At 71.1% G+C, this 54,830-nt stretch carries 52 protein-coding genes (1 of these 52 running past the window's edge); 28 read left to right on the top strand and 24 right to left on the bottom strand.

All coding sequences use genetic code 11. The annotated features are described in order from the left end of the window. Nucleotides 1-58 precede the first annotated feature (58 nt). The 3 genes from V5F49_RS10015 to smc all read right to left on the bottom strand — a co-directional run bounded on the left by V5F49_RS10015 (nucleotide 59) and on the right by smc (nucleotide 5,104). A complete protein-coding gene (locus V5F49_RS10015; protein WP_394117454.1) occupies nucleotides 59-811 on the bottom strand; it encodes a F0F1 ATP synthase subunit A in 753 nt (250 codons plus the stop codon). Between the two features lie 243 nt (nucleotides 812-1,054). Then, nucleotides 1,055-1,438 (bottom strand): AtpZ/AtpI family protein, encoded by a 384-nt coding sequence (locus tag V5F49_RS10010; protein ID WP_394117455.1) that lies wholly within the window; start codon nucleotides 1,436-1,438, stop codon nucleotides 1,055-1,057. A gap of 213 nt (nucleotides 1,439-1,651) precedes the next feature. Beyond that, nucleotides 1,652-5,104, bottom strand: coding sequence for a chromosome segregation protein SMC (gene smc, locus V5F49_RS10005; RefSeq protein WP_394117456.1), 3,453 nt, complete (start codon nucleotides 5,102-5,104; stop codon nucleotides 1,652-1,654). Between the two features lie 326 nt (nucleotides 5,105-5,430). Here smc and V5F49_RS10000 point away from each other — a divergent pair, with 326 nt between their 5' ends. Together V5F49_RS10000 and V5F49_RS09995 are read left to right on the top strand one after the other, a co-directional pair. Further along, nucleotides 5,431-6,354 (top strand): tetratricopeptide repeat protein, encoded by a 924-nt coding sequence (locus V5F49_RS10000; RefSeq protein WP_394117457.1) that lies wholly within the window; start codon nucleotides 5,431-5,433, stop codon nucleotides 6,352-6,354. A gap of 11 nt (nucleotides 6,355-6,365) precedes the next feature. Then, a complete protein-coding gene (locus tag V5F49_RS09995; RefSeq protein ID WP_394117458.1) occupies nucleotides 6,366-7,037 on the top strand; it encodes an LON peptidase substrate-binding domain-containing protein in 672 nt (223 codons plus the stop codon). Nucleotides 7,038-7,066: 29 nt separating this feature from the next. On the opposite strand, the gene V5F49_RS09990 is transcribed toward V5F49_RS09995, so the two are convergent. Then, nucleotides 7,067-7,414: a hypothetical protein gene (locus V5F49_RS09990; protein ID WP_394117459.1), complete on the bottom strand. Its 348-nt coding sequence runs from the start codon at nucleotides 7,412-7,414 to the stop codon at nucleotides 7,067-7,069. A 30-nt stretch (nucleotides 7,415-7,444) separates the two neighbouring features. On the opposite strand from V5F49_RS09990, the gene V5F49_RS09985 reads away from it, so the two are divergent. Both V5F49_RS09985 and rpoH read left to right on the top strand, forming a co-directional pair. Further along, on the top strand, nucleotides 7,445-8,503 hold the full coding sequence (locus tag V5F49_RS09985; protein ID WP_394117460.1) for an RluA family pseudouridine synthase: 1,059 nt from the start codon (nucleotides 7,445-7,447) through the stop codon (nucleotides 8,501-8,503). 137 nt (nucleotides 8,504-8,640) lie between these two features. Continuing rightward, nucleotides 8,641-9,543: an RNA polymerase sigma factor RpoH gene (gene rpoH / locus V5F49_RS09980; protein WP_394117461.1), complete on the top strand. Its 903-nt coding sequence runs from the start codon at nucleotides 8,641-8,643 to the stop codon at nucleotides 9,541-9,543. Between the two features lie 91 nt (nucleotides 9,544-9,634). Here the strand turns inward: rpoH and V5F49_RS09975 are convergent, their stop codons facing one another. Next, nucleotides 9,635-9,868, bottom strand: coding sequence for a hypothetical protein (locus tag V5F49_RS09975; protein ID WP_394117462.1), 234 nt, complete (start codon nucleotides 9,866-9,868; stop codon nucleotides 9,635-9,637). A 545-nt stretch (nucleotides 9,869-10,413) separates the two neighbouring features. On the opposite strand from V5F49_RS09975, the gene V5F49_RS09970 reads away from it, so the two are divergent. Next, nucleotides 10,414-11,286, top strand: a complete 873-nt coding sequence (locus V5F49_RS09970; RefSeq protein WP_394117463.1) for an undecaprenyl-diphosphate phosphatase — start codon at nucleotides 10,414-10,416, stop codon at nucleotides 11,284-11,286. A 51-nt stretch (nucleotides 11,287-11,337) separates the two neighbouring features. On the opposite strand, the gene V5F49_RS09965 is transcribed toward V5F49_RS09970, so the two are convergent. Continuing rightward, nucleotides 11,338-12,462, bottom strand: coding sequence for a site-2 protease family protein (locus tag V5F49_RS09965; protein WP_394117464.1), 1,125 nt, complete (start codon nucleotides 12,460-12,462; stop codon nucleotides 11,338-11,340). 107 nt (nucleotides 12,463-12,569) lie between these two features. On the opposite strand from V5F49_RS09965, the gene V5F49_RS09960 reads away from it, so the two are divergent. From V5F49_RS09960 to V5F49_RS09945, 4 genes are all read left to right on the top strand, one after another. Further along, nucleotides 12,570-13,061: a MarR family winged helix-turn-helix transcriptional regulator gene (locus V5F49_RS09960; protein WP_394117465.1), complete on the top strand. Its 492-nt coding sequence runs from the start codon at nucleotides 12,570-12,572 to the stop codon at nucleotides 13,059-13,061. An 8-nt stretch (nucleotides 13,062-13,069) separates the two neighbouring features. Beyond that, entirely contained in the window at nucleotides 13,070-14,458 is a 1,389-nt protein-coding gene (locus V5F49_RS09955) for a multidrug effflux MFS transporter (protein ID WP_394117466.1), read from the top strand. 110 nt (nucleotides 14,459-14,568) lie between these two features. Then, nucleotides 14,569-14,991 (top strand): cysteine rich repeat-containing protein, encoded by a 423-nt coding sequence (locus tag V5F49_RS09950; protein ID WP_394117467.1) that lies wholly within the window; start codon nucleotides 14,569-14,571, stop codon nucleotides 14,989-14,991. Between the two features lie 14 nt (nucleotides 14,992-15,005). Beyond that, nucleotides 15,006-15,638, top strand: a complete 633-nt coding sequence (locus V5F49_RS09945; protein WP_394117468.1) for an OmpA family protein — start codon at nucleotides 15,006-15,008, stop codon at nucleotides 15,636-15,638. Between the two features lie 127 nt (nucleotides 15,639-15,765). Here the strand turns inward: V5F49_RS09945 and V5F49_RS09940 are convergent, their stop codons facing one another. Next, entirely contained in the window at nucleotides 15,766-16,719 is a 954-nt protein-coding gene (locus V5F49_RS09940; protein ID WP_394117469.1) for a hypothetical protein, read from the bottom strand. Between the two features lie 220 nt (nucleotides 16,720-16,939). On the opposite strand from V5F49_RS09940, the gene V5F49_RS09935 reads away from it, so the two are divergent. Further along, a complete protein-coding gene (locus tag V5F49_RS09935; protein WP_394117470.1) occupies nucleotides 16,940-17,404 on the top strand; it encodes a hypothetical protein in 465 nt (154 codons plus the stop codon). Nucleotides 17,405-17,428: 24 nt separating this feature from the next. On the opposite strand, the gene denD is transcribed toward V5F49_RS09935, so the two are convergent. The 5 genes from denD to V5F49_RS09910 form a co-directional block, all read right to left on the bottom strand. Then, the gene (denD, locus tag V5F49_RS09930; protein ID WP_394117471.1) at nucleotides 17,429-18,406 is read right to left on the bottom strand and encodes a D-erythronate dehydrogenase; all 978 of its coding nucleotides are present in this window, start codon (nucleotides 18,404-18,406) and stop codon (nucleotides 17,429-17,431) included. Between the two features lie 20 nt (nucleotides 18,407-18,426). Further along, the gene (locus tag V5F49_RS09925; protein WP_394117472.1) at nucleotides 18,427-19,173 is read right to left on the bottom strand and encodes an SDR family oxidoreductase; all 747 of its coding nucleotides are present in this window, start codon (nucleotides 19,171-19,173) and stop codon (nucleotides 18,427-18,429) included. A gap of 30 nt (nucleotides 19,174-19,203) precedes the next feature. Next, nucleotides 19,204-19,911 carry a GNAT family N-acetyltransferase gene (locus V5F49_RS09920; RefSeq protein ID WP_394117473.1) on the bottom strand — a complete coding sequence of 236 codons (708 nt, stop codon included), beginning with the start codon at nucleotides 19,909-19,911 and terminating at the stop codon, nucleotides 19,204-19,206. A gap of 9 nt (nucleotides 19,912-19,920) precedes the next feature. After that, nucleotides 19,921-21,735 (bottom strand): IlvD/Edd family dehydratase, encoded by a 1,815-nt coding sequence (locus V5F49_RS09915; RefSeq protein WP_394117474.1) that lies wholly within the window; start codon nucleotides 21,733-21,735, stop codon nucleotides 19,921-19,923. A gap of 138 nt (nucleotides 21,736-21,873) precedes the next feature. Next, on the bottom strand, nucleotides 21,874-23,061 hold the full coding sequence (locus tag V5F49_RS09910) for a low temperature requirement protein A (RefSeq protein ID WP_394117475.1): 1,188 nt from the start codon (nucleotides 23,059-23,061) through the stop codon (nucleotides 21,874-21,876). A gap of 273 nt (nucleotides 23,062-23,334) precedes the next feature. Here V5F49_RS09910 and V5F49_RS09905 point away from each other — a divergent pair, with 273 nt between their 5' ends. The 7 genes from V5F49_RS09905 to V5F49_RS09875 all read left to right on the top strand — a co-directional run bounded on the left by V5F49_RS09905 (nucleotide 23,335) and on the right by V5F49_RS09875 (nucleotide 30,982). Continuing rightward, nucleotides 23,335-24,186: an energy-coupling factor ABC transporter ATP-binding protein gene (locus V5F49_RS09905; RefSeq protein ID WP_394117476.1), complete on the top strand. Its 852-nt coding sequence runs from the start codon at nucleotides 23,335-23,337 to the stop codon at nucleotides 24,184-24,186. Then, nucleotides 24,183-24,803 (top strand): energy-coupling factor transporter transmembrane component T family protein, encoded by a 621-nt coding sequence (locus tag V5F49_RS09900; RefSeq protein WP_394117477.1) that lies wholly within the window; start codon nucleotides 24,183-24,185, stop codon nucleotides 24,801-24,803. The genes V5F49_RS09905 and V5F49_RS09900 overlap by 4 nt, the downstream gene beginning before the upstream one ends. A gap of 8 nt (nucleotides 24,804-24,811) precedes the next feature. Then, nucleotides 24,812-25,369, top strand: a complete 558-nt coding sequence (locus V5F49_RS09895; RefSeq protein WP_394117478.1) for a biotin transporter BioY — start codon at nucleotides 24,812-24,814, stop codon at nucleotides 25,367-25,369. After that, entirely contained in the window at nucleotides 25,366-26,829 is a 1,464-nt protein-coding gene (locus V5F49_RS09890) for an AMP-binding protein (protein ID WP_394117479.1), read from the top strand. The genes V5F49_RS09895 and V5F49_RS09890 overlap by 4 nt, the downstream gene beginning before the upstream one ends. Further along, entirely contained in the window at nucleotides 26,826-27,932 is a 1,107-nt protein-coding gene (locus V5F49_RS09885; RefSeq protein ID WP_394117480.1) for a thiolase family protein, read from the top strand. The genes V5F49_RS09890 and V5F49_RS09885 overlap by 4 nt, the downstream gene beginning before the upstream one ends. 51 nt (nucleotides 27,933-27,983) lie before the next feature. Further along, entirely contained in the window at nucleotides 27,984-28,874 is an 891-nt protein-coding gene (locus V5F49_RS09880; protein ID WP_394117481.1) for a CHAD domain-containing protein, read from the top strand. A gap of 296 nt (nucleotides 28,875-29,170) precedes the next feature. Continuing rightward, nucleotides 29,171-30,982, top strand: a complete 1,812-nt coding sequence (locus tag V5F49_RS09875) for a PHA/PHB synthase family protein (protein WP_394117482.1) — start codon at nucleotides 29,171-29,173, stop codon at nucleotides 30,980-30,982. 18 nt (nucleotides 30,983-31,000) lie between these two features. On the opposite strand, the gene V5F49_RS09870 is transcribed toward V5F49_RS09875, so the two are convergent. Then, complete coding sequence (locus V5F49_RS09870; RefSeq protein WP_394117483.1) at nucleotides 31,001-31,984, bottom strand: zinc-dependent alcohol dehydrogenase family protein; 984 nt, start codon at nucleotides 31,982-31,984, stop codon at nucleotides 31,001-31,003. A 106-nt stretch (nucleotides 31,985-32,090) separates the two neighbouring features. Continuing rightward, on the bottom strand, nucleotides 32,091-33,068 hold the full coding sequence (mbfA, locus tag V5F49_RS09865) for an iron exporter MbfA (protein WP_394117484.1): 978 nt from the start codon (nucleotides 33,066-33,068) through the stop codon (nucleotides 32,091-32,093). A gap of 110 nt (nucleotides 33,069-33,178) precedes the next feature. Between mbfA and V5F49_RS09860 the strand changes: the two genes are divergently transcribed. After that, the gene (locus V5F49_RS09860; RefSeq protein ID WP_394117485.1) at nucleotides 33,179-35,041 is read left to right on the top strand and encodes a heavy metal translocating P-type ATPase; all 1,863 of its coding nucleotides are present in this window, start codon (nucleotides 33,179-33,181) and stop codon (nucleotides 35,039-35,041) included. A 553-nt stretch (nucleotides 35,042-35,594) separates the two neighbouring features. Here the strand turns inward: V5F49_RS09860 and V5F49_RS09855 are convergent. Beyond that, a complete protein-coding gene (locus tag V5F49_RS09855; RefSeq protein WP_394117486.1) occupies nucleotides 35,595-36,824 on the bottom strand; it encodes an argininosuccinate synthase in 1,230 nt (409 codons plus the stop codon). Nucleotides 36,825-36,866: 42 nt separating this feature from the next. After that, nucleotides 36,867-37,694 (bottom strand): phosphatase PAP2 family protein, encoded by an 828-nt coding sequence (locus V5F49_RS09850; protein ID WP_394117487.1) that lies wholly within the window; start codon nucleotides 37,692-37,694, stop codon nucleotides 36,867-36,869. 97 nt (nucleotides 37,695-37,791) lie between these two features. Here V5F49_RS09850 and V5F49_RS09845 point away from each other — a divergent pair, with 97 nt between their 5' ends. The 3 genes from V5F49_RS09845 to V5F49_RS09835 all read left to right on the top strand — a co-directional run bounded on the left by V5F49_RS09845 (nucleotide 37,792) and on the right by V5F49_RS09835 (nucleotide 40,317). Next, on the top strand, nucleotides 37,792-38,406 hold the full coding sequence (locus V5F49_RS09845) for a 2-hydroxychromene-2-carboxylate isomerase (RefSeq protein ID WP_394117488.1): 615 nt from the start codon (nucleotides 37,792-37,794) through the stop codon (nucleotides 38,404-38,406). Nucleotides 38,407-38,539: 133 nt separating this feature from the next. Next, nucleotides 38,540-39,238, top strand: a complete 699-nt coding sequence (locus tag V5F49_RS09840) for an orotate phosphoribosyltransferase (protein ID WP_394117489.1) — start codon at nucleotides 38,540-38,542, stop codon at nucleotides 39,236-39,238. Between the two features lie 8 nt (nucleotides 39,239-39,246). Then, nucleotides 39,247-40,317: a quinone-dependent dihydroorotate dehydrogenase gene (locus V5F49_RS09835; RefSeq protein ID WP_394117490.1), complete on the top strand. Its 1,071-nt coding sequence runs from the start codon at nucleotides 39,247-39,249 to the stop codon at nucleotides 40,315-40,317. 18 nt (nucleotides 40,318-40,335) lie between these two features. Here V5F49_RS09835 and mscL read toward each other — a convergent pair whose 3' ends face one another. Then, on the bottom strand, nucleotides 40,336-40,752 hold the full coding sequence (gene mscL, locus V5F49_RS09830) for a large conductance mechanosensitive channel protein MscL (RefSeq protein WP_394117590.1): 417 nt from the start codon (nucleotides 40,750-40,752) through the stop codon (nucleotides 40,336-40,338). Nucleotides 40,753-41,033: 281 nt separating this feature from the next. Between mscL and fabA the strand changes: the two genes are divergently transcribed. The 6 genes from fabA (at nucleotide 41,034) to V5F49_RS09800 (ending at nucleotide 47,066) form a co-directional block, all read left to right on the top strand. Further along, on the top strand, nucleotides 41,034-41,558 hold the full coding sequence (gene fabA / locus V5F49_RS09825; RefSeq protein WP_394117491.1) for a 3-hydroxyacyl-[acyl-carrier-protein] dehydratase FabA: 525 nt from the start codon (nucleotides 41,034-41,036) through the stop codon (nucleotides 41,556-41,558). A 54-nt stretch (nucleotides 41,559-41,612) separates the two neighbouring features. Beyond that, nucleotides 41,613-42,836: a beta-ketoacyl-ACP synthase I gene (gene fabB / locus V5F49_RS09820; RefSeq protein ID WP_394117492.1), complete on the top strand. Its 1,224-nt coding sequence runs from the start codon at nucleotides 41,613-41,615 to the stop codon at nucleotides 42,834-42,836. Between the two features lie 113 nt (nucleotides 42,837-42,949). Beyond that, complete coding sequence (gene fabI / locus V5F49_RS09815) at nucleotides 42,950-43,798, top strand: enoyl-ACP reductase FabI (protein ID WP_394117493.1); 849 nt, start codon at nucleotides 42,950-42,952, stop codon at nucleotides 43,796-43,798. A 235-nt stretch (nucleotides 43,799-44,033) separates the two neighbouring features. Then, nucleotides 44,034-44,792, top strand: coding sequence for a bestrophin-like domain (locus V5F49_RS09810; RefSeq protein ID WP_394117494.1), 759 nt, complete (start codon nucleotides 44,034-44,036; stop codon nucleotides 44,790-44,792). A gap of 164 nt (nucleotides 44,793-44,956) precedes the next feature. Continuing rightward, nucleotides 44,957-45,847, top strand: coding sequence for a cation diffusion facilitator family transporter (locus tag V5F49_RS09805; RefSeq protein WP_394117495.1), 891 nt, complete (start codon nucleotides 44,957-44,959; stop codon nucleotides 45,845-45,847). 112 nt (nucleotides 45,848-45,959) lie between these two features. Next, nucleotides 45,960-47,066 carry a helix-turn-helix transcriptional regulator gene (locus tag V5F49_RS09800; RefSeq protein ID WP_394117496.1) on the top strand — a complete coding sequence of 369 codons (1,107 nt, stop codon included), beginning with the start codon at nucleotides 45,960-45,962 and terminating at the stop codon, nucleotides 47,064-47,066. A 27-nt stretch (nucleotides 47,067-47,093) separates the two neighbouring features. Here V5F49_RS09800 and mog read toward each other — a convergent pair whose 3' ends face one another. Next, complete coding sequence (gene mog, locus V5F49_RS09795; protein WP_394117497.1) at nucleotides 47,094-47,642, bottom strand: molybdopterin adenylyltransferase; 549 nt, start codon at nucleotides 47,640-47,642, stop codon at nucleotides 47,094-47,096. A 329-nt stretch (nucleotides 47,643-47,971) separates the two neighbouring features. On the opposite strand from mog, the gene V5F49_RS09790 reads away from it, so the two are divergent. Further along, complete coding sequence (locus V5F49_RS09790) at nucleotides 47,972-48,874, top strand: substrate-binding domain-containing protein (RefSeq protein WP_394117498.1); 903 nt, start codon at nucleotides 47,972-47,974, stop codon at nucleotides 48,872-48,874. A gap of 38 nt (nucleotides 48,875-48,912) precedes the next feature. On the opposite strand, the gene V5F49_RS09785 is transcribed toward V5F49_RS09790, so the two are convergent. The 6 genes from V5F49_RS09785 to V5F49_RS09760 form a co-directional block, all read right to left on the bottom strand. After that, a complete protein-coding gene (locus V5F49_RS09785) occupies nucleotides 48,913-49,119 on the bottom strand; it encodes a TOBE domain-containing protein (RefSeq protein WP_394117499.1) in 207 nt (68 codons plus the stop codon). Nucleotides 49,120-49,279: 160 nt separating this feature from the next. Next, entirely contained in the window at nucleotides 49,280-50,995 is a 1,716-nt protein-coding gene (locus tag V5F49_RS09780) for an AAA family ATPase (protein WP_394117500.1), read from the bottom strand. A 148-nt stretch (nucleotides 50,996-51,143) separates the two neighbouring features. Then, nucleotides 51,144-52,715, bottom strand: a complete 1,572-nt coding sequence (ubiB, locus tag V5F49_RS09775) for a 2-polyprenylphenol 6-hydroxylase (RefSeq protein ID WP_394117501.1) — start codon at nucleotides 52,713-52,715, stop codon at nucleotides 51,144-51,146. A gap of 241 nt (nucleotides 52,716-52,956) precedes the next feature. After that, the gene (gene ubiE / locus V5F49_RS09770; RefSeq protein ID WP_394117502.1) at nucleotides 52,957-53,760 is read right to left on the bottom strand and encodes a bifunctional demethylmenaquinone methyltransferase/2-methoxy-6-polyprenyl-1,4-benzoquinol methylase UbiE; all 804 of its coding nucleotides are present in this window, start codon (nucleotides 53,758-53,760) and stop codon (nucleotides 52,957-52,959) included. 135 nt (nucleotides 53,761-53,895) lie between these two features. Next, nucleotides 53,896-54,153 (bottom strand): hypothetical protein, encoded by a 258-nt coding sequence (locus V5F49_RS09765; RefSeq protein WP_394117503.1) that lies wholly within the window; start codon nucleotides 54,151-54,153, stop codon nucleotides 53,896-53,898. A 223-nt stretch (nucleotides 54,154-54,376) separates the two neighbouring features. Further along, nucleotides 54,377-54,830: the 3' portion of a hybrid sensor histidine kinase/response regulator gene (locus V5F49_RS09760; protein WP_394117504.1), read on the bottom strand. It continues 3,044 nt past the right edge of the window; only the last 454 of its 3,498 coding nucleotides appear in the window; the start codon falls outside the window, past its right edge; the stop codon is at nucleotides 54,377-54,379.

The raw sequence follows: 54,830 nt of genomic DNA, 5'->3' as shown, positions 1-54,830 counted from the left end.
GGACTGCTCCTTGAGAAAGGTTGTGATGGCTGGAACCGTACGTTGCGAGACCCTGGCCTCAGTGGCCGGGGTGGATCGCATCGTTGAGGTAGATGGAGGTGAGCACCGCGAAGACGTACGCCTGCAGCACCGCCACCAGAAGCTCGAGCGCGGTGAGCGCCACGATCATGAGGAATGGCAGGGTGGCGCCGAACCAGCCCAGCACGCCGGCCGAGGCGAGGCCCACCACGAAGAAGGCGAACACCTTGAGCGCGATATGTCCCGCCAGCATGTTGGCGAACAGACGCAGCGACAGGCTGATCGGACGGGAGAGGAAGGACACCACCTCGATCACCACCAGGAACGGCAGCAGGAAGGCCGGCACGCCCGACGGCACGAACAGGTGCAGGAAGTGGGTGCCGTGCTTGACGAAGCCGTAGATGATCACGGTGCCGATCACCAGCAGCGCCAGCGCGGCGGTGACGATCAGGTGGGCGGTGACGGTGAAGGTGTAGGGGATGAGCCCCACCAGGTTCGCCACCAGCACGAACATGAACAGCGAGAACACCAGCGGGAAGAAGACCATGCCTTCGCTGCCCGCCGAATCACGCACCATCTTGGCGATGAACTCGTAGCTCATCTCCGCCGCCGACTGCGCCCGCCCGGGCACCAGCGTGCGGCCGCGCGTGGCGTAGGTGAGGAAGAAGAAGATGATCGCCACGATGGCGAACATGAAAAAGGCGGCGTTCGTGAACGAGAACTGGACGTTGCTGAACGTCAGCAGGTCCACGTAGCGCTTGATCTCGAACTGGTGGATCGGATCGACGACCATCCGAGCACGCCCCCTGTCAAACGCGGCCAAGCCGCTGATCCAAAGTCACGGCCCGAGGGCCGGCGAAGTCCTGCCCGGCCGCGCCCGCAAGGCGGCGGCCCTGAAACCTGCGCGGCGCCTGCCGCTCCCGACCCAGCTGCGGCGGCTGCCGCGCTCGGGTCCTCTGCGGCCGAAGCCGCGATCCTGCCCCATGTCCCGCCGCGCCGGCCTGCGGCGGATCACCCCGCCCCGCGCCGGCGCCCGTCAGGAGCCGCCCTTGCCGCGGTTCCGGCCTTCGCCGGAGGCCCGCAGCATGTTCATCACGCCGGCAGCGAAGCCGACCAGCGTGAACACGATCAGCCCCCAGGGCGTGATCGACAGAAGGCGGTCGATGCCATAGCCGATGAGCGAGCCCACCAGAACGCCCGACACGAATTCCGCACCCAGCCGGAAGGCCAGCGCCACGCCCGATTTGGACGAGGTGTCGCGCCCTTTGGCGGCAGGCTCCTCGCCCTTCGAGCGGATGGTGCCCAACGACGTGTTGAGCCGCTCCAGCCTCGCGGAAAGCTCGGTGTCGCTGGGCCGGGAGCCTTCCGCCCGGTTCGGTCCTTGGCTGCCCCCATTATGGGTGTCGTCAGGTCCGGACATGGCGCAAACCCCGGCTCCGGTGAAGGGCGGGAGCCCTCCTCCTCGAAACCGCGGCGCACCATAGTTGCGTCAAAATTGGGTGTCAAGGCGCGCGGCACTGGCCTTAAGTCTATGCAAGAATTGAATAAAAATGTGACTGCGACATCGTGCTTCGCCGCAATTGGCGGCCACCTTACCCACAGGCGGCAAACCGGCTGGTGCCGGGATAGGCCGCTAGACCGCTTCGCGCAGCCGTTCCGCGCCCTGAAGATCCACCGAGACGAGGCGTGAGACGCCCCGTTCGGCCATGGTCACGCCGAACAGCCGGTTCTGGTGCGCCATGGTGATCGGGTTGTGGGTGATGGTGAGGAAGCGCGTGTCGGTCAGCCGTGTCATCTCCTCCAGCAGGGTGCAGAATCGCTCCACGTTGGCGTCGTCGAGCGGCGCGTCCACCTCGTCGAGCACGCAGATGGGCGCGGGATTGGTGAGGAACACGGCGAAGATCAGCGCCATGGCGGTCAACGCCTGCTCGCCGCCGGAAAGCAGCGAGAGCGTCTGCGGCTTCTTGCCCGGGGGCTTGGCGATGATGTCGAGGCCGGCCTCCAGCGGGTCCTCCGCCTCGGTCAGCACCAATTGGGCCTCGCCGCCGCCGAACAGGGTGTCGAACAGCTTCTTGAAGTGGGCGTCCACCACCACGAACGAGGCCTGAAGCCGTTCGCGCGCCTCGCGATTCAGGCTCTGGATGGCGCCGCGCAGGCGCTTGATGGCCTCCACCAGGTCGTCGCGCTCCGAGACCAGCTTGGTGTGCTGGCCCTCGGCCTCCTCCAGCTCCACGTCGGCACGCAGGTTGACCGCGCCGAGCCGGTCGCGGTCGCGCTTGGCCCGCTCCAGCGTCGCCTCGATGGCGGATACATCGGGCGGCGGCGCGTCGGCGGGAAGGCCGGCCTGCTCGCGGGCAAGGTCCGGCGGGCCGTCCAGCACGTCGGCGATCTCGCGCTGCAGGTCGTCGCGACGCTGGCGGGCGGCTTCAAGGCGGGCGTCGGCGCGGGCGGCCTCGGCCCTGGCGCCGGACATGGCCTCCAGCGCCTCGCGGGCGGCGCGGTCGGAGCTGGCGAGCGCGGCCTCGCCTTCGGCCAGCCGGTCGGCGGCGGCACGGCGGGCGGCCTCGGCCTCCTCCAGCGCGGTCATGAGCGCGCGGCGGCGGCGGATGAATTCGGACGGGGCTTCCTCGATCTCCTCCAGCTCGGCCCGGGCTTCGGCCTCGCGCGCGGCCACCGCCGCCAGCCGGTCGCCGGCGCCGCCTGCGCGCAGCCGCCAGGAGCGCTCCTCGCCGACGATGGCCTCCATGCGGCGCATGCGGGCGGTGGCGTCGCGGCGCAGGGCATCGAGCCGGCCGCGGGCTTCGGAGAGGGCGGCGCGGCGCTCGGCGGTCTCGGCGCGGGCGCGGGCGAGGTCCGCCTCCAGCACCTGCGGGGTATCGAGCGCCAGCAACTGGGCCTGCGCCTCCTCCTGCGCCGCCTCGCCTTCCTCGCGCACGGCGGCGAGGCGGGTGCGGGCCTCGGCGAGGGCGGAGAGGCGGGCGAGGTGCTGGGCGGCGCGGCGCTCGGCCGCCTCCAGCATCATGCGGCTCGCCTCGGCGGCGCGCTGGCAGGTGCGGCGGGCCTCGCGGGCGGTGGACTCGGCCTCGGCGGCGCGGCGCAGGGCGCTCTCGCGGCCGGCGAGGGTCGCGCGGACTTCCTCCAGATGCGCCTCGGCGACGGCCGCCTCCGCCTCGATGTCCGCCAGCCGGTTGCGCTCGGCGAGGCGGCGGGCGGCGGCGGTGGGAGCATCGGCGGCGGCGGTCACCCCATCCCAGCGCCACAGGTCGCCCTGAAGCGACACGAGGCGCTGGCCGGTGGCGAGGCGGCGGGACAGATCGGGCCCCGCCTCGCGCGCGACGATGCCCACCTGAGCGAGGCGCCGGGCCAGCGCCGGCACGCCGGAGACGAAACGGGACAAGGGCTCGGCGCCCGGCGGCAGCGGCGGGTCGGCGGGATCGGCCGCGGCGCCGGCCCAGCGGGCGGAGGCGGCGGCGTCCACCGGCAGGTCGAGGTCGTCGCCCAGCGCGGCGCCCAGCGCCGTCTCGTAGCCCTTGGTCACCTGCAGCAGGTCGGCCACCGGCGGGAAGCGGTGATCGGTGGATTGCAGCAGCTTGGCGAGGGTGCGGGCCTCGGCATCGAGCCGGCTGAAGCGGGATTGCGCCTCGGACAGGGCGGGTCGCAGGTCCTCCATGGCGCGGCGGGCGGCGGCGTGATCGGCCTCGGCGGCGGCGCTCGCCTCCTCGGCCTCGGCGAGGGCATCGCGGGCGGCCTCGGCCTCCATGCGGATGCCTTCCAGCGCCTCGGTGCCGGCCTGCTGCTTCAGCCGCGCCTCTTCCGCCTCCACCGAGGCGCGCTCGGCGGCGTTGCGCACCAGGCGATCGCGAATCTCGCGCGTTTCCTTCTCCAGCGAGGCGCGCCGCGCGCCGAGATCGGCGAAATCGGCGGTCTTCTCTTCCAGCGCCCGCTCGGCCTCCTCCAGATGGGTGGCGGCCTCCTCCAGGCGGTCGGCGGCGATGGCTTCCTGCTCGGCCGCCTCTTCCTGCTCGAAACGCAGGGTCTCGGCCTCGGCGGCGAGGCGCTCCAGCACGCCGCCGGCGTCGGCGGAGAGGGCGCGCTCGCGCTCGGTGTCCTGCGCCAGCTGGGCAAGGCGGCGCTCCAGCTCGCCCTTGCGGGCGGAGAGGCGGGTCTCCTCGGCGTCGAGCTCGGCGCGGGCGTGGACGAGGCGCTGCAGGGCGGCGGCGGCCTCCGCCTCCTTCTGGCGCAGCGGCGGCAAGGCGTGGGCGGCGAGCGCCTGCAGGCGGGCGGCCTCAGCCTGGATGCGGGTGTGCTCGGCGCCGTCGCGGCGGCTCGCCTCCACCGCCCGCTCGGCCTCGGCGAGGGCGCGCGTCACCTCGCTCCAGCGCAGCCAGAGCAGGGTGGCCTCGCACTGGCGGATCTCGGCGGCGACGGCGCGATAGCGCACGGTCTGGCGCGACTGGCGGCGCAGGCTCTCCACCTGCGTGCCCAGCTGGGTGATGACGTCCTCCAGCCGCAGCAAATTCTGCTCGGCGGCCTTCAGGCGCGTCTCGGCCTCGTGGCGGCGGGCGTGCAGGCCGGCGACGCCGGCGGCCTCCTCCAGGATGCGGCGGCGGGCGTTGGGCTTGGCGCCGACGATCTCGCCGATCTGCCCCTGCCGCACCAGCGCCGGCGAGCGGGCACCGGTGGAGGCATCGGCGAACAGCAGGTTGACGTCGCGGGCGCGCACGTCCTTGCCGTTGATGCGGTAGCTCGATCCCGACCCGCGCTCGATGCGGCGCACCACCTCCAGCTGCTCCCACTCGTTGAAGGTGGCGGGGGCGGTGCGGTCGGAATTGTCGAGGTGCAGAGCCACCTCGGCGGTGTTGCGCGAGGGGCGGCCGGTGGTGCCGGCGAAGATCACGTCGTCCATGTCCTGGGCGCGCATGGCCTTGTGCGAGCTTTCGCCCATCACCCAGCGCAGCGCTTCCACGAGGTTGGACTTGCCGCAGCCGTTCGGGCCCACCACGCCGGTCAGCCCCGGCTCGATCACGAGATCGGTCGGCTCGACGAAGGTCTTGAAGCCGACGAGCCGCAGGCGGTCGAACTTCATCAGGTCGCGGCGGGGTTGGCCGGCAGGCCGGCGTGAAGGATCATCGGTGCGGTGTGACAGCCTTGGCGGTTCCGGTCAAATCAGCCTGCTCCCCCGCGCCTGTCCGCGCAAGGCATGGCGGCGCAACGATCCACAGCGCGCCGGGCGGCTCCGCGCGGGTCTTTCGGTTGGATTGCGATCATGGGTTGCAGCGCCGTGCGCCTTACCTTCCGGCCGCGAAAGCGGTAGAAGGCGCCACACCGATTGCAAGCGCGCGGCGGACGCCCATCTATGGGCTGACCGCCCGGACGACGCGCCGGGCGTCGGGTTTTCGGGGATCTGGACAGATGCTGTTGAACCAGGCGGGCGCCACGGGCGCGGGAGCGGGCAACGGGGCGGCCGGTGGCGGTGACATCATCGACACCACCACCCAGACCTTCATGGCCGACGTGATGGAGGAATCCCGGCGCCGCCCGGTGCTGGTGGACTTCTGGGCGCCCTGGTGCGGCCCGTGCAAGACCCTCGGCCCGGTGCTGGAGAAGGTGGTGGCCGCCGCCAAGGGCAAGGTGCGCCTCGCCAAACTGAACATCGACGCCGACCCGGTCATCCCCGGCAAGCTCGGCATCCAGTCCGTGCCCACGGTCTACGCCTTCGTGAACGGCCAGCCCGTGGACGGCTTCATGGGCGCCCTGCCCGAGGGGCAGGTGAAGGCGTTCGTGGAGCGGCTGATCGGCCCGGCCGAGGCCGGCCTCGAGGAGGCGCTCGCCGCCGCCGAGGGCGCGCTGGCCGAGGGCGACCTCACCGCCGCCGCCGAGATCTTCGCCGGCGTGCTGGGCGAGGAGCCGGACAATCTGAAGGCCCTGACCGGCCTCATCCGCACCCAGGTGGCCGCCGGCGCCCTCGACCAGGCCAAGGCGCTTTTGGCGCAGGTGCCGGCCGACAAGCAGGCCGACAGCCTGGTGGCCGCCGCCCGCGCCGCGCTGGAGGTGGCCGAGCAGGCCGCCGCCCTCGGCGACCTCACCACCCTTCAGGCCAAGGTGGACATCGACCCCACCGACCATCAGGCCCGCTTCGATCTCGCCCTTGCGCTCAACGCCCGGGGCCGGCGCGAGCAGGCGCTCATCCATTTGCTCGACATCGTCAAGCGTGACCGCTCGTGGAACGAGGACGGCGCCCGCAAGCAGCTCGTCCAGCTGTTCGAGGCCTGGGGGCCGACCGATCCGCTCACCCTCACCGGCCGTAAGAAGCTGTCGGCGATCATGTTCGCCTGAGGACCTTTGTCGTGGCTGCCAACCGCTCGTATTTGTCGCCGGCGGATATCCCGCCGGTGATCCCGGTGTTCCCGCTCTCCGGCGCGCTGCTGCTGCCGCGCGCGGAGCTGCCGCTGAACATCTTCGAGCCGCGCTACCTGGCCATGGTGGATGCGGCGCTGGGCGGTCCGCGGCTGATCGGCATGGTGCAGCCCGACGAGAACGCGCCCTCGGATGCGCGCGGGCCGGGCGTGTTCAGGGTGGGGTGTGTCGGCCGCCTCACCCAGTTCAGCGAGACCGGGGACGGGCGCTATCTCATCACGCTCACCGGCGTGTGCCGGTTCAATGTGGTGGAAGAAGTGGCGGCAACCACGCCCTATCGCCAGTTCCAGGTGGATACCGCACCCTTCCGGCGGGATTTCGAGGCTTCCTCCGGCGAGGCGGAGGTGGATCGTCAGGCGGTGCTCGCCGCGCTCGCCGCCTTCCTCGACGCCAACAAGCTGGAGGCGGACTGGGACGGCATCCGCCAGGCCGGAACCGAGACGCTGGTGAACGCCCTGTCGGTGATGTCGCCCTATGGCGCGCTGGAGAAGCAGGCGCTCTTGGAGGCCGACAGCCTGAAGGCGCGGGCCGACATGCTGGTGGCCATCACCCAGATGATGCTGGCCCGCATGCCGGGCGACGGCGAGGGCTCGCTGCAATAAGCCCGCGAAGGCCTGCGCCGACGGCCCGGCTACGGCTCCTCGGCGAAGCGGACGCGCCCGGCGGGCGTCAGGGTGCGCGCATCATAGGTGCGGATTTCCACGGTTCCGCCTATATCCAGCGTCAGCACCACCAGGTCGCCCGAGACGCCGGCGGCGAGAATTTTCGCGCCCTTGGGCAAAACGGCGGTCATCTCGCCGGTGGTCACGGGCTTGGCGCGGAGCATGCGGTAGCCGATGACGCCGAACACCGCCGCCACCCCCAGCACCATGACCAGCATGGACACGCTGGAAAAGCGCCGGAACTTGCGGATCAGATTCTCCTGCTCCGGGGTCAGCGGCTCTTCGGGCGTGTCGGCGGGGGGCGGTCGAAGGAACATGGAGGGGCCGGAGCTCCTGAAGGGTCACGGATGAACACGACGCTGAACACGGCCGCGGACGGCCTCGACGAGCTCGACGAGGACACGCTGGTCCTCACGGTCGAGGCCGGGGCGGAGGATGCGGGCGAGCGGCTCGACCGCGTGCTCGCGCGCCGTCTGGCCGCGCAGGTGCCCGACCTCAGCCGCACCCGCATCCAGCGTCTGGTTGCGGAGGGGCAGGTCTCCGTCGGCGGGCGAGTGGTAGGGGACGCGGCCGGCCGGGTCAATGCCGGCGAGGTCTACACCCTGCTGCTGCCGCCTCCCGAGCCCGCAGCGCCGGTGCCGGAGGACCTTCCGCTCGTGGTGGTCTACGAGGATGCCCACCTGATCGTCATCGACAAGCCGGCCGGCATGGTGGTGCATCCCGCGCCCGGCCATGCCACCGGCACGCTGGTGAACGCGCTGCTGCACCATTGCGGCGACAGCCTTTCCGGCATCGGCGGGGTGCGGCGGCCGGGCATCGTGCATCGCATCGACAAGGACACTTCCGGCCTTCTGGTGGTGGCCAAGTCCGATGCCGCCCACAAGGGCCTTGCCGCCCAGTTCGCCGACCATGGCCGCACCGGTCCGCTGGAGCGGGCGTATCGCGCCTTCGTCTGGGGCGTGCCGGAACATCGCGGTACCGTCGATGCGCCCATCGACCGCCACGCCACCCATCGCCAGAAGATGGCGGTGCGCGCCACCGGTCGCCACGCCATCACCCACTGGGAGGTGCTGGAGCACTATGACGGGCGCGGGCGTGACGGGGTCGCGAGCCTGCTGGAATGCCGGCTGGAGACCGGCCGCACCCACCAGATCCGCGTCCACATGGCCCATGCGGGCCATCCGCTGCTGGGCGACGAGGTCTACGGCCAGGGCTTCCGCACCAAGGAGACGCTGCTTCCCGGCCCCGCCCGTGCCCGCCTCGCCGGCCTGAAACGGCAGGCGTTGCACGCGGCCCGTCTCGGCTTTGCGCACCCGGTTACCGGGGAAACGCTGCTGTTCGACAGCGACCTGCCGGCGGATCTGAAAGACCTGGCGGCGGCGCTGGGCGACATTACCGGCGCGTAATTCTCTCGCGTCGACGTGAGCGGATGAAACCTATCGGCGTTCCGTTCGTATCTGTATCATTGAGTGTTGCGGCGGGCGTCATGCGGCCGCAGTGGTGGTCGCCCGCATGGGGACCGCGGGGAAAGGGAGGCCTTACGATGGCCCAGTCCAAGTCCATGCCCGTCCCGTCTGCCGAAGGCGGGCTTTCGCGGTATCTCGAGGAGATCCGGCGGTTTCCCATGCTGGAGCCGCAAGAGGAATATATGCTCGCGAAGAGCTGGCGCGAGCACGGCGACCGAGATGCCGCTCACAAGCTGGTGACGAGCCATCTGCGCCTCGTGGCGAAGATCGCCATGGGCTACCGCGGCTACGGGCTTCCCATCTCCGAGGTCATCTCCGAGGGCAACGTGGGCCTCATGCAGGCGGTGAAGCGGTTCGAGCCCGAGAAGGGCTTCCGCCTCGCCACTTATGCCATGTGGTGGATCCGCGCCTCCATCCAGGAATACATCCTGCGCTCGTGGAGCCTCGTGAAGATGGGCACCACGGCCGCGCAGAAGAAGCTGTTCTTCAACCTGCGCAAGGCCAAGAGCCAGATTTCCGCGCTGGAGGAGGGCGACCTGCGCCCCGATCAGGTGCAGCAGATCGCCACCAAGCTCGGCGTGAGCGAGCAGGACGTGGTGGACATGAACCGCCGCCTGTCCGGCGACGCCTCCCTCAACGCCCCCATCCGCGAGGATTCGGAAGGCGGCGAGTGGCAGGACTGGCTGGTGGACGAGCGGCTCGACCAGGAAGAGCAGCTCGCCGAGAGCCAGCAGCTGGACAACCGCCGCTCGGCCCTCTCCGGCGCGCTCTCGGTGCTCAACGACCGCGAGCGCCGCATCTTCGAGGCGCGCCGCCTCACCGACGACCCCATGACGCTGGAGGACCTCGCAGCCGAGTTCGGCGTCTCCCGCGAGCGGGTGCGGCAGATCGAGGTGCGGGCCTTCGAGAAGGTGCAGAAGGCGGTGATGGACCGCGTCCGCCAGATCGAGGCGCCGAAGGCCGAGGCGGTCGGCGCCTGAGAGGGCCCCCCCCCGGGGGGCCGGTCTGCGGGCTTCAGGTCGTTGACACCGCAATGTGCTGATGCAGCGCCTCCCTGGGGAGGCGCTGTTTTCAATCGATGCTCTGGCCGGCGATCAGGACGGCCAGGAACGCGAACGATATGATCGCGACCAGGGCAAGCAGCCCGCCCAGCACCAGCCGGTCCGCGCGCGCAGACTCTGCCGCACGGGCGGCTTCGTTGGGGGCGGCGGGAGGGGCGACGACGTCCGCTCCATGCGTCCCGCTTCCACGGCTCGCATCGTCATGCGTTTCGTGCCGCTGCGCCGCTATCGTCTTGTCCGCCATATCATTACCTTGGGGAATGAAAGATATACGCTGCCCGATGGCGGTCTGCTTCGATGCCTGCCGCCATTGCCGGATTGATGACAACTGATTTGGTTCTTTCCGCTTTTTCAATCGCCGGATGCTTTGACGTAAGGTCGTATCGGGCAGTGCATTTGGATCAGGACTGAATTTCTGCCGCTGAAATCAGAGTGTTAATTTACACGGATGTGCGGATGGCTTTCCGTAATCTGGGGGTAAGGCCGGGCGCTGACGCGCGTCACGCAGCGGTCTGTGACCCATGGGAAGACGGCGGAGGCGCAAATGTCGCGGCCTCGCGAGGGGTGCCGCTATAAAAACATCTTCAAGAACAGGGCTCTGCTTGAGGCGGCCAACGGGTTTCGGATGCCATCCCCGCCTTCCCTGCGCTAAGAGCACGCAGGTCCGTCTGTTCCGTTGAGCGTGGAAAGCGGCTAGTCAAAGCTGCGCCAAGGCAGGGTCCGCGTTGCGGTCGATACTGTATTCGCGCGCCGATCGTGCCTTCTTCCCACGCAGGGGAAACCCGTCACATGGCCAGCGTCTGCACCAGCGGGGTCGACACCGGATTTGTCGCCCTGGGTCCCGCCAAGATCGCGCTTCTCGGCGTGGTCCAGGGGATCACCGAGCTTCTGCCCATCTCCTCCACCGCGCACATGCGGATCGTGCCGGCCTTCCTCGGCTGGCCCGATCCGGGCTCGGCCTTCTCCGCGGCCATGCAGCTCGCCGCGCTGGTCGCCGTGGTCAGCTATTTCCGGCAGGACCTGCGCGAGCTGGCCTGCGGAACGCTCTCGGCCGTGCGGGCGGGGGATTATCGCGCCCATGCTCCGCGCGTGGTGCTCGGCATCATTCTCGGCACGATTCCCATCGTCATCGCCGGCCTGCTCCTCAAGACGAAGCTGAACGCCTGCGGCTCGTCCCTGCGTGAATTGTGGGTCATCGGCGCGGCGAGCCTCGTCATGGGGCTCCTGCTGGCGGTGGCCGAGCTCGTCAGCCGCCATGCGCGCAGCTTCAGCCAGATCGGCATCATCGATGCGCTGATCGTCGGCGTCGCCCAGGTGGGCGCCCTCATCCCGGGCGTGTCGCGCTCGGGCTCGACGCTGACAGCCGCCATGTTCCTCGGCCTCAAGCGCGAGGATGCTGCCCGGTTCTCCTTCCTGCTCGGCCTGCCCGCCATCTTCGCCGCGGGCGTGAAGGAGCTGCTGGAGCTCCATCACGCGGGCCTCGACGCCGAAGGCTGGACCGTGCTCGCCATCGGGCTGGCCACGGCCTCCCTTTCCGCTTTCGTGGCGATCTGGGGCCTGATGAAGGTGATGGAGAAGCTCTCCGCCTGGCCGTTCGTGATCTACCGGATGCTGATGGGGGCCTTCCTGCTGTTCGCGGTCTATACCGGTCTCATGTCCTGAGGCCGGTGCCGCGCGGCCGTGAACGGCTGCTCCCCGCGCGGTCGCCCGGGGTCAGGCGCCGTGGTTGAGGGGGGAGTTCCGCCCCTCGCCGCGCGCCACGTGGATCATCATCAGCTCGCCCACATTCTCCGGCGTCAGCAGGCCGACGAGGCGGCCCGTGCCGTCCACCACGCCCACGGCCGGGGCCTGGGCGGTGGTGATGAGCTTCAGCGCCGCATCGAGCTTGGAGCGGGCGTCCACGGTGGGGATGTCCGCCTGCATCACCTCGATCACGGGGGTCTGCGGCCCCTGCTCCTTCAGGGCGCGGATCATGGCGTCGCGGGTCAGCACGCCGCGCAGCCGGCCGCCGCCGTCCACCACCGGGAACTCCTTCTGGGTGGAGCGGATCAGCGCCTCGACGGCGTCATCCACGGTGGATTGCGGGCCGAGGTGCTCGAAATGGGTGATCATGGCGTCGGCCACGATGTGCCCGCGCGAAGCCTCGCGCAGCTGCACCTGCCCGGCCTCGCCGGAGGCGGCGAGGAACACGAACACGCCGATGATCATCAGCATGGGGTTGGTGAAGATGCCGAGCAGGCCGAGGCCGATGGCGAGGCCCTGGCCGATGGAGGCGGCGGTGGCGGTGGCGCGGGCAAAGCCCATGTTCATGGCCAGCAGCGCGCGCAGCACCCGCCCGCCGTCCATGGGAAAGGCGGGGATGAGGTTGAACAGCACCAGGAAGATGTTGGCCCCGGCGAGCTTCACCAGCATGGAGGTGCGCGGGTCCTCGATCTTGGCGAGGTCCTCGGGCTTGATGTCGGTGCCGTTGAGGGTGAGGCTGAGCACGATCAGCAGCGCGAGCGCGATCACCACGTTCACCAGCGGCCCGGCGATGGCCACCACCAGCTCCTGCGAGGGCTTCTCGGGGATGCGCTCGAGGTTGGCGATGCCGCCGAACGGCCACAGCGTGATGTCCGGCGTCTTCACCCCGTAGTGGCGGGCGGCGAACACATGCCCCAGCTCGTGCAGCAGCACGCAGCCGAACAGCAGCGCCACGAACAGCACGCCCTCCCACGCCGCCTGCGACCCGCCGGAGCGGTAATAGGCCGCCCAGATCCAGACCAGGAACAGCAGGAACGTGACGTGGATGCGGATGGCGGTCTCGCCGATCCGGCCGATGGTGAGGGACCAGGGCATGGACGGTCTCCGTGGGTCTGCGCCACACATAGCGCCCCCTGACGCGAGCGCAATGCGGGGGTGCCTGTCTTGATAGTAAGGGCAACTTACTATATCTGTCCCTTATCATGATGACGTCTGCCCCCGTCTCCCCCGCCCAGCGCGGCTCCGCCCGCGAGCCCGCCCTCGGTTTCGTGCTGGTCGAGGCGGCGCGCCTCTATCGCGCCCGCATCGACCGCGCCTTCGAGCAGGCCGGCCTCGGCCTCACCGCCGGCGAGGCCCGCACGCTTGCCTATGTGAACGCCCATCCCGGCCTCAGGCAGGGCGCGCTGGCCGAGAAGATGAACGTGGAGCCCATGACGCTGGTGGGCTTCCTCGACCGGCTGGAGGCCGCCGGTGTGGTGGCCCGCGAGGCCGACCCCACCGACCGGCGCGCCAAGATCGTGGCGCTCACCCCCGCCTCCGCGCCTTATCTCGAAGGCATCGCCGACACCGCGGCCGCCACCCGGCGTGAGGCCACCTGCGGCCTGTCGGCGGACGAGCAGGAGATCCTGCGCGGCCTGCTGCTGCGGCTGCGCGACAACCTCGCGCGCGAGCACCGCGCCCGGGACGAGAAGTGAGGCCCGCCATGCACGGCTCCGCCTCCGCGCCGGTTTCGCCTGCCGCGCCCGCCACCCCCGCCACCCCTGCCTCCTCCGCGCCGGGGCCGCTGATGACCGAGCGGGAGGTGGCCGTCATCGGCGGGCTGATGGTCATGCTCGGGCCCATCAGCCTGTCCATGTACACGCCGGCCCTGCCCACGCTGGTGACGGCCTTCGGCACCTCCATCGCCACCGTGAAGCTCACCCTCACGGTGTTCTTCCTCGGCTTCGCCTTCTCGCAGCTGGCCTGCGGGCCGCTCTCGGACGCCTTCGGCCGGCGGCCGGTGGCGCTGGGCTTCTTCGGCATCTATCTGGTGGGCAGCGTGGTGGCCATGCTGGCCCCCGGCGTCGGCTTGCTCATCGCCGGCCGGGCGCTCCAGGGCATCGGCTGCGCCGCCGGCATCGCCCTGTCGCGCGCGCTGGTGCGCGACCAGTACACCGGGCAGGCCTCGGCACGGATCATGAACCTCATCGGGACGCTTCTGGCCATCGGGCCGGCGGTGTCGCCCACGCTCGGGGGCATCCTGCTCGGCGTCGCCAGCTGGCACGTGATCTTCGTGGTGATGGCGGCCTATGGCCTGGTGCTGGTCGCCGTGCTGGCGCTGCGCGTGCCGGAGACCAACCGGGCGCCCGACCGGGCCCACGCCTCGCCGCGCGGCATCGCCCGCAACTACCGGCGGCTGCTCACCGACCGCGCCTTCATGCGCCCGGCGCTGACGGCGGGGTGCGGCCTCGGCGGCATCTACACCCTCTCGGCCCTGCTGCCCTTCATCCTGATCGAGCGCGTGGGGCTTTCGCCCACCGGCTTCGGCTTCGCCATGGTGCTGCAGACCGGGGCGTTCATGACCGGCACGCTCATCGCCCGGCCGCTGCTCAAGCGCCACAGCGCCCAGAGCCTTGTCGCCCCCGGACTGGCGCTGGTGGCGGCCGGCGCCGCCGGGCTCGCGCTCTCGCCCCAGCTGCTGCCGCTGTCCACCGCCAGCGTCATGCTGCCCATCTCCCTGTGGGCCTGCGGTATCGCCCTGATGCTGCCGGGCTGCACCACCTCCGCGCTCGCGGGCGTGGCGCCCATCGCCGGAGCGGCCTCGGCGCTGATGGGCTTCCTGCAGATCGGCAGCGGCTTCCTCGGCACCTCGCTCGCGGTGCTGTTTCCCTCGCCGCTGGTGGCGATGATGGTGCTGCTGCCCGGTTTCGCCGTCACCGCGGTCGGCGCCCACGTGCTGCTGGCGCCGCGGCGGCAGATGGCGCCGGCGCCGGTGACGGCGGTCGACGCCACCGACCTCGAGCTCGCCGCCGATCCGCTGGGCGTGGTGGGCGCGGCCGGCGACGAGATCGAGGCCGGCACTTACGCGGACACCGCCACCCGCAGGCCGTGATTCAGGCGCCGCATGCCCCGGCGCGCCATGGTGCCCGGAGCGGCAGTTGACCCACCCGACGCAGCCGTGATGATGGCGGCCCCGCTATAGCGGGACATTGGGGGGACCACATGCGATTCGCAGGACTAGTTCTGGCGGCGCTGCTCGCGCTCGCCGGCGGGCAGGCGCGCGCCCAGACCGTCAGCTATGCCCAGGCTGCCGGCCTTCTGGCGCAGCATTGCGGCGACGACATCATGAAGCTCTGCCGGGGGCTCAATCTCGGCAACGGGGCGATCCACGACTGCCTCGCGACCAATTCGGGCCGCTTGTCCGCGGCCTGCGCCGCCAACCACGCCTCCATCCGCGAGATGACCGAGGCCCGTGCCGTTGCGCAGAAGCAGGTCTACCAGGTCTGCAACCGCGACGCCGCCCAGTTCTGCCCCGGCCTCGTGCCGGGCGACGGCAACATCGTCTCCTGCCTGCTGGAGGCGTCGAAGGTGGTGAGCGCCACGTGCACCGCTGCGCTGGTCAACGCCGGCTACAATCAGCAGTGAGGGGAGGGCGAGACATGTCCACGTTCCGATTTGCCGCCCGCCGGCGCCTCGCTCCGGTGCTCGCCTGCGCCGCGTTCGCCTGCGCCTCCTCGATGCTCGGCGGGGCCCCCGCCGCGGCCCAGGCGTTCACCCCCAACAGCCAGATCGTCCAGGGCCTGCAAAGCGCCATCGACGACGTGCCGCAGGTCTCCGCCGAGTCCCTGCGCGGGCTCGCCCTGGCGCACATGCAGTATTCCGGCCCGCCGGAAAGCCGCCCGCCGCTCGCGGTCCAGCTCGACAAGCTGGCGCAGATCAATGTGGAGATCGAGTTCGACCTGAACTCCGCCATGATCAAGCCGGCGTCCTACCGCACCCTCGGCTCCATCGCCGATGCCATGCACAATCCGGTGCTGCTGGGCTACCGCTTCCTCGTGGTGGGCAACACCGACGCCACCGGCACGCGCGAGCACAACCTGACGCTCAGCCAGCAGCGGGCGGATGCGGTGGCCAATGCCCTCACCACCACCTTCCGGGTGGATCCCCGCCGGGTCGAGGCGGTGGGTGTCGGCGAGGAATCCCTGCAGGACCCCAAGCATCCCGACGCGGCCATCAACCGGCGGGTCCAGATCTTCAACGTCGGCCGCGCCGGACCGCTCGCCCCGCAATAGGCGGACCTCGTCCAGACAGAAACGCCGCCGCCCGGAGCCGGGCGGCGGCGTTTTTCCTTTCAGCCGGTCGTGACCCGGGCCGGCCGGGGGTGCCGCGCCGGTCCGGATCGCCGGAACCTGTGGCGGGTCAGCCCTTGCGGCCGCGGCCGCGGACCGGAGCGGCCTTGGCCGGAGCAGACTTCGCCGGAGCCTTGGCGACGGCGGGGGCCGACTTCTTCACCTCGGCCACCCGGGCGGTCTTGGCGGCCGGCGCCTTGGGCTTGGCGGGAGCCTTGGGCGCAGCCTTCGGAGCTGCCTTCGCCGGCGCCTTGGCCGGGGCGGGGGTCTCGACCTTCACCGCGGCCTCGGCCTTGGCGGCGGGCTTGCGCGCGGGCGCCTTCGCCGGAGCGGCCTTGCTCGCAGTCTTGGCGGCCGGCTTGGCGGCGACCTTGGCCGCAGTCTCGGCCTTCGCCTCGGCGGGCTTCACCTCGGCCGGGGCCGGTGCGGCAGCGGACGTCGCGGCGGCCTTCACCGCAGCCTTGGGCGCGGTCTTGCTCGCGGCCTGGGCAGCCGGCTTGGTAGTCGCCTTGGTAGTCGTCTTGGCCGGGGCCTTCGGCGCCGGCTTCGCGGCCGGCTTGGTCTCGGGCTTGGCTTCGGTCTTGGCCTTGGCTTCGGTCTTGGCCGGCGCGGGCTCCGCCTTGGGAGCCGGCTTGGCAGCCGCGGCCTTCGCAGGGGCAGCCTTGCCGGTGGCGGCCTTCACCGCGGTGGAGCCCTTGGCGGCAGCGGCCTTGGGAGCCGCAGCCTTCGGAGCCGCGGCCTTCGGAGCCGCAGTCTTGGCCGGGGCAGCGGCCTTGGCGGGGACGGCGGCCTTCACCGCCACAGGCTTCACCGCCGCAGGCCTGGCAGCCGCCTTGGTGGCGGGGGCCTTCGCGGCCTTCGTTGCCGGCGCCTTGGCGGCGGCCTTCACCTTGTCGGGGGCCTGGGTGAGCGCGGAGCCGGCCAGGGCCCGGATCTCGTCGTGGGTGAGGCTGCCGGGCTCCTTCAGGGCCTTGGCGGCGATGCGGCTCACCTCGTTGCTCGTCACTTCCGGCTTCTTGGCCATGACTCTTCTCCGAATTCGACGCGCCGGCGCGGAACTCCAAGTCGAATCACGACGTTCGCCAGCGTTTGATCCTTCACCCGGGAAGTTTTGCGGAATGGTTAACGCCTTCTGCGCGGCGGCGGCGCCGAGGATGTCACACCGGCGTCGGCGGTGCCCTCTAGAATGCCGAATCGTCGCGGGGGCGGAGGGAGGCCGGGCACGTCCCGGCCGAGGAGATGCGATGTCTATGAACGGGCGGCCGACCGTGCTGTTCCTGTGCCCTGACAACGGCGGACCGAGCCTGCTGGCCGAGGCGCTGGCGTTCGAGGCCCATCCGGACCTGCGCGCCTTCAGCGCCGCGGCGCTGGTGCCGGGCCTCGTGGACCCCGCGCTCATCGCCTGCCTGGGCGGCGCGGGGCTGCGGAGCGACGGGCTCGCGCCGAAGCCGGCGCAGCTGTTCGCCCTGTCCGGCGCCCCGCGGCTCGATGCGGTGGTGGCGCTGGGCGAGGAGGCGCGCCGGGCGATGCGGCGCCTCGCCTTCATCGGGCCGGTGCGCAGCGAGACCTGGCAGATCCCCGAGGTGCCCCGCACCGCGCCACCGGGAGAGCGGCGCGCGGCCTATGACCGGCTCCTGACCGATCTCGGCGCCGCCCTGGCGAGCCTGGAACGGCGCATCGCCTTCCGCCTGTCGGGGGTGGCGGCGTAGGGCTTGCCCCCGCCGCCGGCCCGTTCAGCCGGCGATCCTGCCGCCGAGCTCGTCCTCGATATGGATGCGGATGATCTCCTCGAACGAGCTCTCCGCCTTGAAGCCGAGCTCCGTCGCGCGGGCGGCGTCGAACCTGCGCGGCCAGCCGGCGACGATGCCCTCGATCACCGGATCCGGCGCCTTCCGGATGCGCGCCACCGCCGTGTCGCCGGCCACCTTGCGCAGCGCCTCGATCTGCTCGCCCACGGTCACGGCAAGGCCGGGCATGGTGAGGTTGCGGCGCGGGCCCACCGTCGCGCCGTCGATGGTGGCGGCATGGATCAGGAAGCCCACCGCCGAACGTGGCGAGGCGTGCCAGTGCATCACGTCTTCCGACACGGGCAGGACAGCGTCCTGCCCGGCCAGAGGCTCGCGGATGATGCCGGAGAAGAAGCCGGAGGCCGCCTTGTTCGGCAGGCCGGGACGCACGCAGATGGTAGGCAGGCGGATGCCGATGCCGTCCAGGAAGCCGCGCCGCGTGTAGTCCGCCAGCAGCAGCTCGCCCATGGCCTTCTGCGTGCCGTAGGAGGTGAGCGGCGTGTGGAAATACTCGTCCGGGATCGCCTCCGGGAACGGCGCGCCGAACACCGCGATGGACGAGGTGAAGACGAGCCGGGGAACATAGCCCTCGATCACGCGCACGGCGTCCAGCAGGTGGCGCGTGCCGTCGAGGTTGATGCGGTAGCCCTTGTCGAAATCCGCCTCCGCCTCGCCCGAGACGATGGCGGCGAGGTGGAAGATGACGTCCGGCCTTTCCGCCACCAGCGCCTCCGCCTCGCCGGGCACGGAGAGGTCAGAGACGCGGGTATCGATGGGAAACGGCGCCTCGGGCGGCTTCGGGGCCACCACGTCGTGGGCGGTGAGGCGGGTGATGGGCTTGCCGCCCAGGCGGCCGTCGCGGGAAAGGCGTTCGATGAGCTTGCGGCCCACCATGCCGGCGCCGCCGATGACGAGAATATGCATGTGGTTCCTCCCGCCGCCGCTCAGAGCGCCCAGCCGCCGTCGATGATGTGGATCTGCCCCGTGGTGAAGGCGCTTTCGTCGGACGCGAGATAGAGCGCGAGCGCCGCGATCTCCTCCGCCGTGCCGAGCCGGCCCATGGGCTGGCGGCCGACGAAGTCCGCGCGCACGTCGTCCAGCGAGCGCCCGGTCTGGCCAGCCACCGCGGCGATGCGCTCGTCGAGCGAGGGCGACTGGATGGTGCCGGGGCAGATGGCGTTGGCGCGCACCCCCTTGAGGATGAAATCCGCCGCCACCTGCTTGGTGAGGCCGATCACCGCCGCCTTGGTGGTCCCGTAGACATAGCGGTTGGGCACGCCGCGGATGGAGGAGGCGGCGGAAGCCACGTTGACGACCGAGCCGCCGCCCTTCGCCAGCATCCCCGGCAGGAAGGCCGAGAGCGTGCGGTGCATGGACTTCACGTTGAGGTCGAAGGAGAAATCCCAGTCCGCCTCGGTGGTGTCGAAGATGTTGCCCTGGTGGACGTAGCCGGCGGCGTTCACCAGCACGTCGAGGGCAGGCAGCGCCTGCGCCAGCGCGTTCACCGCGGCAGTGGAGCGCACATCAAGGGCGCGGGCCTGAACGCCGGAAAGCCCGTCGAGCTTTCCCGCATCGAGATCGGTGGCGATCACCTGCGCGCCCTCGCGCACGAACGCCTCCGCGATCGCGCGGCCGATGCCCTGTCCCGCCGCCGTCACCAGCGCGGTCTTGCCTTGAAGTCGTCCTGCCATGGCGTTCCTCTTCCTTCCTTGCGGGTCGCGTCAGAGCGCGGCCCGGATGTCGTCCAGCCGCCGGCGCTGGTGCCCGTCTGGGTCGAAATTGGATGGGTCGAGCCACGCCTCGAACGCCGCCTTGGCGCGCGGCCATTCGGTGTCGAGCATGGCGTACCAGGCGGTGTCCCGGTTGCGGCCCTTGACGATCATGTGCTGGCGGAACAGCCCCTCGAAGCTGAAGCCAAGCCGCTCGGCGGCCCGGCGCGAGGGGGCGTTCAGGGCGTTGCACTTCCATTCGTAGCGGCGGAAGCCGAGATCCTCGAACGCATGGCGGGCCATGAGGTACATGGCCTCCGTCGCCCCCGGCGTGCGCTGGAGCGGCGGGGTGTAGAGGATGTTGCCGACCTCGATCACCCGATGCGCCGGCTCGATGCGCATGTAGGTGGCATGGCCGACCGGGCGGCCGCCGGCGGTCTCCTCGATGGCGAGGAGCAGCGGGTCCGCCCTGGTGGCGGCCTCGGCGTAGGCGCGGGCGAAGGCGGCTTCATCCGGGAACGGCGGCGGGAACAGGTAGGCCCACAGGGCCTCCTTCTCCGCCCCGTGGGACAGGGCGAACAGCCCGGCCGCGTGTCGTTCGACATCGAACGGCACGAGGCGGACGTGCCGCCCTTCCAGGGTCACGGGCGAGGGCGCCCGCGCGGGGCCGCCCTCCACCGGTGCGCCGACGGGTACGCCGGGCGCCGCCTCTTCGCTCATGATGTCTGCTCAGTGGTTGTCGCGGGGAACGCCCATGGTCTGGGCGACCCGCTGGTACTTCACCGCTGGCTTCAGCACCATGCCTTCGTCGAACTGGGCCACCATGGAGCGCTGGATCTCCTGCCACGGGGTCTGGCTGGCGGGCATGGGGAAGCCGCCGTGGCCCTGCAGGTCGGCGCGGCGCTGGGCCAATTCCTCCGGCGGGATGAGGATGTCGGCGGTGCAGGTGTTGAGGTCGATGCGCACCCGGTCGCCGGTCCTCAGCAGCGCGAGGCCGCCGCCGGCCGCCGCTTCCGGCGAGGCATTGAGGATGGAGGGCGAGCCCGAGGTGCCGGACTGCCGGCCGTCGCCGATGCACGGCAGGGCATGGATGCCCTTCTTGATGAGGGCGGCCGGCGGCTGCATGTTCACCACCTCGGCGCCGCCGGGATAGCCCAGCGGCCCGGTGCCGCGGATGAACAGCAGGGTGTATTCGTCGATGCCCAGTGACGGGTCGTCGATGCGGTGGTGGTAGTCCTCCGGCCCCTCGAACACCACGGCGCGGCCCTCGAAGGCCTCCGGGTCCCTGGGGTTGGAGAGGAAGCGCTGGCGGAACTCCTCGGAGATCACCGAGGTCTTCATCACCGCGTTGTCGAACAAATTGCCGTGCAGGACGATGAAGCCGGCATCCTCCTTCAGTGGCGCGTCATAGGCCTTGATGACCTCGCGGTCCCAGGAGAGCTTGCCGGTGCAGTTCTCGCCCATGGTGCGCCCGTTCACGGTCAGCGCGCCCTCGTGGATCTTGCCCTTCGCGATCAGCTCCGCCACCACCGCCGGCACGCCGCCGGCGCGGTGGAATTCCTCGCCGAGATACTCGCCGGCGGGCTGGAGGTTCACCAGCAGCGGGATCTTGTGGCCCACCGCCTGCCAGTCGTCCACGTTCAGCGGCACGCCCACGTGGCGGGCGATGGCATTGAGGTGGATGGGCGCGTTTGTGGAGCCGCCGATGGCGGAATTCACGCGGATGGCGTTCTCGAACGCCTCGCGGGTGAGGATGTCGGAGGGCTTCAGGTCCTCCCACACCATGTCCACGATGCGCTTGCCGGTGTCGTAGGCGATCTGGCCGCGCTCGCGGTAGGGGGCGGGAATGGCGGCGCAGCCGGGCAGCGACATGCCCAGGGCCTCGGCCAGCGCGTTCATGGTGGAGGCGGTGCCCATGGTGTTGCAGTGGCCCACCGAGGGGGCTGAGGACGCCACCACGTCCATGAACTCGTCATAGTCGATCTCGCCGGCGGCGAAGCGCTCGCGGTTCTTCCACACCACGGTGCCGGAACCGGTGCGCTCGCCCTTCCACCAGCCGTTCAGCATCGGCCCGCCCGAGAGCACGATGGCCGGGATGTTCACGGTGGCGGCGGCCATGATGCAGGCGGGGGTGGTCTTGTCGCAGCCGGTGGTCAGCACCACGCCGTCGAGCGGATAGCCGTAGAGGATCTCGACCAGCCCGAGATAGGCGAGGTTGCGGTCGAGCGCCGCGGTGGGGCGCTTGCCGGTCTCCTGGATGGGGTGGACCGGGAACTCGAACGGCACGCCGCCCATGGCCTCGATGCCGTCGCGCACGCGCTTGGCGAGGTCGAGGTGATGGCGGTTGCAGGGGGAGAGGTCGGAGCCGGTCTGGGCGATGCCGATGATGGGCTTGCCGGACTGCAGCTCCTCGCGGGTGAGGCCGAAATTCAGGTAGCGCTCGAGATAGAGCGCGGTCATGCCGGGGTTGTCGGGATTGTCGAACCAGAGCTGCGACCTGAGCTTGAGACCGTGCTTCTCGGGCTGCTCGCCTTGACCGGACATGAACCACTCCCCTCTCGACGGGCATCCGGCGATCCGCCGCCGCCGGATTTTAATCGATTTGATCGGCGGGATTTATGCGCCCCGCCGCGCCGGAAATCAATCGGGATCGATGCGGTTCGAAAACCGGCGGGCGGCCTCTTACCCCTCCGCCTGCGCCGTCATCCGGCGGACGGACGCTCCCTCCCAGGCGGCGACCACCAGCAGGGCGACGGTGGCGGCGGCCCCGAGCCCCAGCGGGCTGAAGAAGCCGGAAAGCGGGACCAGCGCGACGAGCAGGGCGATCCCGACCAGATGGGACAGCGGGATGCGGCCGAGCAGGGGATATTTGAACAGGCCGCAGCCGAGCACGTAGATCGCCGGACCGCCGACGATGGCGGTCGCCGTCGCCGTGGAGACCTCTCCGCCGGGGTGGGCGAGGATCAGCTCGTCGGAGACGGCGCAGCCGATGATGCCGACGACGATGATCTGGTGGATGTAGGTGTAGTTGAGCCGGGCCATGTGCCCGGTCTCGCCCGCGTGGGCGAAGCGTGCGCCGGCGCGCTCGGAGCCGGTGTCGAAATAGATCCACCACATGGCGACGGTCCCGACGAAGGCGGTGACGAAGGCAGCGACGTTGTGGAGCGTCCAGGCGAGGTCGGCGGCGGTGGCGCCGGTGACCAGGATGGATTCGCCCAGCGCGATGATGATGAAGAGCGCGCAGCGTTCCGCCATGTGCCCGCCCTCCACGCGCCATTCCGCCGCCTTCGAGGCGCCGAGCCCCGGCACGAAGAAGCCGGTCGCCGGCGCGAGGCTCTCCAGCGCCACCGCCGCCGCCCAGAGCCCCAGCCGCAGGCCGTCGTGCGCCAGGGCTCCGGCGATCCACAGCGCCGCGGCCAGCGCCTGCCAGCACAGGATGCGCCTGAAGTTCAGGGCCTGGGCGGGATCGTGGCGGCCCACGGCCCAGATGGTGAAGGCCGAGCGCCCGGTCTGGAACGTGGCATAGGCGAGCGCGAAGGGGAGCGCGCCCTCGTGGAACGCCTTCGGCAGGGTGGCGGAAAGCACGAGCCCGACCAGCATCAGCACCAGCAGCATGAGCCGTACCGGCTTGCGCTCGGGATCGAGCCAGTTGGTGACCCATGCGGTGTCGATCCACGCCCACCAGACCGCGATGAAGAGGATGAGCGTCTGCAGCAGCCCGGTGAGGGAGAGATCGTGCAGGAGGTGGTGCGACAGCTGGGTGATGGCGAAGACGAAGACGAGATCGAAGAACAGCTCGACGAAGGTGACCCGGTGGTGCCCGTGCTCCGACGCCCGCCGCAGAAGGAACTGGTTCGCGCTCCGGCCCATCTCGTGTCCCCCATGCCTCGACGGCAGGATGCGTCGCCGGTGCCCGGATGCGCAAGGCGCCGCACGCGCTTCCCTCGCCGGTCCCTGCCCGAGGGTTTGCGGCGGCTCGAAAACCGGCTAATCGAAGGAGCGCATCGCTGCGGCGTCATCGCGCGCGGGCGGCCGTGGCGTGCGACGGCAGCGCGCGGCGACGAAGCATGCCGCCGCCGTTTCCCGACGCGGGCCTGCGCCCGCCCCGCTGACAGCCGCCGGCGCGCGGTTCCGAGAGGTGCGATGGCCATCTTCCGCCCTAGCCCGCAGCAGCAGCCCATCCGGCAGGCGGGGCCTGTCCGGCTGGCCGGCGTGGAGGTGACCCGGGGCGGACGCGCGGTGTTCTCCGGCCTCAGCCTGACCCTGGCCGAGCGCCGCATCGGCCTCGTCGGCGACAACGGTTCCGGCAAGTCCACGCTGCTGCGCCTCATCAACGGGCTCGTGCTGCCGGATGCGGGCAGCGTCACCGTGGGCGACCTCGACAGCCGGCGCGACCGGCGTCGCCTGCCGGCCCAGGTGGGCTTCGTGTTCCAGAACGTGGATCACCAGATCATCTTCCCCACCGTGCGCGAGGAAGTGGCGTTCGGCCCCATCGCGCAGGGCGTGCCCAAGGCCGAGGCCAACGCCGCCGCCGAGCGTCTGCTGGCCCGTCACGGCTGCGCCGGCTGGGGCGAGCGGGCGGTGGCCGATCTCTCCGAGGGCCAGAAGCAGCTGGTCTGCATCCTTGCCGCGCTGGCGGCGGGCCCGCGCGTGCTGCTGCTGGACGAGCCCTTCTCCGCCCTCGACCTTTCCGCCCGCCTCGCCTTCGCGGCGCGGCTCGCCGCCCTCGACCTGCAGGTGGTGATGGCGAGCCACGACCTGCACCTGTTCGACGGCTTCGACCGGGTGCTGTGGCTGAAGGGCGGCATGGTGGCCGCCGACGGCACGCCCGGAGAGGTCATCCCCCTCTATGAGGCCGACGCGAAGGCCCGCGCCGCCGCTGCGGTGGAGGAGGCCCGCCGGCTCGGCGCGGCCGCCCAGGAGCAGACGCCCCCCGGCGCCGCCGCGGCGAACACCGGGCGTCGGCGCATCGCCGCCGGGGAGCCGGGCGCGTGATCGCCGGCTACCTGCCCGGCCACAGCCTGCTGCACCGGACCCCGGCGGGCGTGAAGCTGATCGCGCTCGCGCTGCTGTCCATCCTCATCCTGCCGCTCACCGATCCGATCATCCTCGCGCTGGTGCTGGCGGCGGTGCTCATCGTCTATGCCTCCTTCGGCAGGCGCGGGCTCGATCGCATCCTGGAGTGGCGGAGCCTGCTGCCGCTGCTCGCCATCATCTTCGCGCTGCAGATCTGGGCGGCATCGCCTGCGATCGCGGTGGCGAGCGTGCTGCGGATCGCCGTCATGGTGCTGATCGCCGATCTCGTCACCCTCTCCACCCGCCTGCAGGACATGATGGACGCCCTCGCCGTGCCCCTGCGCCCGCTGGCGCGGCTGGGGCTCGATCCCGAGCGCCTGTCGCTGGCGGTGGCGCTGGTGCTGCGCTTCGTGCCGGTGCTGCTCGCCAGCTGGCGCGGGCGCGAGGAAGCCTGGCGCGCCCGCAGCCCCCGCCGGCCGGGCCTCGTGCTCATCGGCGCCTTCTTCTCCGGCGCGCTCGCCACCGCCGATCAGGTGGCCGAGGCGCTCGATGCCCGGGGCTTTGCCGCCCCGCCCCCCGAAACGCCCGAACCGTGAGGACCATCATGGACACCCGCACCCTCGTCCGCATCGCATTGGTGGCCGCCCTCATCGGCGCCCTCGGCTTCGTGCCGCCGCTGTACATGCCGCTCGCCGCCGGCGTGCCCATCACCGCCCAGAGCCTCGGCGTGATGCTGGCCGGCCTGCTGCTCGGCGCGCGCGGGGGGGCAGCCGCGGTGGCGCTGTTCGCCTTCGTGGTGCTGCTGGGCGCGCCGCTTCTGTCGGGCGGCCGTGGCGGGCTCGGCATCCTCGCCGGGCCGTCGGCGGGCTTCTTCATCGGCTACATCGCCGGCGCCTATGCGGTGGGCTTCCTCGCCGAGCGGCTGGCTCCGCGCCTGCCGGCCTTCGCCGCCGCCTTCGTGGCAGCCGTGGTGGGCGGCATCGGGGTGGTCTACCTGTTCGGCATCCCGGTGCTGGCCATGGTGGCCGGCATCGGCCTGTCCAAGGCGCTCATCGGCTCGGCCGTGTTCCTGCCGGGCGACCTCCTCAAGGCGGTGGGCGCCACGGTGCTCGCCACCACCGTGCTGCGCAACTGGTCCATCGCGGCCCAGCCCCGTCCGTGAGCATCACGCGGAACCTCGCCCGCCACGCTGCCGCGCGGCCGGACGCCCCGGCCCTCACCTGCGAGGGCGAGATCCTCACCTATGGCGCGCTCGCGACGCTGGTGGCGCGCTGCGCCGGCCGCTTCGCCGCCGCGCCGGCCGGGGGCATCGCGCTGGACCTGCCCAACGGCGCGGCGCTGGCGGTGCTGTTCCTCGCTGCCGCCCATGCCGGGCGGGAGGGGCAGGTGATGGATACCGCATGGCCGGCCCCCCTGCGGGCGCAGATGCTCGCCCGCATGGCGCCCGGCCTGCTCGTGAGCTGCGGGGCGGATGGCGGTGTGCGTGTTCCGAGGGAGCAGGGCATGGCCGGGCTCGCCGAGGCCGTCGGCGCCGGGCAGGCCGCCGCGTTGCCGCTGCCGGATGGCGCCCTGCCGTTCTATGTGGGCTTCACCTCCGGCTCCACCGGCGTGCCCAAGGGCTACCGTCGCGCCCATGCCTCCTGGACCGAGAGCTTCGACGCGGACACCCGCGAGTTCGGCATCGGCCCGGCGGACGTGGTGCTGGCGCCGGGCGCGCTCACCCATTCCCTGTTCCTTTATGCGCTGGCGCGGGGCATCGACGCCGGCGCCCACGTGATCCTCTCGCGCGCCTTCCGCCCCCGCGCGGTGGCCGATCTTGCCCGCCGCCACCGCGCCAGCGTGCTCTACGGCGTGCCGACGCAGCTGGCGCTGCTGCTCGAGCATCTGGACGCGGAGGACGCGACGCTGGACAGCGTGCGGCTGGTGCTGTGCTCGGGCGCCAAATGGCCGGCCGGGCGCAAGGCGCTGCTGGCGCGGCACCTGCCGGGGGCGGGGTTCGCCGAGTTCTACGGCGCCTCCGAGCTCTCCTTCATCACCGTCGCCAAGGCACACGAGCAGGTGCCGGAGGGCTCGGTGGGCCGCGCCTTCGACCGCGTGCGCCTCGCCATCCGCGACCGCGCCGGCCGCCGCCTGCCCGCCGGCCGCACGGGCCTCGTGTTCGTGGAAAGCCCGTTCCTCTTCACCGGCTATGCCACCGGGGAGAGCGACGACCTGCTGCGCCACGGGCCGGAACTGAGCGTCGGCGACATGGGGCGGCTGGACGAGGACGGCTTCCTGTTCCTCGCCGGCCGCGCCAAGCGCATGATCGTCACCTCCGGCAAGAACCTCTATCCGGAGGAGGTGGAGCGGGTGCTGGAGCTGCATCCGGCGGTGGAGACGGCGGCGGTGCTCGGCGTGCCGGACGGCAAGCGCGGCGAGCGGCTGGTGGCCTTCCTCGCTCTCTCGGAGGAGGGCGCGGCCACCCGCGCCGAGCTGACCGCATGGCTGCGCCCGCGCCTGCCCCTGTTCAAGGTGCCGCGCCTGTATGCGCGGGTCGCCGACTGGCCGCTCACCGCATCCGGCAAGACCGATTTTGCCGCCATCGCCCGGCTGTGGCCGGGCGGCTGCGAGCCTCTGGCGTGAGCGCCGTCGCGCTCCACGCTGCCCGCCGCTCGGCGGTGGTGCCGCGCGGCGGGGCGTTCCGCGACGTGGAGCCGGCGCTGCTCGCCGCCCCGCTCATCGCGCCGCTCCTCGCCGATGCCGGCATCGGCCCCGGGGCGGTGGACGAGGTGATCCTTGGCAATGCCCTCTCCGGCGGCGGCAATGTCGCTCGCGTCGCGGCGCTGGCCGCCGGCCTGCCGCAGGACGTGCCGGCGCTGACCCTCGACACCCAATGCTGTTCCGGCCTCGATGCCATCCGCCTCGGCGCCGCGCGGATCGCCGCCGGGGAGGCGCGCTATGTGATCGCCGGCGGGGTGGAGAGCTTCAGCCGCGCGCCTTTGCGCGCCCATCGCCCGCATGGCCGGGACGAGGCGCCGCGCTTCTATCGCCAGCCGGCCTTCACCCCCTGGCCGGAGCGCGAGCCGGAGCTGGCCGCCGCCGCCGCCGAGCTGGCGCGCCGGCATGGCCTTGCCCGCGCCGCGCAGGAGGCCTTCGCAGTGGAGAGCCACCGGCGGGCGCGCGCGTTTCCGCTCCCGCCGGGGGAGATCGTGCCGGTGGCCGGCGCGGCTGATGACCCGTTCGCGCGGGATCTTTCCGTGCGGCTGCTCGCCCGGCTGCCGGTGCTGGCGGGCGATGCCGCGCACGGCGTCACCGCCGCCACCACCGCGGTGGTGGCGGATGCGGCGGCGCTGGTGCTGCTGGGGCCGGCAGGGGAGGGCGGGGCGCGCATCCTCGGCGCGCTCGCGCGCGGCGGCGATCCGCTGATGCCGGCGCTGGCCCCGGTGGAGGCCATCGGCGCGCTGTGCGACCGTCTGGGCCTGTCCGCCGGCGACCTCGAACACGTGGAGCTGATGGAAGCCTATGCCGCGCAGGCCCTCGCCACCATCGCGCTGGCCGGTCTCGACCCGGAGCGGGTGAATGCGGGCGGCGGCGCGCTCGCCCGCGGCCATCCCATCGGCGCCTCGGGGGCGGTTCTGGCGGTGCGCGCCTTCCACCGGCTGCGGGCTTCCGGCGGGCGCGCGCTCATCGCCATCGCCGGCGCGGGTGGCATTGCGAGCGCCATGGTCCTATCTGTTGGGGGGTGATGCTGCCCCTCGGGGGGCGCAGATCGCCGAACCATGCGAGGTGGACCCGCGATGGACACGCGAACCGGGCCTTCGGCGCCGCCCCCGGCGGATATCCCGGCCGGCGATCCGCCCCCGGCCGTTCCCGGCGGCGCGGGCGCCCGGCTGCTGGCGGCGCTGGAGGGCGTGCTCGAGACCCTCAAGCAGGCGGCGGCCGATCCCGATCCGGTGGAGATGGTCCACGACGCCCGCAAGGCCATGAAGGAATATCGCGCGCTGCTGCGCCTCGTGCCGGGCACGCGGGCTCAGGAGGCGCGTCGCCACACGGCGGAGGTGGCGCGCGGCCTGTCCGGCGCGCGCGACCGGGCGGCGGCGGCCGAGGCGCTGGATATTCTGGAGGCCGGCGGACTGCTGATCGCCTGCGATGCCGGTGATGCGCGCACCGCCGTCGGCACCGACACGCCCGAGCCGGGCGAGGCCGGTGCCCACCGGGCGGCGCTGGGCGGCTTCCTGACCGAGGCCCGGGCCGCGCTGGCGGGGGATCTCGGTGCCGATGCGGCGGCGACCGACGTGGGGGAGGGGCTGCGCAGGGCCTATCGCAAGGCGCGCCGCGCCGCGCTCGACACCCCCGAGCACCTGCACGAGGCGCGCAAGGGCGTGGTGGTCCACCGCTACCAGATGAGCTTCCTGCACAGCGCCTTCGGCCGGGGCGGCAAGCGCGCCCGCAAGGCGCAGCGCCTGCGCGATGTCCTCGGCGCCCATCAGGACATCGAGATCCTCCGGCCCATGCTCCATGCCGCCGAACCGCCGCTTTCCGAGGGCGCGCGGGAGCGGCTGGACCTGGCCATGGCGCGGGCGCAGAAGCGGCTGCGGAAGAAGGCGCGGCGGGCGCATGGCGCGCTGTTCCGGCGGCGGCCGGGCCGGTTCCTCTCCCGCTACCGCAAGGCGCTGGCGCGTGATTGACCCGCATCATGGCGCGGCCGGCCGAGGCACGGATGCTGTCAGGTCGAATGCCGAGACGGCAGCGCCATGAAACGGCCCCGAGGCGGCGGCAGGACAGGAGCCACGCCGTGTGCCGCGCTGCCCGACGACGAACCTGAAGAGACCGGTCCATGCCCCGAGAGAACCGTCTTCCGCCCGCAAATGTCGCTGCCCCGGCCTCCGGCACGCCGGCCGGGTCCGCCGCCGCGGCGCCTCCTGCTCCGTCCGGCGCCCCCGCTCCGGCAGCCGCTCCCCCCGCCGCGGGGGCGCGGCCGGCCATGGATTTCACCCAGCTGCCGCATCCCGGGCGGGTGATGGCGGAGGTGTGGGCCCGCATCGCCTGCCACGACGATGAGGATTTCGAGGGCGGGGCCGGCCCCGAAGCCCTGCAGGCGGTGAACCGGGCGACGGCGGCGTTCATGGCGCGCGCCACGGGCGGCTTCTCCCCGGCGGCGCTGGCGCTCGCGTACATGGACTGGGCCATGCACCTGTCCATGGCGCCCGGCAAGCAGGCCGAGCTGGCGGTGAAGGCGTGGCGCAAGGCCGCCCGCTTCGGCGCCTATGCCATCGCCTCCACCTTCGACCGCAATTTCCCCAACTGCATCGGCCCGCTGCCCGGCGACGACCGGTTCAGCGCGCCGGTGTGGCAGGACTGGCCGTTCCGCTTCTGGTATCAGGCCTTCCTGCTGAACCAGCAGTGGTGGCACAACGCCACCCACGGCGTGCCGGGCACCGCGCCCCACCATGAGGCTGTGGTGGCGTTCGCGGCGCGGCAGATGCTGGACATGTTCTCGCCCTCCAACGCGCCCTTCACCAATCCGGAGGTGATCCGCCGGGCGCGGGAGACCGGTGGCGCCAATTTCATGAACGGCGCGCGCAACCTCATGGAGGATCTGGCGCGCAAGGCCGCGGGCCAGCCGCGCGCCGGCACCGAGGCGTTCGTGCCCGGCGAGACCGTCGCCGTTACCCCCGGCGAGGTGATCTTCCGCAACCACCTCATCGAGGTGATCCAGTATCGCGCCGCCACCGCAAGCGTGGCGGCCGAGCCGGTGCTGATCGTCCCGGCCTGGATCATGAAGTATTATATCCTTGATCTGTCGCCGGAAAATTCGCTGGTGCGGTATCTGGTGTCGAAGGGCCACACGGTATTCTGCATCTCTTGGCGCAACGTGACGCAGGAGGACCGGCACCTCGGCTTCGACGACTATCGCCGCGAGGGCGTGATGGCCGCGCTCGACGCGGTGAATGCCATCGTGCCCGGCCAGAAGACCCATGCGGTCGGCTATTGCCTCGGCGGCACGCTGCTCTCCATCGCCGCCGCCGCCATGGCCCGCGCCGGCGACGACCGGCTCGCCTCCGTCACCCTGTTCGCGGCGCAGACCGACTTCACCGAGCCGGGCGAGCTGCAGCTGTTCGTGGACCCGAGCGAGCTCTACACGCTCGAAAGCATGATGTGGGACCAGGGCTATCTCTCCGCCGGGCAGATGGCCGGCGCGTTCGAGATGCTGCGTTCCAACGATCTCGTGTGGTCGCGCGTGGTGCACGAATACCTGATGGGCGAGCGCCCGGCCATGAACGACCTGATGGCCTGGAACGCCGATGCCACCCGCATGCCCGCCCGCATGCACTCGGAATACCTGCGCCGCCTGTTCCTCGACAACGACCTCGCCGCCGGGCGTTATGCGGTGGAGGGGCGGCCGGTGTCGCTCCTCGACGTCAGGGTGCCGCTGTTCGTGGTGGGGACGGAGCGCGACCACGTGGCGCCGTGGCGCTCGGTCTACAAGATCCACCAGCTCACCGACACCGACGTCACCTTCGTGCTCACCTCCGGCGGGCACAATGCCGGCATCGTCAGCGAGCCGGGCCACAAGCACCGCCACTATCGCCTGCATGAGACGAAGCACGGCGAGCTGCATCTCAGCCCCGACGAATGGGTGGAGGCGACCCCGCCTTCCGAGGGCTCGTGGTGGCCGGCGTGGGAGGCGTGGCTGTCGGCCCGTTCCGGCGGCCCCGCCAGCCTGCCGACGCTGGGCGGCCCGGGCTATCCCGTCCTCGGTCCGGCGCCCGGCACCTATGTGATGCAGCGCTGAGGCGATCGCTCCGCCTGCTCAGGGCACCAGCACCGCCGCCCCCTTCAGCCGGCCATGGCGCAGGTCGTCCAGCGCCGTGTTCGCCTCGGCGAGGGGGTAGGGCGTGACGTGGGTGGTGATGCCGGCCTTCGGCGCCAGCGCCAGGAATTCGTGGGCGTCGGCGCGCGTCAGGTTGGCCACCGACAGGATCTTCCGCTCCTCCCACAGCCAGCGGTAGGGAAAGGCGGGGATGTCGCTCATGTGGATGCCGCCGCACACCACGCGGCCGCCCTTGCGCACCGCGCGCAGGGCCTGCGGCACCAGCTCGCCCGCCGGGGCGAAGATCAGCGCGGCGTCCAGCGGCTCGGGCGCGGGCTGGTCGGAGGGGCCGGCATAGACGGCGCCCATCTCGCGGGCGAAGTCTTGCGCCGCCGTGTCGCCGGGGCGGGTGAAGGCGTGGATCTCGCGGCCCTGCCAGCGCGCCACCTGGGCGATGATGTGGGCCGCCGCGCCGAAGCCGTAGAGGCCGATGCGCTTGCCCTCGCCCGCCATCTTCAGCGTGCGCCAGCCGATGAGCCCGGCGCACAGCAGCGGGGCGAGCGCGATGTCCTCCCCGGTCTCGCCCAAGGGGTAGACGAACTGCGCGTCCGCCACCGCGTGGGAGGCGAAGCCGCCGTCGCGGGTGCAGCCCGTGAAGTCCGGCGCATCGCAGAGGTTCTCCTCGGCGGCGGCGCAATAGGGGCAGGTGCCGCAGGCGTGGCCGAGCCAGCCCACCCCGACCCGCTCGCCGGCCTGAAGATGCGTCACGCCCGCGCCGAGCGCGCTCACCCTGCCGACGATCTCGTGGCCGGGCACGATGGGCAGGCGGGTCTGGGGCAGTTCGCCGTCCACCACGTGCAGGTCGGTGCGGCAGACGCCGCAGGCGGTGACCTCGATCACCACCTCGCCGGGGCCGGGGCTGGGATCGGGCCGTTCCTCCCGGACCAGCCGCTCCCCGGCCTGCTTCAGGACCATGGCGTACATGGCGCTCCCCCATCGGGTTCGAGACACGGGGCATCATGCCGGCGGGCGCGCGCCGGCGCCATGATCGTTCGCAAGGCGGATCGCCGGCTCGGGCAGCCGGCGCCGCTCAGCTGCCGCCGATGAAGATGCCCGCCGCCAGCACCAGCGCGCCGCCCAGCACCACCTGGAAGACCGAGCGCCAGAACGGCGTTTCCATGTAGCGGTTCTGGATGAAGGCGATGGCCCACAGCTCCACGAACACGACGATGATGGCGATGATCGTCGCCGTCCAGAAGTCGGGGATGATGTAGGGCAAGGCGTGGCCGAGGCCGCCGACCGCGGTCATCACGCCCGAGGCGATGCCGCGCTTGAGGGGCGAGCCGCGGCCGGAGATGACGCCGTCGTCGTGCACCGCCTCGGTGAAGCCCATGGAGATGCCCGCGCCCACGGCGGCGGCGAGGCCCACCAGCAGGGTGGTGTGGGAATTCTCGGTGGCGAAGGCGGTGGCGAAGATGGGGGCGAGGGTGGAGACCGAGCCGTCCATCAGCCCGGCGAGGCCCGGCTGCACCCAGGTGAGCACGAACTGGCGGCGCGCCTTCTCGTCCTCCTCCGCCTTCTTGTCGGCGGGCAGGAAGCGGTCGGCGAGGGTGCCGGCGATCTCCTCGTGCTGCAGCTCGGTGCGGTAGAGGTCTTCCAGCAGCTTGCGGGTGCCGGCATCCTTGGTCTTCTTCTGCGCCTGCAGGTAGAAGCCGGCGGATTCGTCCTCCATCCGCCCCACCTCGGCGCGGATGCGCTCGATGCCGAGGCTGCACACGTACCAGACCGGGCGGCGATTGTAGTAGCCGGCGATGCTCTCGCGGCGGATCAGCGGAATATGGGAGCCGAACCGGCGCTCGTACTCGCGGGAGAGGCTGGTGGCATGGCCGCGCTCCTGCGCCGCCATGCTCTCGAACACCTTGGCCGTGTCGGGATAATCGTTGCGCAGGGTCTCGGCATAGTCCGAATAGGTGCGCGCATCGTCCTCCTCGGACGAGATGGCGAGGGCGAGGATTTCCTGTTCGGACAGGTCGGCGAAGCGGCGGCGGCCGGGCAGGAAGGGCAGCATCCCGGGTGACTCCAAATTAGAACTTCTCTAATCTGTTATGGCGAGGCTTCCGGCTGGAGGCAATGCGACGTGTTGCGCGAGGGAATGACGAGCATGCGGGCGCCGGGCGGATGGTGAGGGAACAGCCCGCGCGTGATCGCTTCCTGCTGCTGGCCGCAGCCGTGGTTCCCCTCGTGGCGGGGCTGGGCCTGCTCGTCGGCGGGCGGCCGGACGGGGCGCAGATCGCCTTCGCCGCCGGAACCATTCCCGTCCTCGCCATGCTCGTGGTGGATATCGCGCAGGCGCTGCGCGCGGGCCGTTTCGGGCTCGATCTGCTCGCCGCATTGTCCATGGCCACGGCGCTGGCCTTCGGCGAGCCGCTGGCCGGCAACGTGGTTGCCCTCATGTATGCCGGCGGCCAGCAGCTGGAGCGCTTCGCCGAGGGGCGCGCCCGCCGCGAGATGACCGCGCTCGCCGCCCGCGCCCCCCGCTCCGCCATGCGGCGGGAGAATGGGGCGCTGGTGGAGGTGCCCATCGGCCTGCTCGCGGCCGGCGACTGCGTTCTCGTGCGCCATGGCGATACGGTGCCGGCCGATGGCCGGGTGGATGGTGGGCCGGCGCTGCTCGACCAGTCCTCCCTCACCGGCGAGGCTGTGGCGGTGGCCTGCCCGGCGGGGGCCGAGGTGCCGTCCGGCGCGGTCAACGTGGGTCCGGCCTTTGACCTCGTCGTGCTGCGCGCCGCGGACGAGAGCACCTATGCCGCCATCGTGCGGCTGGTGGAGGCGGCGGCGGCCAGCCGCGCGCCCATGGTGCGCCTCGCCGATCGCTACGCGCTGGTATTCCTACTGGTGTCGCTGGCGCTGGCGGTGGGGGCGGCGGTGCTCTCCGGCGATCCGCGGCGGGCGCTGGCGGTGCTGGTGGTGGCGACGCCCTGCCCGCTCATCCTCGCCGTGCCGGTGGCGCTCATGGCGGGTCTGTCCCGCGCCGCGAAGCGCGGCGTGCTGGTGAAGAGCGCCGGCGCGCTGGAGAAGCTCGCCGGCGTACGCGCCCTCGTCATCGACAAGACCGGCACCCTTACCCACGGCCGCGCCGAGCTGGCGGAGGTGCGCGTGGCGCCCGGCTTCACGCCCGACGAGGTGCTGCGCCTCGCCGCCGCGCTCGATCAGGCCTCGGGCCATGTGGTGGCGGCGGCGCTGGTGGATGCGGCCCGCGCGCGCGGGCTCAGCCTGCCGCCGCCCGTTGGCGTCGAGGAGGAGGGCGGCGTCGGCTTGACCGGCATGGTGGAGGGCCGGCGGCTGGTGGTGGGCGGCTCGTCCTTCGTGGCCGCGCGGGCCGATGGCGATCCCTTCGCCCTGCGCGCCGACCTGCCGCCGGCGAGCGCCGTGGTGGCCGTGGCGGTGGACGGGCAGGTGGCGGGACTGCTCATCCTTTCCGACCGCGTGCGCGACGATGCGGCCGCCATGCTCGGCGCGCTCAGGGCCGGCGGCGTCACCCACATCGCCCTCGCCTCGGGCGACCGGGCCGAGGCGGTGGAGGCGCTGGCGCGGGGCCTCGGGCTCGATGCCTGGGCGGGCGACCTGCCGCCGGGGGGCAAGGTGTCCCACGTGGCGGAGGCCCATGCGCGTCTCGGCGCCGGCACGGTGATGATGGTCGGCGACGGGGTGAACGACGCCCCCGCCCTCGCCGCCGCCGACGTGGGGGTGGCCATGGGCGCGCGCGGTGCCGCGGCCTCGGCCGAGGTGGCGGACGTGGTGCTGCTGGTGGATCGCCTCGACCGGCTGGCCGAGGCCATGGCCATCGCCCGCCGTGCCCTCGCCATCGCCCGGCAGAGCGTGTTCGCCGGCATCGGCCTGTCGCTGGCGGGCATGGTCGTGGCTGCCCTCGGCTATCTCGAGCCGGTGCAGGGCGCGCTGCTGCAGGAGGCCATCGACGTGGCGGTGATCCTCAACGCCTTGCGCGTGCTGCTGCCGGGGCAGGGGGAGCCGCGAAGATAGGGCGGCGGCCTCAGTGGCTCCGAAGCGAAGCGGGCTGGCATCCTGGCGGTTCGTTACTCCGGACCGGCCGGGAGACGCATTGCGGAACGGGGACGGTGGTCACGATCCGCCTGTCCGACAGGGTTGGCGCCGGGGCGAAGGCGGGCGCGCCTGCGCATCGCCGGTAGAATCGCGCGGTGCATGTGTTCGCGCTCTATGGCCGCACCGGCGGATGGGTCATCCGGGGCCTGCGCCGTTCGGGATCACCGCGCCAGCTTCCCGCGGGGGGTGACGACCCGGCAATCCCCCATCCCCCGCTCTCGTCGGTCGCCCGACCGGCAGAGGACGCGGGACTTGTGTGATGGCCGGGCGTGCCGACGCGTACGGTCGTATTCTGCCGCAACGCTCGAGGCGTCCTGCCCTCCCCGGTCTCTGGCGCAGGCTGCATGGAAGGGCGCCGCCAGCCGGCAGGGATCGCCTGCGCCGGGGCGGGCGGATGTCGGGCGCGCCGGCCCCAAACGAAACCGGCCGCCCGTGGGGGCGGCCGGTTCAATGTGCGCAATGCGCGCGGCGCCTACTCGGAGATCTTCCGGGCGCGGCTGCCGAGCGTCCGCAGGCGCAGGGCGTTGAGCTTGATGAAGCCGGCGGCGTCGCGGTGGTCGTAGGCGACCGCGCCTTCCTCGAAGGTGACCAGCTCCTGGTTGTAGAGCGAGTAGGGGCTCGTGCGGCCGATGACGGTGGCGTTGCCCTTGTAGAGCTTCACCGTCACCTCGCCGGTCACATAGGCCTGCGAGTGGTCGATGGCCGCCTGCAGCATCTCGCGCTCGGGCGAGAACCAGAAGCCGTTGTAGATGAGCTCCGCATAGCGCGGCATCAGCTCGTCCTTGAGGTGGGCGGCGCCGCGGTCGAGGGTGATGCTCTCGATGCCGCGATGGGCGGCGAGCAGGATGGTGCCGCCGGGGGTCTCGTAGACGCCGCGCGACTTCATGCCGACGAAGCGGTTCTCGACGAGGTCGAGCCGGCCGATGCCGTTGGCCTTGCCCAGCTCGTTGAGCTTCGTGAGCAGGGTGGCGGGGGAGAGCGCCTCGCCGTTGATGGCCACCGCATCGCCCTTGTCGAAGGCGATGGTGATGAGGGTGGGCTCGTCCGGGGCCGCCTCGGGGGAGATGGTGCGCTGGTAGACGTATTCCGGCGCGTCCTCGGCCGGGTCTTCCAGCACCTTGCCCTCGGAGGAGGAGTGCAGCAGGTTCGCGTCCACCGAGAACGGGGCCTCGCCGCGCTTGTCCTTGGCGATCGGGATCTGGTGCTGCTCGGCGAACTCCAGCAGACGGGTGCGGGAGGTCAGGTCCCACTCGCGCCAGGGGGCGATGACGGTGATTTCCGGCTCCAGCGCATAATAGCCGAGCTCGAAGCGCACCTGGTCGTTGCCCTTGCCGGTGGCGCCGTGGGAGACCGCGTCCGCGCCCATCTTGCGGGCGATCTCGATCTGCTTCTTGGCGATCAGCGGCCGGGCGATGGAGGTGCCCAGCAGGTACAGCCCCTCATAGACCGCATTGGCGCGGAACATGGGGAACACGTAGTCGCGCACGAATTCCTCGCGCACGTCCTCGATGAAGATGTTCTCGTCCTTGATGCCGAGCAGCTGCGCCTTCTTGCGCGCCGGCTCCAGCTCCTCCCCCTGCCCGAGGTCGGCGGTGAAGGTGATGACCTCGCAGTTGTAGGTGGTCTGGAGCCACTTCAGGATCACGGAGGTATCGAGGCCACCGGAATAGGCCAGCACCACCTTCTTCACGTCACGCGCCATCACGTCTCTCGGGATTTCTAAGGGGAAGGACAGGCGCGCGGACTATAGGCCCGCGTCGCGCCGTGGCAAGTAGCGGCCGCCGGCGCGCGAAACCCCGCGCCAGGCCAGCCGGAACAGGAAGGCCGCCGCCCGGAAGGAGCCGTGCGCCAGCGCCCGAAGGCCGAGCCCGACACGCCCGATGGCGCGCTCCACGTCCGCGTCGGAGGGCGGGCGGGCGCGGTCGTAGAGGAAATAGCGGGTGACAACCACCAGCAGCACCACCAGCACGCCGGAGAACACCACGTCGGTGAAGAAGTGTCCGCCGAAGGCGATGCGCAGGCCGCCGGCGACGCTGGCGAACGTCACCGCCGCCACCATGGCCACGGCGCCCGCCGGGCCGGGGATGAGGCTCGCTGGCGCGGTCATCCAGAAGCCGAGCGCGCCCTCGCCGGAGACGAAGGAGCAGTTGCCGGGGCAGTTGCCGTCGGTCTCGTACCAGGACTTGAAGGCGTCCTTGCCGCCGAAGGTGTCCACGTGGACCGGGCGCGGCCGCCCCCATTCCTGCTTCAGGATGCCGTTGACGATGAGGCCCGGCCCGATCGCCATGGTGAAGGCGAGCAGCACCGCGGCGCGGGCCGGCATGAGCATGCGCCCGCGCGGGAACATCAGCTTCAGCACGATGGCGGCGAAGGCCGGGGCGGCGATGGCCCAGGGGATCCAGTTGGCGAGGTTGCGCGCGGTCTTGGCCCACGACGCGCCGGCGAGCGCGAAGTTGCGGCGCGAGGCATCCCAGAACATGGCGGAGATGGCCATGTCCCACTCAGGGAACACGGTGAACAGGATGGCCACGGCCGCCCCGATCACCAGCGCGAAGAACAATACCCACTTCAAGGCGTCACCCGGCCCCCGCCGCCCTTGATCCAGCTCCTTGCGGGAGGGCCATGCCCCGCCGCAGATTACGGGTGCGATGTACAGGCAGGACGCGCCCATGGCCAGCGGCACCCTCGATTTCTATTACGAGTTCGCCTCGCCCTATTCCTATCTGGCGGCCTGCCGCATCGCGGCGCTGGCCGAGCTTGCGGATGTCGAGGTGGCGTGGAAGCCGTTCCTGCTCGGCCCCATCTTCGCGGCGCAGGGCTATGCGAGCTCGCCGTTCAACGCCTATCCCATCAAGGGCGCGCACATGTGGCGGGACCTGGAGCGCCTCGCCATCGCCGCGCGGCTGCCGCCGGTGGTGCGGCCGGACCCCTTCCCCGCCAACGGCCTCTTGGCGGCGCGGGTGGCGATCTGCCTCAACGACGCCTGCCGCCCCGCCTTCACCCGGGCGCTGTATCGCGCCGAATTCGTCCAGGGTCGCGATATCGCGGATCGAGATACCATCCGGCAGGTGCTGGCCGGCCTCGGCCATTTCTGCGACGCGGTGATCGAGGAGGCCGAGCGCCCGGAGAACAAGGAGCGCCTGAAGCGCCAGACCGAGGCCGCCAGCGCGGCGGGCGTGTTCGGGGCGCCGAGCTTCGTGACCGCCGACGGCGAGCTGTTCTGGGGCAACGACCGGCTGGAGATGGCCCTCGACCACGCCCGGACACTCGCCCGCGCCGCCTGATCCCGCTCCGTCCCGCCGCAGGGCGGCGGCGGCGATATGCCCGCCGCGCGCGGGCGACCTGTGGCGCGCCCCCTGTCGCTTTGTGGCGCCGCTCTGATATATGCGCGTCACATTCCCAGCCACCGAGGGCTCCATGGCGAACGTCACTGCTTTTCCGGACAAGGCCACCATCGCCGAGCAGACCGCGCGGATGCTGCTCGAGGTGGAGGCGGTGCGCTTTTCCTCCGGCGAGCCGTTCATCTTCACCTCGGGCTGGGCGAGCCCGGTCTACATCGACTGCCGCCGCCTCATCTCCTTCCCGCGGGTGCGCCAGACGCTGGTGGATTTCGGCATCTCCACCATCTACCGCGAGATCGGCTACGAGCAGTTCGATTCCGTCGCCGGCGGCGAGACGGCGGGCATCCCGTTCGCGGCCTGGGTGTCCGACCGGCTGATGCTGCCCATGCAGTATGTGCGCAAGAAGCCCAAGGGCTTCGGCCGCAACGCCCAGATCGAGGGCCACCTCGCCCCCGGCCAGCGCGTTCTGCTGGTGGAGGACCTGACCACCGACGGCAAGAGCAAGGTGACCTTCGTCAATGCCCTGCGCGAGGCGGGGGCCGAGTGCTCGCACTGCTTCGTGTTCTTCTATTACGACATCTTCGCCGAGGCCGCGGGCATCTTCGACAACGCCGGCCTGAGCCTGCATCGCCTCGCCACCTGGTGGGACGTGCTGGCGGCGGTGAAGACCATGAACCGCTTCGAATCCGCGCAGATCGCCCAGATCGAGGCGTTCCTGCATGATCCGCACAGCTGGTCGAAGGCTCACGGCGGCACCGCCGTCACCGGCGAGTGACGGACGGGATGGACCTCTACGCCGTCCTTCGGACGTTCTACCGCTTCGTCACGCCGGAGCAGGCCCACGGTCTTGCCATCCGCGCGCTGCGGAGCGGGCTGACGCCCAACCTTGCGGGCACGGACGATCCGGTGCTCGCCACCCGCGTGTGGGACATCGGCTTTCCCAACCCGATCGGGCTGGCGGCCGGCTTCGACAAGCATTGCGAGGTGCCGGACGCCCTGTTCCGCCTCGGCTTCGGCTTCGTGGAGGCGGGCACCGTCACGCCCCGGCCGCAGCCCGGCAACCCCCTGCCGCGCCTGTTCCGGCTGGATGAGGACGAGGCGGTCATCAACCGCTTCGGCTTCAACAGCGAGGGGCTGGCGCCGTTCGTCTACCGCCTCGGCAAGCGCCGCTCGGCGGGGGCGACCGGCATCGTCGGCGCCAACGTGGGGAAGAACAAGGAGAGCGAGGACGCGCTGGAGGATTATGCCGCCGGCGTCTCGGCCACCTGCCGCCTCGCCGACTACATCGTCTGCAACATCTCCTCGCCCAACACCCCCGGCCTGCGTGCGCTGCAGGCGCGCGCGGAGATGGAGACGCTGCTCGCCCACGTCATCTCGGTGCGCAACGCCTCCATTCCCGATCCCGTCGGGCGCCCGCCGCTGCTGGTGAAGGTGGCCCCCGACCTCGACGACGCGGGGCTGGCCGACGTGGCCGAGGCGGCGCTCGGAACCGGGGTGGACGGCATTATCATGGGCAACACCACCCTGTCGCGCCCGGACAGCCTGAAGAGCCGCTACCGCGGCGAGACCGGCGGCCTCTCCGGCAAGCCGCTCATGGCCCTGTCGACCGAGCGCCTCGCCGTCCTGCACCGGCTGGTGGGGCAGCGCCTGCCGCTGGTGGGAGCGGGCGGTGTCGCCTCGGGCGCCGACGCCTATGCCAAGATCCGCGCCGGCGCGAGCCTGGTGCAGCTTTACTCGGCGCTGGTGTTCCACGGGCCGGGCCTCGTCGCCCGCATCAAGACGGATCTCGCCGCCCGCCTGAAGGCGGACGGTTTCGCGAGCGTGGCGGACGCGGTGGGCGTGGACGCGCGCTGAGCGCGTCCTTTCGCCGGCTCAGGACTGGCGCTGGACCAGCAGGTCGCGGATCTCGGTCAGCAGGACCTCGGTCCTGGAGGGCGCGGCCGGCGGCTTGTCGGCCTCGGCCCGGCGCAGGGCGTTGATGGCGCGCACCACCAGGAACAGCACCGCCGCGACGATGATGAAGTTGATGGCGATGGTGATGAATGAGCCATACGCCAGTACCGCTCCCTGCTTCTTGGCGTCGGCGAGGTTGTCCGCCGTGACCGCCGAGGAGAGGGGCACGAAGTAGTTCGAGAAGTCGAGGCCGCCCGTGACCGCGCCGATCACCGGCATGAACACGTCGCCCACCAGCGAGGTGACGATGTTGCCGAACGCGGCGCCGATGATGACGCCGACGGCCAGGTCCACCACGTTGCCCTTGACCGCGAACTCCCTGAACTCCTTCAAGATCGGCATATCCGTCTCCTGGCTGGTGGCGGGTCGCGCGCTGCGTCGCGCGGGGCGAGTGTGCACCGGCCCGGCCGGCTCCGCCACCGCAGCGTGAGGTCGCCGGCCCGCGCCGCCTCCGGCCGCAACGAGCCATGTGGGTGCCGTGACGCTTTCATGACTTTGAGCGCGCCCCTGCCTATGTTAGGGAGTGCCGCCGCCGGACAGCGGGGGCGGGCCTCCGGGCTCTTCGGCAACGACCCGCAGGGCACGGCTCTCCGGGCAGAATGGCGACACTGGCGAGAATGGCGGACCGGCAGACCAGCTTCGAATATGAGGATCTCCTCGCTTGCGGACGCGGCGAGCTGTTCGGGCCGGGGAACGCGCAGCTGCCGCTGCCGCCCATGCTGATGTTCGACCGCATCACCGAGATTTCCGAGGAGGGGGGCGAGTTCGGCAAGGGCTTCATGCGCGCCGAGCTCGACGTGAACCCGGACCTCTGGTTCTTCGCCTGCCACTTCAAGGGCGACCCGGTGATGCCGGGCTGCCTCGGCCTCGACGCCATGTGGCAGCTCGTGGGCTTCTACCTGGGCTGGCTCGGCTCCAGGGGCCGCGGCCGCGCGCTGGGGCTGGGTGAGCTGAAGTTCTCCGGGCAGGTGCTGCCGGGGATCAAGAAGGTGGTTTACGGGATCGAGTTCAAGCGCGTCATGCGCTCCAAGCTCGTGCTCGGCATCGCCGACGGCTGGCTGGCCGCCGACGGTGAGGTGATCTACCGGGCCAAGGATCTGAAGGTTGGCCTGTTCCAGGCCGAGACGGCACCCGGCGCCTGACAAGGCGCCGCCACGTTTCGTGGCGATAGTGGTGCTTTCCAATGGGGATTTGACATGCGGCGCGTCGTCGTCACCGGGATGGGCATCGTCTCGTCCATCGGCAACTCCACGCAGGAGGTGCTCGCCAGCCTGCGCGAGGCCAAGAGCGGCATTTCCTTCGCCGAGGATTACGCCAGGCTCGGCTTCCGCTGCCAGGTGCAGGGTGCTCCCACCCTGAACGCCGAGGACGTGGTGGACCGCCGCGCCATGCGCTTCCACGGTGGCGGCACCGCTTGGAACCACGTGGCCATGGAGCAGGCCATCCGCGATTCGGGCCTGGAGGCCGACGAGGTCTCCAACCCGCGCACCGGCATCATCATGGGCTCGGGCGGCCCGTCCACCCGCACCCTGGTGGAGGCGGCCGACATCGCCCGCTCGAAGGGTCCCAAGCGCATCGGCCCGTTCGCGGTGCCGAAGGCCATGAGCTCCACCGCCTCGGCCACGCTCGCGACCTGGTTCAAGATCAAGGGCGTGAACTATTCCATCTCGTCCGCCTGCGCGACCTCCAACCACTGCATCGGCAATGCCTACGAGCAGATCCAGTGGGGCAAGCAGGACGTGGTGTTCGCCGGCGGCTGCGAGGAGCTGGACTGGTCGCTCTCCATGCTGTTCGACGCCATGGGCGCCATGTCCGCCAAGTACAACGGCACGCCGCAGAAGGCCTCCCGCGCCTATGACGTGAACCGCGACGGCTTCGTCATCGCCGGCGGCGCGGGCGTGCTGGTGCTGGAAGAGCTGGAGCATGCCAAGGCGCGCGGCGCCAAGATCTACGCCGAGATCGCCGGCTACGGCGCCACCTCCGACGGCTACGACATGGTGGCCCCCTCGGGCGAGGGCGCGGAGCGCTGCATGCGCCTCGCCATGTCCACGGTGAACGTGCCGGTGGACTACATCAACCCGCACGCCACCTCGACCCCCGCCGGCGATCCGCCGGAGATCGAGGCCATCCGCAAGGTGTTCGGCACCGGCGAGAAGTGCCCGCCCATCTCGGCCACCAAGTCGCTGACCGGCCACTCGCTCGGCGCCACCGGCGTGCAGGAGGCCATCTACAGCCTCCTCATGATGCAGAACGGCTTCATCTGCGAGAGCGCCAACATCGAGGAGCTCGACCCGGTGTTCGCCGACATGCCCATCGTGCGCGAGCGTCGGGACAACGTGACCCTCGGGGCCGTGCTGTCCAATTCGTTCGGCTTCGGCGGCACCAACGCGTCCCTCGTCTTCAAGCACGTGGACGCCTGAGGCCGGTCCGCCGGTCAGGCTTGGTCATCAAAGGTGATGGGCGGCCCCGTGCCGCCCCGTGGCGCCGCCGGTGGCGGTCTGCTATCGGCGTTTCAGGCGCGAGAGGGTAAGGCATGCAGGACCTGATGAAAGGCAAGCGGGGCCTGGTGATGGGGGTCGCCAACGACCATTCCATCGCCTGGGGCATCGCCAGGGCTCTGGCCGGGCAGGGTGCGGAGCTGGCCTTCACCTATCAGGGCGATGCGGTGGCCAAGCGGGTGAAGCCGCTGGCGGAAAGCCTCGGCTCCTCAATCCTCCTGCCGTGCGACGTGGAAGACCTCGCCAGCGTGGACGCGGTGTTCGCGGCGCTGAAGGCACAGTGGGGCTCCATCGATTTCCTGGTCCATGCGGTGGCCTTCTCCGACAAGTCGGAGCTGAAGGGCCGCTATGCCGACACCAGCCGCGAGAATTTCTCGCGCACCATGGTCATCTCCTGCTTCTCCTTCACCGAGGTGGCCAAGCGCGCCGCCGAGCTGATGCCCAACGGCGGCTCGCTGGTGACGCTCACCTATGGCGGCTCCACGCGGGTGATGCCGAACTACAACGTGATGGGCGTGGCCAAGGCGGCGCTGGAGGCCTCCGTGCGCTATCTGGCGGCCGACTACGGCCCCGCCGGCATCCGCGTGAACGCCATCTCCGCCGGCCCGGTGCGCACGCTGGCGGGCGCCGGCATCGCCGATGCCCGGCTGATGTTCAACTACCAGAAGCGCCACGCGCCCCTGCGTCGTACTGTCAGCATCGAGGAGGTGGGCGGCTCGGCCCTCTATCTTCTCTCCGAGCTGTCGGGCGGCGTCACCGGCGAGGTGCATTTCGTCGATTCCGGCTACAACATCATGTCCATGCCCCATCCGGACGTGCTGAAGCAGCAGGAAGACGCAGAGGCCAAGCTCGCCGCCGATTCCCCGGTGAAGGCCGCCGAGTAGGGCGGGCGCCCCACCGCGCCCTGGCGCAGACGGGGTCGCGCTCCACCGGCTCGCATCGCGTTCGCCGCGGTGCCGGCCCGCGCCGCGGCGGCCCCGGAATGTGCGGCTGCTGCCGCTGCGTCGTGCCGGATTCTCCTTTACCTTCCGCACCGAACCGGCTGGTATCGCGCCCGCCCCATACCGCGCGGGCCGGCGAGCATGCCGGCCGCCGGGCGGACCGGGCCGGGGGAGGACAATGGATTCACTGCTGGTCGCCGCGCTCGTCTTCGTCTGCCTGTTCGGCGGCGCGCTGCTCGGCATGTGGAGCGCGCGCAAGCTCAAGGAAGACCATCTCTCCAAGGAGACGCAGGAGGCGGTGAAGCTGGGGGTGGGCATGGTGGCGGCCATGTCGTCGCTGATCCTCGGCCTCATGACGGCCTCGGTGAAGGGCAATTTCGACACCACCGCCAAGGACGTGCAGCAGTACGCCACCTATCTCATCACGCTCGACGCCGCCCTGCGCCACTTCGGGCCGGAGGCGGACGGCGCCCGCGCCGCTCTCACCGACTACACCCGCAACGCGCTGCAGGAGACCTGGCCCGAGCCCGGCAGCCCGGCCCATGTGGCGAGCGATGCCTCCGAGCTGAAGCTGATGCGCGTCGGCACCATGCTGCGCCAGCTCCAGCCCGCGACCGCCGATCAGACCGAGCTGAAATCCGAGGCGCTGGACCGCTATCGCTCCCTGTCGGCGCTGCGCTGGGTGCTGATCGAGGAGAGCGCGGCGCAGGTGCCCCCCATCTTCATCGTCGTGCTGATCGTCTGGCTCACCTTCATCTTCATGAGCTTCGGCCTGTTCTCGCCCATCAATACCGTGTCGGTGGTGGTGTTCCTGCTGTGCGCGCTCTCGCTCGGCGGCGCGCTGTTCCTGATCCTGGAGATGAGCACGCCGTTTGCCGGCATCATCGTGGTGCCGCCGGACGGCATGCAGAAGGCCCTCGCCCACATGGTGCAATGAGCCGCGCGACACCGTGCGTGGGGATGGCGGCCCGGTGATGTTGCGCTGCGGCGACGCAGGGGCTAGAGCGTCGGGCACGCGGGCCCGGGCAGCAGGGACCGGACGCCCACCGTGCATGTCCGGGGGCTCCCGCCGGTAAGTTTCGGACAGCAGAGGAGACGGGCATGGGCCGCAAGACGCTGTGGGTGGCGGCCACGAGCGTGCTCGTGGGCATCATCGTCCTCGGCCTGAAGACCCTCGCCTGGTGGGTCACCGGGTCGGTGGCGCTGCTCTCCGACGCGCTGGAGAGCATCATCAACGTGGCCGCATCGGCGGCGGCGCTGATCGCGCTGCAGGTCTCGGCCCGTCCGGCCGACGACAACCACCAGTACGGTCACCACAAGGCGGAATATCTCTCGGCGGTGCTCGAGGGGGTGCTGGTGGTGGTGGCCGCGCTCACCATCCTGCGCGAGGCCTATTACGGCTTCCTCGATCCGCGCCTGCCCGACCAGCCGCTGCAGGGCATGCTGCTGAACGGCGCGGCCACCGTCATCAATGCCGTGTGGTGCGTGGTGCTGCTGCGCGTGGGCAAGGCCTGGCGCTCGCCGGCGCTGGTGGCCGACGGGCGGCATATCCTCACCGACGTGGTCACCTCCGGCGGCGTGCTGGCCGGCTTCGTGCTGGTGCCCATTACAGGCTGGCCGCAGCTCGACCCGCTGCTGGCGGCGCTCGTGGCGCTCAACGTGCTGTGGACCGGCTGGAGCCTGATGAAGGAATCGGTCGGCGGCCTGATGGACGCCGCGCCCCCGCCCGACGTGGTGGCGCGCATCCGCGAGCTGGTCTCGCTGCATGCCGCCGGCGCCATCGAGGCGCACGACCTGCGCACCCGGCACGCCGGGCGCATCACCTTCGTGGAGTTCCACCTGGTGGTGCCGGGCGACATGACCGTCGCCGCCGCCCACGACATCTGCGACCGCATCGAGAATGCGTTCGAGAAGGACATGGACGACGCGGTCATCACCATCCACGTGGAGCCGGAAGGCGAGGCCAAGCACCGCGGCGTTGTGGTGCTCTGAGCCGCCGCGCGGCCACGCCGCGTCTTCCCTTAGGCTTGCAGCCATTGGCGTTGCAACCGCGAGTTCCATCTCCCATAGTGCTCGGCTACAGCTTGGGAATGGCGGTGATGCCATGCCGGATGCGGATGATCTCGCCGCGCTCATCGACCTGATCTATGAGGCTGCGGTCGTGCCCGAGAAATGGCCGCACCTTCTCGGGCGGCTGTCGCAGCGGATGGACGGCTCGGGCGGCATCCTCTTCACCGCGGGCTCGAGCGGCACCGCGTGGACCGCCTCCCCCGACATCTGGCCCGTGTTCGACGAGTTCCTGCGCGATGGCTGGCACGCCATCAATCCGCGCCCGCAGCGGCTCGGCCGGCTGAACCATCCCGGCTTCGTGCGCGACAGCGATCACTTCACGCCGGAGGAGATCGCCGCGGACCCGGTCTACCAGAACTTCTATTTCAAGCGCGGCCTGGGCTGGGCGATGGGCACCATGCTGCAGGTGCCGAGCGGCGATGCGCTCGTCTTCTCCTTCGAGCGGGCGTTCGCCCGCGGCGTCGTCGAGATGGAGCACGTCCATTTCTTCGACCAGCTGCGCCCCCACCTCGCCCGCGCGGCGCTGCTGGGCGCGCATTTCGGGCTGGTGCGCGCCAAGGCCATGGCGGAGGCGCTGGCCCAGTCCGGCCTGCCGGCGGCGGTGCTGCGGGGCCGGGGGCGGCTCTATGCCACCAACGCGCTGTTCGACGCGCTCATGCCCGGTCTGGTGCAGGATGGTCCGTCCCGGCTGCAGGTGTCGTCCCAGGCCGCCGACCGGCTGTTCGCCGAGGCGGCGGCCTCGATCCAGTCGGGGGGCGCCGGGCGGAGGGTCTATTCGATTCCGGTGCCGGCGGATGGCGCGGGCCGTGCGCCCGCCATCCTCCACCTGCTGCCGGTGCGCAGGGAGGCATATGACGTGCTCAACAGCGCCAGCGCGCTGCTCATCGTCACCAGCGTCGACCGCAGCACGGTGCCCACGGCGGAAGTGGTGGCGGGGCTGTTCGACCTCACTCCCGCCGAGGCGCGGGTGGCGCGGCGCATCGCCGAGGGGGCGACGGTGGATGCCATCGCCATCGAGCACGGCCTCTCCCGCGAGACGGTGCGGACCCATCTCAAGCAGACCTTCGCCAAGGTGGGCGTGACACGGCAGGCGGAGCTTGCGGCCCTCCTCGGAGGGCTGGCGCTGCTGCCGCCGGGATGAGCCGATCCCGCCCGCCGGCCGCCCGCGTCACGCCCCCTTGGGCCGGAAGGCGGCGCACACCGCGGGATCGGTCTCGATGCGGCGGGCGCCGATCAGGTCGAGGCAATAGGGAATGGCGGGGAACACCGCGCCGAGACACACCGCGATGGAAGCCGGCTTGCCCGGCAGGTTGACGACGAGGGTACGGCCGCGCACGCCGGCCTCCTGCCGCGACAGGATGGCGGTGGGCACCTCGTTCAGGCTGATGCGCCGCATCTGCTCGCCGAAGCCGGCGAGCGGCTTCTCGATCACCGCCGCCATGGCCTCGGGCGTCAGGTCGCGCGGGGAGGGGCCGGTGCCCCCGGTGGTGCAGACGAGATCGAGCCCGGCCGTGTCGCACATGTCGACGAGCGTGTCGCGCACGCTCTCGAAGCCGTCGGGGATGACACGGTAGTCCGCGGTCCAGGGGCTGGTGATGGCCCGCCGGAGCCAGGCCTCGATGGCCGGGCCGGACAGATCCTCGTAGCCGCCGGAGGAGGCGCGGTCGGAGATGGTGAGGATGCCGATGCGGGCGGGGCTGATGCTGGGGGAGGTCATGGCGTGTCCTGTGGCGGATCGGCCGGCGCGGGCCTTCCGCCCTGTGCTCGCGCGGGCGCGCGGCGAATGCAAGGGCTGCCGCGCCGGGCGGGGCGCCGGGCGGCAAGTGAACGCGGCGGGTGAACGTGGCGGGTGAACGCGCAGTTGAGAGCTGCGAGCGGGCGGGGCAGGGGTGCTGGTGCGCGGGGGCGGGACTTGCCGGCGGGGACTTGCCGGCGCGGCGCGTTTCCGGTTGCGCATAGCCGGCAAAGCGGTATTCATGCCGATACAGGTCGGCCGGATCGCCCCCGGCCTCCGTCCCATCGACCCCGCGCCCGGGCAGCCGCCGCATGTCGGATTTTCTCACCACGCGAGAGCTGGCGTCCCTGCTGCGGGTGAAGGAGCGCAAGGTCTACGACCTCGTGGCGGCCGGCGGCCTGCCGGTGCGCAGGGTGACGGGCAAGCTGCTGTTTCCCCGCCGCGACATCGAGGACTGGATCGCCGCGTCGGCCGGTCCCGGGGAATGCGCGCGGGAGGCGGTGCCGGTGATGGCCTCTGCCGCCGCCAGCCCGCCGCCGCTGGTGATGGCGGGCGGGCACGATCCGCTCCTTGAATGGGCGCTGCGCGAGAGCCGCTCCGGTATCGCCGCGCTGCTCGACGGCGCGCTGGACGGGCTTGATCGCGCCGGGCGGGGAGAGTGCCTCGCGGTCGGGCTGCACGTGCCGGAGCCGGACGGCTGGAACACCGGCGCCGTGGCCGGGCGCTTCGGCGGCCGGCCGTGGGTGCTGCTGGAATGGGCGCGACGGGCGCGGGGCATCATCTTCCGGCGCGAGCTCGGCCGCCGGCCCCAGCGCCTGGTCGATCTCAGGGGCCTCAGGTTCCAGCGGCGCCAGGCCGAGGCGGCGAGCGAGATGGTGCTCGACCAGCTGCTGGCCGACGAAGGCCTGACCCGCGCCGACCTGACTCTGGTGGCGACCATCGAGCGCTCGGAGACCGACCTCGCCCACGCCATCGCCGGCGGCCGGGCGGATGTGGGGCTCGGCATCGAGGCGGCTGCGCGCCAGCACAATCTCGGCTTCGTGCCGCTGACGCACGAGCGGTTCGACCTGCTGGTGTGGCGCAAGGCCTATTTCGATCCGCCGTTCCAGAAGCTGATGGCGTTCTGCCGCCAGCCCGCCTTCGCCGCCCGTGCCGCCGATCTCGGCGGCTACGACGTGTCCGGCTTCGGCACGGTCCATTTCAACGGCGACTGACGGGCCGCGCCCCACCGGGGCGGGGCGCGGCCGAAGCGTCAGTCCACCGCGACGATCACGTCCGACGACTTGACGATGGCGGTGGCCGTGCCGCCCACTTTCAGGCCCAGGTCGTCCACCGCCTCGTTGGTGATGGAAGCGGTCACTTTCAGGCCGTTGACGTCGAGCACCACATGGGCGGTGGTGGTGCCCTTCTTCACGTCCACGATGGTGCCGGTGAAGGCGTTGCGCGCTGAGACCTTCATGGGACTGTCCTTTCCGATCCCCGCCGCGACCGGCCGCCGCGGGTGCGGCCTGGCGCGGGGCTTCGCAAGGCGCCGGGTGCGCCCGCGTCCGGAGGATAGGCCCAATCCTGTGTCGATCCCAATATAGGAAGAGCCTCGAGCCGCTGCCCGGCCGACCCGCTCAGGCGACCCCGTCCAGCGGCGGCACGTCCAGCGCGCGGAAGATGGCGCAGCGGCGGAACACCTCGATGGTCGGCTCCGCCTGCTTGCGCGCGCAGAACTTCGCCACCAGCTTGGCGAGGCCCTTGATGTCGCGGCCGGAGGTGTCGGGGAACATGGTCACCAGCGTGCCGATGAGCTGGTCCGACAGGTCGAGGCCGAACTGCTCCGCCATCACCCGCCAGATCTTGCGCCGGTCGTCCGGGCCGGGCGCGTGATACTTGATGAGGGCGATGCAGCGCGAGACGATGGCCTCGTCGATGTCGTCCACCCGGTTGGTGGTGAGGAACAGGAGGCCGTTGAAGTATTCGAGCACGCGCAGGAACACGCCGACCACCGCGTTCATGGTCAGATTGTCCTGCCGGCGCTTGATGTAGACGTCGGCCTCGTCGATCAGCATCACCGCGCCCCAGCGCTGGGCGCGGGTGAGCGCGTCCTTCAGCGCCTGCTCCATGTGGGCGACATCGAGGCCGAGCTGGCCGGAGTGCACCCGGTAGAGCGGGCGCTGGATGATCTCGGAATAGACCTCGGCGGTGAGCGTCTTGCCGACGCCGGGCGGGCCCGCGCAGAGCACGGTGGTGCCGCCGGACTTGCCGGCCACCACGTCGTCCATCAGCGTGTTCATCTCCGCCGTGAGGATGTCGATCAGGTCGGTCTGCTCGGGCGGCAGCACCAGCTTCTGCTTGAGCTCGGGGTGGTATTGGTAAGGTTTGACGTCGTCCACATGCACCCACACATGGTGGTGCAGCTCCAGATGGAACATCAGGATCAACGGGTGGATGGGCATGTCGGTGAAGGCGCCCTTCGGAATGCTGTCCTTCGCCGTCCGCAGGGCCTCGTCCACCGCCATGTGGAAGAGGTTCTGCTTGTCCGCCTTCTTCACGATCTTGTCGAGGAAGAAGCCGGAGGTCTCGTTGCCGAGCGTGCGCTCGCCCAGCAGTTCCTCGTCATTGACGAGCCGCGCCTCGCTGCCGGACGAGGACAGCACGATCACCGACTTGCGCGCCCAGTCGGTGTCGCGGCGGTTGGCGGTAGGGTCCTCGGCGAAGATGCCGGTGCCGGTGCCGGAGAACTGCTGGCCATAGCGGGCGCGCCAGTCGAAATAGCGCGCCATCTGCGCATCGAAGGAAGCGAGCAGGCCCTCGTCCTCCATCAGCCAGCCCTTGGCCGCGAGCGTGCCGGGAATGGTCAGCCCGCGCAGGTCCTTGGAGCGGATGAGCAGGTTCTCCACGTGGGTGCGGCCGCGGTTGTTGGCCTTCAGCTCCACGATGAGGCGACCGGCTTCCTCCTCGCCCGGCGGGGTGTAGTCGAGCCGGGTGATGAGATAGGGCTCGGGCTTGCCGCCGGGGTTCATGCGGAACAGCCAGCCGCGCAGGCAGCTCTTGACGAAATAGAGCGCCAGCGCGCCGGCCAGATCCTCCAGCTCGTCCGGGCCGAAGCGCTGCCCCGCGTCGCGGAACACGCCGACCAGGTTGGCAAGCTGCTCCTCCTGCCCGCGGATGGTGGTGCCGCCGGCCTTCAGAACCAGCTCGTGCAGATGGGCGAGCTCGTCCGGGGAGAGCACGTCGAGCCCCACCTCCATCCGGCTCGACAGGCGCGGCTGGGCCAAGAGATGGGCCCGGTCCGGAAAGGCATCGACCAGGGATTCGACGACCAGACGCTCGACGATCAGCTTCATGACGCGCCTCACAGCGACGCGCGATGTCGGGCCTGCGACACTCTTGGAGCACCTGCGACAGCCCGGGGCACCGGCGGAAGGGTTCTACCGGGCGTAGCAAGATCAGGGCCGGCGCCGGCGGCAGCCGGGAAAAAGGCGCGCGGGGGCCTCAGCCCAGCCAGATGCCGAGCAGGGAGATGGCGATGATCCAGAGCGCCACATTGCCCCAGAAGGCGCGCTTGGCCTCGGCCTTGCCGATGCCTTCCAGCGAGCCGGGGGAGAGGGCGAGGCCGTCGCGGGTGGCGGCGTCCAGCTGCTCCATCACCCGCGCGGTGCGGGTGAGCAGGCCGGGAAGGGTGGTGGCGAAATGGCCCATCTCCGACAGGCCGGCCCCGGCGCGCTGCAGCTGGCCGGACGGCCCGAGATTGGCGGCGATCCAGTCCTCCACCACGGGGGCGGCGGTCGTCCACATGTCGAGCTGGGGATCGAGCGAGCGGGCGACGCCCTCCACCACCACCATGGTCTTCTGCAAGAGCAGCAGCTCGGGGCGCGTCTGCATGTCGAACAGAGCGGTGACCTCCAGCAGCAGCGCCAGCAGGCGGGCCATGGAGATCTGGTCGGCGGTGCGCGAGTGGATGGGCTCACCGATGGCGCGGATGGCGAGGGCGAAGTCGTCTACCGAATGGTGCATGGGCACGTAGCCGGCCTCGAAATGCACCTCGGCCGTGCGGCGCCAGTTGCGGGTGATGAAGCCGTAGAGGATCTCCGCGAGGAAGCGGCGCTCCTTCAGGCCGAGCCGGCCCATGATGCCGCAATCCACCACCACCAGCCGGCCCTGCGCGTCCACGAACAGGTTGCCGGGGTGCATGTCGGCGTGGAAGAAGCCGTCGCGCATGGCCTGCTGCAGGAAGGACTGCATGACGATGCGCGCGATCTCCTTCAGGTCGTGCCCGGCGGCGAGAAGGCCGGCGCGATCGGAGAGCTTGATGCCGTCGATCCACTCGGTGGTCAGCACCTCGCGGCCGGAGCGGTTCCAGTCCACCCGCGGCACATGGACCTCGGGGTCCTCGCGGGTGTTCTCGGCAAGCTCCGCATAGGCGGCGGCCTCGAGCCTCAGGTCCATCTCCATGGAGACGGAGCGGGCGAGGGTGTCCACCACGCTTTGCAGCTTCAGGCGCCGGGCCTCGGCGAAATGCTCCTCGGCGAAGCGGGCGATGCGGCGGAAGGTGCCCATGTCGGACGCAAAGCGCCGGTCCACGCCCGGGCGCAGGATCTTCACCGCCACCGCCGCGACCGAGCCGTCCGCCTCGCGCGCCTCGGCCTTGTGCACCTCGGCGATGGAGGCGGCGGCGACCGCCGGCCCGAACACGGCGAACACCTCGCCGACCGGCCGCTCGAACGCGTCGGCGACGGTCTGCTCCGCCACGTCCTGGCCGAAGGCAGGCATCTGGTCCTGCAGCACCTCCAGGTCGCGGGCGACCGAGGCGCCCACCACGTCCGGACGGGTGGCGAGGAACTGGCCGAGCTTCACATAGGACGGTCCCAGCCGGGACAGTGCCGCGGAGAAGCGCGCGCGGCGGGTGCCGGCGTCCTTCCGCGCGATGAGGCGGGCGATGCGCAGCAGCGGGCGCGCCAGCGGCGGGGCGGCGGCGGGCGACATGAGCGAGAGCACGCCCTCGCGGGAGAGCACGTAACCGGCGCGGGCGAGCCGCGCGGCATCGGCGGCGAGCAGGAAGATCATGGGCGGCGTCCGCGAATGCGTTCGGTGGGGCCGGGGGCCGTGCGGTCGGGCGCGGGCCGGTCCGGCAACGGCAGGGCCCGAAAGGACAGGTCCTGCAAAGGCAGTTCCGGCGTGGGCAGTTCCGGCGTGGGCAGTTCCGGCGTGGGCAGGTCACGCGTGGGCAGGTCACGCGGGCGCAGGCCAGGCGAGGGGCGGGCGGCTGCGGCCATCCCCGCCCGCGCCGGCCCCGCGGGGCGCGCCATCAGATGCGCCAGCCCCAGTGCAGAGCGACCACGCCGCCGGTCATGCGCGTGAAGTCCACGCGGGCGAACCCGGCCTCCCGCATCATCTGGGCGAAGGTCTCGGCCGGCGGGAAGCGGCGGATGGATTCCACCAGGTACTGGTAGGGCTCCGCATCGCCCGCCACGCGCTTGCCGATCTCGGGGATCACGCGGAAGGAGAAGGTGTCGTAGATCTTGTCCAGAAGCGGCACGTCCACCTTGGAGAATTCCAGCACGAAGGCGCGGCCGCCGGGCTTCAGCACGCGGCGCATCTGTTTGAGCGCCAGCGGGATGCGCGGCACGTTGCGGATGCCGAAGGCGATGGTGACGGCATCGAACGAGGCATCCGGGAAGGGCAGGTCCTCGGCGTTGGCCTCGGTGAAGGTGACCTTTTCGGAAAGCCCGCGCTTCTCCGCGCGCTCGCGGCCCACGGCCAGCATGTCGGTGTTGATGTCGGCGACGGTGGCCCTTGTGCCGGAGCCGCCGGCGCCCACCACGCGGAACGCCACGTCGCCGGTGCCGCCGGCGAGGTCGAGCAGCGCGAACGGGCGGGTGCCCTGGGGCGGGCGCACCTTGGAGACCAGCGCGTCCTTCCAGGCCCGGTGCAGGCCGCCGGACATGAGGTCGTTCATGATGTCGTAGCGGCGGGCGACCTTGTGGAACACGTCGTCCACCAGAGACTGCTTCTCGGCCAGCGGCACGGTGCGGTAGCCGAAATGGGTCTCGGCGCGGGTCTGGCCCGTCGCGGGTTCGGAAGTCGTCGGGTCCGTGATCGGGTCCGTCATGGGTTCTGGGGGCCGCGCGCTGTTGGTCTCGGCCGGGACCTTATCGGATGATGCATGCCGGCGCCATAAAGCCGGCGTCGCATGGTGGGCAGCTATGGCGGGACGCCTGGGCGGGCCCCGCCGTGGGCCGCCGGATCAGCGGCCGCGGGGCTCGGGATCGGCCTTGCCGGTGCGGGCGGAGGCGCGCATCAGGTCGGTCACGTCGAACTCGAGCCCGTCGGCGGTGTAGCGCGGGTCCGGCCCGGTCCCCGTTCCCTTGTTGCCCTTCGCAGTGTTCTTGGTCGCGTCCTTCGTGCCGCGCAGAGGAAGGCCGAGGGAAAGAGCAAGACGCCGCTTGCGCGCGGCGATTTCTTTCCGCAGCGGGAAGACGGGAACGTTGATCGTGATCGTCATAGCCACGCTCCAAAAGTATATCGCGCATTCAAGTCGAGATGGATGTGTTACAAATATTAACGAATTCGTAACACATCCCTCTGGCGAGGGCGTGCTTCTATGGCACGCGTCCATAACGATGCCTGAAGGCGGCGTTTATTGGGCGTTCATGGGGATGAACGGGGGCTTAACCGGGAAGCTTCCGGCCTGTGGCAAAAAGGCAGCGCTTGAGCTGGCTAAAGGCCTATTCCGCGGCCGAGCGGGCGAGCCGCCAGTGGGCGAGCAGGGCCCGCAGCGCCGCCGGCTTCAGCGGCTTGTTGAGGATCTCCATGTCGGCCGCGCGGGCCGCGTCGCGCACCTTCTTGGAGCGGTCGGCGGTGATGAGCACGGCCGGCAATGTCCCCAGTTTCCACCTCAGCGACATGACCGCCTCGATGCCGTGGCCGCCGTCCAGATGATAGTCCACCAGCGCCACGTCGGGCTTGGCGCGGCTCTGGCGCACCGCCTCCACGGCGCCGGCTGCGCTGGGGGCGGTGATGACGGCGCAGCCCCAGCCGGTGAGCAGCGTGCGCATGCCCTCGAGGATGGCCGGCTCGTTGTCGATGGCGAGGATGGTGAGCCCGTCCAGCGGCGCGCCGCCGCGGGTGGGGGCGACCATCGCCTGCGGCTCCTCCGGCATGGAGACCGCCACCGGCAGC

Origin of the sequence: Xanthobacter lutulentifluminis (genome assembly GCF_043194675.2) — a bacterium.
GTDB lineage: Bacteria > Pseudomonadota > Alphaproteobacteria > Rhizobiales > Xanthobacteraceae > Xanthobacter.
This window is presented reverse-complemented; position numbering and strand designations above follow the sequence as displayed.

Excerpts from the sequence above, each read along its gene's own strand:
- denD (WP_394117471.1), bottom strand. The coding sequence starts at position 18,406 with ATGCATATTCTCGTCATCGGCGGCGCCGGCATGGTGGGCCGCAAGCTC.
- ubiB (WP_394117501.1), bottom strand. The coding sequence starts at position 52,715 with ATGATCTTCCTGCTCGCCGCCGATGCCGCGCGGCTCGCCCGCGCCGGT.
- fabI (WP_394117493.1), top strand. The coding sequence starts at position 42,950 with ATGCAGGACCTGATGAAAGGCAAGCGGGGCCTGGTGATGGGGGTCGCC.
- V5F49_RS09860 (WP_394117485.1), top strand. The coding sequence starts at position 33,179 with ATGGTGAGGGAACAGCCCGCGCGTGATCGCTTCCTGCTGCTGGCCGCA.
- V5F49_RS09920 (WP_394117473.1), bottom strand. The coding sequence starts at position 19,911 with ATGAGCGAAGAGGCGGCGCCCGGCGTACCCGTCGGCGCACCGGTGGAG.
- V5F49_RS09940 (WP_394117469.1), bottom strand. The coding sequence starts at position 16,719 with ATGGCCAAGAAGCCGGAAGTGACGAGCAACGAGGTGAGCCGCATCGCC.
- V5F49_RS09875 (WP_394117482.1), top strand. The coding sequence starts at position 29,171 with ATGGATTTCACCCAGCTGCCGCATCCCGGGCGGGTGATGGCGGAGGTG.
- V5F49_RS09950 (WP_394117467.1), top strand. The coding sequence starts at position 14,569 with ATGCGATTCGCAGGACTAGTTCTGGCGGCGCTGCTCGCGCTCGCCGGC.
- V5F49_RS09965 (WP_394117464.1), bottom strand. The coding sequence starts at position 12,462 with ATGCCCTGGTCCCTCACCATCGGCCGGATCGGCGAGACCGCCATCCGC.
- V5F49_RS09935 (WP_394117470.1), top strand. The coding sequence starts at position 16,940 with ATGTCTATGAACGGGCGGCCGACCGTGCTGTTCCTGTGCCCTGACAAC.
- V5F49_RS09780 (WP_394117500.1), bottom strand. The coding sequence starts at position 50,995 with ATGAAGCTGATCGTCGAGCGTCTGGTCGTCGAATCCCTGGTCGATGCC.
- V5F49_RS09895 (WP_394117478.1), top strand. The coding sequence starts at position 24,812 with ATGGACACCCGCACCCTCGTCCGCATCGCATTGGTGGCCGCCCTCATC.
- V5F49_RS09990 (WP_394117459.1), bottom strand. The coding sequence starts at position 7,414 with ATGTTCCTTCGACCGCCCCCCGCCGACACGCCCGAAGAGCCGCTGACC.
- V5F49_RS09910 (WP_394117475.1), bottom strand. The coding sequence starts at position 23,061 with ATGGGCCGGAGCGCGAACCAGTTCCTTCTGCGGCGGGCGTCGGAGCAC.
- V5F49_RS09985 (WP_394117460.1), top strand. The coding sequence starts at position 7,445 with ATGAACACGACGCTGAACACGGCCGCGGACGGCCTCGACGAGCTCGAC.
- V5F49_RS10000 (WP_394117457.1), top strand. The coding sequence starts at position 5,431 with ATGCTGTTGAACCAGGCGGGCGCCACGGGCGCGGGAGCGGGCAACGGG.
- fabA (WP_394117491.1), top strand. The coding sequence starts at position 41,034 with ATGGCGGACCGGCAGACCAGCTTCGAATATGAGGATCTCCTCGCTTGC.
- V5F49_RS09835 (WP_394117490.1), top strand. The coding sequence starts at position 39,247 with ATGGACCTCTACGCCGTCCTTCGGACGTTCTACCGCTTCGTCACGCCG.
- V5F49_RS09955 (WP_394117466.1), top strand. The coding sequence starts at position 13,070 with ATGCACGGCTCCGCCTCCGCGCCGGTTTCGCCTGCCGCGCCCGCCACC.
- V5F49_RS10010 (WP_394117455.1), bottom strand. The coding sequence starts at position 1,438 with ATGTCCGGACCTGACGACACCCATAATGGGGGCAGCCAAGGACCGAAC.
- smc (WP_394117456.1), bottom strand. The coding sequence starts at position 5,104 with ATGAAGTTCGACCGCCTGCGGCTCGTCGGCTTCAAGACCTTCGTCGAG.
- mbfA (WP_394117484.1), bottom strand. The coding sequence starts at position 33,068 with ATGCTGCCCTTCCTGCCCGGCCGCCGCCGCTTCGCCGACCTGTCCGAA.
- V5F49_RS09905 (WP_394117476.1), top strand. The coding sequence starts at position 23,335 with ATGGCCATCTTCCGCCCTAGCCCGCAGCAGCAGCCCATCCGGCAGGCG.
- rpoH (WP_394117461.1), top strand. The coding sequence starts at position 8,641 with ATGGCCCAGTCCAAGTCCATGCCCGTCCCGTCTGCCGAAGGCGGGCTT.
- ubiE (WP_394117502.1), bottom strand. The coding sequence starts at position 53,760 with ATGACGGACCCGATCACGGACCCGACGACTTCCGAACCCGCGACGGGC.
- V5F49_RS09765 (WP_394117503.1), bottom strand. The coding sequence starts at position 54,153 with ATGACGATCACGATCAACGTTCCCGTCTTCCCGCTGCGGAAAGAAATC.
- fabB (WP_394117492.1), top strand. The coding sequence starts at position 41,613 with ATGCGGCGCGTCGTCGTCACCGGGATGGGCATCGTCTCGTCCATCGGC.
- V5F49_RS09785 (WP_394117499.1), bottom strand. The coding sequence starts at position 49,119 with ATGAAGGTCTCAGCGCGCAACGCCTTCACCGGCACCATCGTGGACGTG.
- V5F49_RS09880 (WP_394117481.1), top strand. The coding sequence starts at position 27,984 with ATGGACACGCGAACCGGGCCTTCGGCGCCGCCCCCGGCGGATATCCCG.
- V5F49_RS09805 (WP_394117495.1), top strand. The coding sequence starts at position 44,957 with ATGGGCCGCAAGACGCTGTGGGTGGCGGCCACGAGCGTGCTCGTGGGC.
- V5F49_RS10015 (WP_394117454.1), bottom strand. The coding sequence starts at position 811 with ATGGTCGTCGATCCGATCCACCAGTTCGAGATCAAGCGCTACGTGGAC.
- V5F49_RS09810 (WP_394117494.1), top strand. The coding sequence starts at position 44,034 with ATGGATTCACTGCTGGTCGCCGCGCTCGTCTTCGTCTGCCTGTTCGGC.
- V5F49_RS09925 (WP_394117472.1), bottom strand. The coding sequence starts at position 19,173 with ATGGCAGGACGACTTCAAGGCAAGACCGCGCTGGTGACGGCGGCGGGA.
- V5F49_RS09790 (WP_394117498.1), top strand. The coding sequence starts at position 47,972 with ATGTCGGATTTTCTCACCACGCGAGAGCTGGCGTCCCTGCTGCGGGTG.
- mog (WP_394117497.1), bottom strand. The coding sequence starts at position 47,642 with ATGACCTCCCCCAGCATCAGCCCCGCCCGCATCGGCATCCTCACCATC.
- V5F49_RS09855 (WP_394117486.1), bottom strand. The coding sequence starts at position 36,824 with ATGGCGCGTGACGTGAAGAAGGTGGTGCTGGCCTATTCCGGTGGCCTC.
- V5F49_RS09970 (WP_394117463.1), top strand. The coding sequence starts at position 10,414 with ATGGCCAGCGTCTGCACCAGCGGGGTCGACACCGGATTTGTCGCCCTG.
- V5F49_RS09915 (WP_394117474.1), bottom strand. The coding sequence starts at position 21,735 with ATGTCCGGTCAAGGCGAGCAGCCCGAGAAGCACGGTCTCAAGCTCAGG.
- V5F49_RS09800 (WP_394117496.1), top strand. The coding sequence starts at position 45,960 with ATGCCGGATGCGGATGATCTCGCCGCGCTCATCGACCTGATCTATGAG.
- V5F49_RS09960 (WP_394117465.1), top strand. The coding sequence starts at position 12,570 with ATGATGACGTCTGCCCCCGTCTCCCCCGCCCAGCGCGGCTCCGCCCGC.
- V5F49_RS09945 (WP_394117468.1), top strand. The coding sequence starts at position 15,006 with ATGTCCACGTTCCGATTTGCCGCCCGCCGGCGCCTCGCTCCGGTGCTC.
- V5F49_RS09840 (WP_394117489.1), top strand. The coding sequence starts at position 38,540 with ATGGCGAACGTCACTGCTTTTCCGGACAAGGCCACCATCGCCGAGCAG.
- V5F49_RS09975 (WP_394117462.1), bottom strand. The coding sequence starts at position 9,868 with ATGGCGGACAAGACGATAGCGGCGCAGCGGCACGAAACGCATGACGAT.
- V5F49_RS09870 (WP_394117483.1), bottom strand. The coding sequence starts at position 31,984 with ATGTACGCCATGGTCCTGAAGCAGGCCGGGGAGCGGCTGGTCCGGGAG.
- V5F49_RS09845 (WP_394117488.1), top strand. The coding sequence starts at position 37,792 with ATGGCCAGCGGCACCCTCGATTTCTATTACGAGTTCGCCTCGCCCTAT.